General features: G+C 58.7%; 60 protein-coding genes, 3 tRNA genes and 1 pseudogene (1 of these 64 running past the window's edge). 38 read left to right on the forward strand and 26 right to left on the reverse strand.

The features are described from left to right. Positions 1–144 precede the first annotated feature (144 nt). The 3 genes from AB5Y99_RS00765 to umuD form a co-directional block, all read right to left on the reverse strand. Positions 145–216: a TRASH domain-containing protein gene (locus AB5Y99_RS00765; protein ID WP_368208463.1), complete on the reverse strand. Its 72-nt coding sequence runs from the start codon at positions 214–216 to the stop codon at positions 145–147. Positions 217–1,519: 1,303 nt separating this feature from the next. Then, a complete protein-coding gene (umuC, locus tag AB5Y99_RS00770) occupies positions 1,520–2,797 on the reverse strand; it encodes a translesion error-prone DNA polymerase V subunit UmuC (RefSeq protein WP_368208404.1) in 1,278 nt (425 codons plus the stop codon). Then, on the reverse strand, positions 2,794–3,216 hold the full coding sequence (gene umuD, locus AB5Y99_RS00775; protein ID WP_368208405.1) for a translesion error-prone DNA polymerase V autoproteolytic subunit: 423 nt from the start codon (positions 3,214–3,216) through the stop codon (positions 2,794–2,796). The genes umuC and umuD overlap by 4 nt, the downstream gene beginning before the upstream one ends. Positions 3,217–3,313: 97 nt before the next feature. On the opposite strand from umuD, the gene AB5Y99_RS00780 reads away from it, so the two are divergent. From AB5Y99_RS00780 to AB5Y99_RS00795, 4 genes are all read left to right on the forward strand, one after another. Beyond that, positions 3,314–3,463: a P22AR C-terminal domain-containing protein gene (locus AB5Y99_RS00780; protein ID WP_368208407.1), complete on the forward strand. Its 150-nt coding sequence runs from the start codon at positions 3,314–3,316 to the stop codon at positions 3,461–3,463. A gap of 245 nt (positions 3,464–3,708) precedes the next feature. Then, a complete protein-coding gene (locus tag AB5Y99_RS00785) occupies positions 3,709–4,197 on the forward strand; it encodes a hypothetical protein (RefSeq protein WP_368208409.1) in 489 nt (162 codons plus the stop codon). 12 nt (positions 4,198–4,209) lie between these two features. Next, on the forward strand, positions 4,210–4,443 hold the full coding sequence (locus AB5Y99_RS00790) for a hypothetical protein (RefSeq protein WP_368208410.1): 234 nt from the start codon (positions 4,210–4,212) through the stop codon (positions 4,441–4,443). A 132-nt stretch (positions 4,444–4,575) separates the two neighbouring features. After that, positions 4,576–5,304, forward strand: coding sequence for a UPF0489 family protein (locus AB5Y99_RS00795; protein WP_368208412.1), 729 nt, complete (start codon positions 4,576–4,578; stop codon positions 5,302–5,304). 411 nt (positions 5,305–5,715) lie between these two features. Here AB5Y99_RS00795 and AB5Y99_RS00800 read toward each other — a convergent pair whose 3' ends face one another. Both AB5Y99_RS00800 and AB5Y99_RS00805 read right to left on the reverse strand, forming a co-directional pair. Further along, positions 5,716–6,720, reverse strand: coding sequence for a phage portal protein (locus tag AB5Y99_RS00800; protein WP_368208413.1), 1,005 nt, complete (start codon positions 6,718–6,720; stop codon positions 5,716–5,718). Further along, a complete protein-coding gene (locus AB5Y99_RS00805) occupies positions 6,720–8,486 on the reverse strand; it encodes a terminase ATPase subunit family protein (protein WP_368208414.1) in 1,767 nt (588 codons plus the stop codon). Before AB5Y99_RS00805 ends, AB5Y99_RS00800 begins: the two co-directional genes overlap by 1 nt. A gap of 149 nt (positions 8,487–8,635) precedes the next feature. On the opposite strand from AB5Y99_RS00805, the gene AB5Y99_RS00810 reads away from it, so the two are divergent. The 28 genes and pseudogenes from AB5Y99_RS00810 (at position 8,636) to AB5Y99_RS00945 (ending at position 28,428) form a co-directional block, all read left to right on the forward strand. Continuing rightward, positions 8,636–9,439 (forward strand): GPO family capsid scaffolding protein, encoded by an 804-nt coding sequence (locus tag AB5Y99_RS00810; protein ID WP_368208415.1) that lies wholly within the window; start codon positions 8,636–8,638, stop codon positions 9,437–9,439. 12 nt (positions 9,440–9,451) lie between these two features. Continuing rightward, entirely contained in the window at positions 9,452–10,510 is a 1,059-nt protein-coding gene (locus tag AB5Y99_RS00815) for a phage major capsid protein, P2 family (RefSeq protein WP_236269747.1), read from the forward strand. A gap of 9 nt (positions 10,511–10,519) precedes the next feature. Then, positions 10,520–11,281 carry a phage terminase small subunit gene (gene gpM, locus AB5Y99_RS00820; RefSeq protein ID WP_368208417.1) on the forward strand — a complete coding sequence of 254 codons (762 nt, stop codon included), beginning with the start codon at positions 10,520–10,522 and terminating at the stop codon, positions 11,279–11,281. A gap of 108 nt (positions 11,282–11,389) precedes the next feature. Continuing rightward, positions 11,390–11,866 carry a head completion/stabilization protein gene (locus tag AB5Y99_RS00825; RefSeq protein WP_368208418.1) on the forward strand — a complete coding sequence of 159 codons (477 nt, stop codon included), beginning with the start codon at positions 11,390–11,392 and terminating at the stop codon, positions 11,864–11,866. Then, the gene (locus tag AB5Y99_RS00830; protein ID WP_368208420.1) at positions 11,866–12,069 is read left to right on the forward strand and encodes a tail protein X; all 204 of its coding nucleotides are present in this window, start codon (positions 11,866–11,868) and stop codon (positions 12,067–12,069) included. Before AB5Y99_RS00825 ends, AB5Y99_RS00830 begins: the two co-directional genes overlap by 1 nt. A 28-nt stretch (positions 12,070–12,097) precedes the next feature. Further along, positions 12,098–12,328, forward strand: coding sequence for a TraR/DksA C4-type zinc finger protein (locus AB5Y99_RS00835; protein ID WP_111809547.1), 231 nt, complete (start codon positions 12,098–12,100; stop codon positions 12,326–12,328). A gap of 9 nt (positions 12,329–12,337) precedes the next feature. After that, complete coding sequence (locus AB5Y99_RS00840) at positions 12,338–12,709, forward strand: putative holin (protein WP_005352066.1); 372 nt, start codon at positions 12,338–12,340, stop codon at positions 12,707–12,709. Continuing rightward, positions 12,706–13,047, forward strand: a complete 342-nt coding sequence (locus AB5Y99_RS00845) for a phage holin family protein (protein WP_013723873.1) — start codon at positions 12,706–12,708, stop codon at positions 13,045–13,047. The genes AB5Y99_RS00840 and AB5Y99_RS00845 overlap by 4 nt, the downstream gene beginning before the upstream one ends. Further along, complete coding sequence (locus AB5Y99_RS00850; RefSeq protein WP_368208423.1) at positions 13,044–13,865, forward strand: N-acetylmuramidase domain-containing protein; 822 nt, start codon at positions 13,044–13,046, stop codon at positions 13,863–13,865. The genes AB5Y99_RS00845 and AB5Y99_RS00850 overlap by 4 nt, the downstream gene beginning before the upstream one ends. Then, positions 13,855–14,328, forward strand: coding sequence for an Rz-like lysis system protein LysB (gene lysB, locus AB5Y99_RS00855; RefSeq protein WP_323893751.1), 474 nt, complete (start codon positions 13,855–13,857; stop codon positions 14,326–14,328). Before AB5Y99_RS00850 ends, lysB begins: the two co-directional genes overlap by 11 nt. Continuing rightward, positions 14,219–14,461 carry an Rz1-like lysis system protein LysC gene (lysC, locus tag AB5Y99_RS00860; RefSeq protein ID WP_368208465.1) on the forward strand — a complete coding sequence of 81 codons (243 nt, stop codon included), beginning with the start codon at positions 14,219–14,221 and terminating at the stop codon, positions 14,459–14,461. The genes lysB and lysC overlap by 110 nt, the downstream gene beginning before the upstream one ends. Beyond that, a complete protein-coding gene (locus AB5Y99_RS00865) occupies positions 14,436–14,906 on the forward strand; it encodes a phage tail protein (RefSeq protein WP_139746577.1) in 471 nt (156 codons plus the stop codon). Before lysC ends, AB5Y99_RS00865 begins: the two co-directional genes overlap by 26 nt. Then, entirely contained in the window at positions 14,888–15,340 is a 453-nt protein-coding gene (locus tag AB5Y99_RS00870) for a phage virion morphogenesis protein (protein ID WP_368208424.1), read from the forward strand. The genes AB5Y99_RS00865 and AB5Y99_RS00870 overlap by 19 nt, the downstream gene beginning before the upstream one ends. Before the next feature lie 312 nt (positions 15,341–15,652). Next, positions 15,653–16,771 carry an acyltransferase family protein gene (locus AB5Y99_RS00875; protein ID WP_368208425.1) on the forward strand — a complete coding sequence of 373 codons (1,119 nt, stop codon included), beginning with the start codon at positions 15,653–15,655 and terminating at the stop codon, positions 16,769–16,771. Positions 16,772–16,953: 182 nt separating this feature from the next. After that, positions 16,954–17,505, forward strand: coding sequence for a phage baseplate assembly protein V (locus AB5Y99_RS00880; protein ID WP_368208426.1), 552 nt, complete (start codon positions 16,954–16,956; stop codon positions 17,503–17,505). Next, positions 17,502–17,861 carry a GPW/gp25 family protein gene (locus AB5Y99_RS00885; RefSeq protein ID WP_368208428.1) on the forward strand — a complete coding sequence of 120 codons (360 nt, stop codon included), beginning with the start codon at positions 17,502–17,504 and terminating at the stop codon, positions 17,859–17,861. Before AB5Y99_RS00880 ends, AB5Y99_RS00885 begins: the two co-directional genes overlap by 4 nt. Next, positions 17,858–18,739: a baseplate J/gp47 family protein gene (locus AB5Y99_RS00890; RefSeq protein WP_368208429.1), complete on the forward strand. Its 882-nt coding sequence runs from the start codon at positions 17,858–17,860 to the stop codon at positions 18,737–18,739. The genes AB5Y99_RS00885 and AB5Y99_RS00890 overlap by 4 nt, the downstream gene beginning before the upstream one ends. A 10-nt stretch (positions 18,740–18,749) precedes the next feature. Next, a complete protein-coding gene (locus AB5Y99_RS00895) occupies positions 18,750–19,151 on the forward strand; it encodes a hypothetical protein (RefSeq protein ID WP_013723883.1) in 402 nt (133 codons plus the stop codon). 179 nt (positions 19,152–19,330) lie between these two features. Next, positions 19,331–20,566: a phage tail protein I gene (locus AB5Y99_RS00900; protein WP_368208431.1), complete on the forward strand. Its 1,236-nt coding sequence runs from the start codon at positions 19,331–19,333 to the stop codon at positions 20,564–20,566. Between the two features lies 1 nt (position 20,567). Beyond that, positions 20,568–21,500, forward strand: coding sequence for a hypothetical protein (locus tag AB5Y99_RS00905; protein ID WP_368208432.1), 933 nt, complete (start codon positions 20,568–20,570; stop codon positions 21,498–21,500). Positions 21,501–21,508: 8 nt separating this feature from the next. Continuing rightward, positions 21,509–21,916: a tail fiber assembly protein gene (locus tag AB5Y99_RS00910; RefSeq protein ID WP_368208434.1), complete on the forward strand. Its 408-nt coding sequence runs from the start codon at positions 21,509–21,511 to the stop codon at positions 21,914–21,916. A 209-nt stretch (positions 21,917–22,125) separates the two neighbouring features. Then, positions 22,126–23,302, forward strand: a pseudogene (locus tag AB5Y99_RS00915) (phage tail sheath protein). A 9-nt stretch (positions 23,303–23,311) separates the two neighbouring features. Next, the gene (locus AB5Y99_RS00920) at positions 23,312–23,830 is read left to right on the forward strand and encodes a phage major tail tube protein (protein ID WP_013723888.1); all 519 of its coding nucleotides are present in this window, start codon (positions 23,312–23,314) and stop codon (positions 23,828–23,830) included. 77 nt (positions 23,831–23,907) lie between these two features. Further along, positions 23,908–24,192 carry a phage tail assembly protein gene (locus tag AB5Y99_RS00925; protein ID WP_019445430.1) on the forward strand — a complete coding sequence of 95 codons (285 nt, stop codon included), beginning with the start codon at positions 23,908–23,910 and terminating at the stop codon, positions 24,190–24,192. An 8-nt stretch (positions 24,193–24,200) separates the two neighbouring features. Further along, entirely contained in the window at positions 24,201–24,332 is a 132-nt protein-coding gene (locus tag AB5Y99_RS00930; RefSeq protein ID WP_041202707.1) for a GpE family phage tail protein, read from the forward strand. Continuing rightward, complete coding sequence (locus AB5Y99_RS00935; protein ID WP_368208436.1) at positions 24,329–26,764, forward strand: phage tail tape measure protein; 2,436 nt, start codon at positions 24,329–24,331, stop codon at positions 26,762–26,764. The genes AB5Y99_RS00930 and AB5Y99_RS00935 overlap by 4 nt, the downstream gene beginning before the upstream one ends. 12 nt (positions 26,765–26,776) lie before the next feature. Next, positions 26,777–27,268 carry a phage tail protein gene (locus tag AB5Y99_RS00940; protein ID WP_108541149.1) on the forward strand — a complete coding sequence of 164 codons (492 nt, stop codon included), beginning with the start codon at positions 26,777–26,779 and terminating at the stop codon, positions 27,266–27,268. Beyond that, positions 27,268–28,428, forward strand: a complete 1,161-nt coding sequence (locus AB5Y99_RS00945; protein ID WP_368208438.1) for a phage late control D family protein — start codon at positions 27,268–27,270, stop codon at positions 28,426–28,428. The genes AB5Y99_RS00940 and AB5Y99_RS00945 overlap by 1 nt, the downstream gene beginning before the upstream one ends. A gap of 254 nt (positions 28,429–28,682) precedes the next feature. On the opposite strand, the gene AB5Y99_RS00950 is transcribed toward AB5Y99_RS00945, so the two are convergent. From AB5Y99_RS00950 to AB5Y99_RS01000, 11 genes are all read right to left on the reverse strand, one after another. Beyond that, positions 28,683–28,769 (reverse strand) — tRNA-Leu (locus tag AB5Y99_RS00950). 41 nt (positions 28,770–28,810) lie between these two features. Further along, a tRNA-Cys gene (locus AB5Y99_RS00955) sits at positions 28,811–28,884 on the reverse strand. 35 nt (positions 28,885–28,919) lie between these two features. Beyond that, positions 28,920–28,995 (reverse strand) — tRNA-Gly (locus AB5Y99_RS00960). A 181-nt stretch (positions 28,996–29,176) separates the two neighbouring features. Then, positions 29,177–29,731, reverse strand: coding sequence for a CDP-diacylglycerol--glycerol-3-phosphate 3-phosphatidyltransferase (gene pgsA, locus AB5Y99_RS00965; protein WP_139494025.1), 555 nt, complete (start codon positions 29,729–29,731; stop codon positions 29,177–29,179). Between the two features lie 199 nt (positions 29,732–29,930). Then, positions 29,931–31,784, reverse strand: coding sequence for an excinuclease ABC subunit UvrC (uvrC, locus tag AB5Y99_RS00970; RefSeq protein ID WP_139494024.1), 1,854 nt, complete (start codon positions 31,782–31,784; stop codon positions 29,931–29,933). 127 nt (positions 31,785–31,911) lie between these two features. Beyond that, the gene (gene uvrY / locus AB5Y99_RS00975; protein ID WP_005337448.1) at positions 31,912–32,556 is read right to left on the reverse strand and encodes a UvrY/SirA/GacA family response regulator transcription factor; all 645 of its coding nucleotides are present in this window, start codon (positions 32,554–32,556) and stop codon (positions 31,912–31,914) included. Positions 32,557–32,768: 212 nt separating this feature from the next. After that, complete coding sequence (gene kdsB, locus AB5Y99_RS00980) at positions 32,769–33,518, reverse strand: 3-deoxy-manno-octulosonate cytidylyltransferase (RefSeq protein ID WP_127005846.1); 750 nt, start codon at positions 33,516–33,518, stop codon at positions 32,769–32,771. After that, positions 33,515–33,703 carry a Trm112 family protein gene (locus AB5Y99_RS00985; protein ID WP_005347033.1) on the reverse strand — a complete coding sequence of 63 codons (189 nt, stop codon included), beginning with the start codon at positions 33,701–33,703 and terminating at the stop codon, positions 33,515–33,517. Before AB5Y99_RS00985 ends, kdsB begins: the two co-directional genes overlap by 4 nt. Positions 33,704–33,826: 123 nt before the next feature. Then, positions 33,827–34,828, reverse strand: a complete 1,002-nt coding sequence (gene lpxK, locus AB5Y99_RS00990; protein ID WP_323886077.1) for a tetraacyldisaccharide 4'-kinase — start codon at positions 34,826–34,828, stop codon at positions 33,827–33,829. Beyond that, positions 34,828–36,591, reverse strand: coding sequence for a lipid A ABC transporter ATP-binding protein/permease MsbA (gene msbA, locus AB5Y99_RS00995; RefSeq protein ID WP_005359702.1), 1,764 nt, complete (start codon positions 36,589–36,591; stop codon positions 34,828–34,830). The genes lpxK and msbA overlap by 1 nt, the downstream gene beginning before the upstream one ends. A 104-nt stretch (positions 36,592–36,695) precedes the next feature. After that, the gene (locus AB5Y99_RS01000; protein ID WP_368208441.1) at positions 36,696–38,897 is read right to left on the reverse strand and encodes a DNA internalization-related competence protein ComEC/Rec2; all 2,202 of its coding nucleotides are present in this window, start codon (positions 38,895–38,897) and stop codon (positions 36,696–36,698) included. Between the two features lie 27 nt (positions 38,898–38,924). Here AB5Y99_RS01000 and AB5Y99_RS01005 point away from each other — a divergent pair, with 27 nt between their 5' ends. Both AB5Y99_RS01005 and AB5Y99_RS01010 read left to right on the forward strand, forming a co-directional pair. Further along, on the forward strand, positions 38,925–39,443 hold the full coding sequence (locus AB5Y99_RS01005; RefSeq protein WP_005350890.1) for a DUF2062 domain-containing protein: 519 nt from the start codon (positions 38,925–38,927) through the stop codon (positions 39,441–39,443). Beyond that, positions 39,437–39,940, forward strand: coding sequence for a DUF2062 domain-containing protein (locus AB5Y99_RS01010; protein ID WP_323886166.1), 504 nt, complete (start codon positions 39,437–39,439; stop codon positions 39,938–39,940). Before AB5Y99_RS01005 ends, AB5Y99_RS01010 begins: the two co-directional genes overlap by 7 nt. A gap of 106 nt (positions 39,941–40,046) precedes the next feature. Here AB5Y99_RS01010 and AB5Y99_RS01015 read toward each other — a convergent pair whose 3' ends face one another. The 9 genes from AB5Y99_RS01015 to glpT all read right to left on the reverse strand — a co-directional run bounded on the left by AB5Y99_RS01015 (position 40,047) and on the right by glpT (position 49,959). Then, complete coding sequence (locus tag AB5Y99_RS01015; protein WP_323886072.1) at positions 40,047–41,237, reverse strand: amino acid aminotransferase; 1,191 nt, start codon at positions 41,235–41,237, stop codon at positions 40,047–40,049. Between the two features lie 145 nt (positions 41,238–41,382). Further along, entirely contained in the window at positions 41,383–42,324 is a 942-nt protein-coding gene (locus AB5Y99_RS01020; protein ID WP_005347040.1) for a hypothetical protein, read from the reverse strand. Between the two features lie 172 nt (positions 42,325–42,496). Beyond that, positions 42,497–43,369 (reverse strand): HTH-type transcriptional regulator HdfR, encoded by an 873-nt coding sequence (gene hdfR / locus AB5Y99_RS01025; protein ID WP_236302520.1) that lies wholly within the window; start codon positions 43,367–43,369, stop codon positions 42,497–42,499. Beyond that, positions 43,369–43,740: a DUF413 domain-containing protein gene (locus AB5Y99_RS01030; protein ID WP_368208443.1), complete on the reverse strand. Its 372-nt coding sequence runs from the start codon at positions 43,738–43,740 to the stop codon at positions 43,369–43,371. The genes hdfR and AB5Y99_RS01030 overlap by 1 nt, the downstream gene beginning before the upstream one ends. 298 nt (positions 43,741–44,038) lie before the next feature. Further along, positions 44,039–44,521, reverse strand: coding sequence for a serine protease inhibitor ecotin (gene eco, locus AB5Y99_RS01035; protein ID WP_005337529.1), 483 nt, complete (start codon positions 44,519–44,521; stop codon positions 44,039–44,041). Between the two features lie 218 nt (positions 44,522–44,739). Continuing rightward, on the reverse strand, positions 44,740–45,828 hold the full coding sequence (glpQ, locus tag AB5Y99_RS01040; protein WP_005337531.1) for a glycerophosphodiester phosphodiesterase: 1,089 nt from the start codon (positions 45,826–45,828) through the stop codon (positions 44,740–44,742). 106 nt (positions 45,829–45,934) lie between these two features. Continuing rightward, positions 45,935–47,422 (reverse strand): glycerol-3-phosphate dehydrogenase, encoded by a 1,488-nt coding sequence (gene glpD, locus AB5Y99_RS01045; RefSeq protein WP_236351174.1) that lies wholly within the window; start codon positions 47,420–47,422, stop codon positions 45,935–45,937. 317 nt (positions 47,423–47,739) lie between these two features. Next, on the reverse strand, positions 47,740–48,498 hold the full coding sequence (locus tag AB5Y99_RS01050; RefSeq protein ID WP_005347045.1) for a DeoR/GlpR family transcriptional regulator: 759 nt from the start codon (positions 48,496–48,498) through the stop codon (positions 47,740–47,742). Between the two features lie 102 nt (positions 48,499–48,600). Further along, on the reverse strand, positions 48,601–49,959 hold the full coding sequence (gene glpT, locus AB5Y99_RS01055; RefSeq protein ID WP_005337540.1) for a glycerol-3-phosphate transporter: 1,359 nt from the start codon (positions 49,957–49,959) through the stop codon (positions 48,601–48,603). 489 nt (positions 49,960–50,448) lie between these two features. Here glpT and AB5Y99_RS01060 point away from each other — a divergent pair, with 489 nt between their 5' ends. The 4 genes from AB5Y99_RS01060 (at position 50,449) to AB5Y99_RS01075 (ending at position 55,483) form a co-directional block, all read left to right on the forward strand. Beyond that, positions 50,449–51,297 (forward strand): MIP/aquaporin family protein, encoded by an 849-nt coding sequence (locus AB5Y99_RS01060; RefSeq protein ID WP_005350866.1) that lies wholly within the window; start codon positions 50,449–50,451, stop codon positions 51,295–51,297. Between the two features lie 54 nt (positions 51,298–51,351). Beyond that, a complete protein-coding gene (gene glpK, locus AB5Y99_RS01065; RefSeq protein ID WP_005337546.1) occupies positions 51,352–52,854 on the forward strand; it encodes a glycerol kinase GlpK in 1,503 nt (500 codons plus the stop codon). Between the two features lie 225 nt (positions 52,855–53,079). Next, positions 53,080–55,056, forward strand: coding sequence for a methyl-accepting chemotaxis protein (locus tag AB5Y99_RS01070; RefSeq protein WP_110302956.1), 1,977 nt, complete (start codon positions 53,080–53,082; stop codon positions 55,054–55,056). Positions 55,057–55,249: 193 nt separating this feature from the next. Then, on the forward strand, positions 55,250–55,483 hold the full coding sequence (locus AB5Y99_RS01075) for a hypothetical protein (protein ID WP_005337550.1): 234 nt from the start codon (positions 55,250–55,252) through the stop codon (positions 55,481–55,483). A gap of 171 nt (positions 55,484–55,654) precedes the next feature. On the opposite strand, the gene AB5Y99_RS01080 is transcribed toward AB5Y99_RS01075, so the two are convergent. Then, on the reverse strand, positions 55,655–55,994 hold the end of the coding sequence (locus AB5Y99_RS01080) for a LysR substrate-binding domain-containing protein (RefSeq protein WP_107682356.1). 563 nt of this gene lie beyond the right edge of the window; 340 of the gene's 903 nt are visible here — the last part of the coding sequence; the start codon falls outside the window, past its right edge; it ends in the stop codon at positions 55,655–55,657.

A 55,994-nucleotide genomic window follows, 5' to 3' on the forward strand; every position in this document is an offset into this window, starting at 1 on the left:
CAATAATGTACAAGGACGTAAATGAAAAACTTAGCTTTTGTAATCCAAAAAGGTGAAGCATGTCACCTTGACGGAGTCGAACTAAATAGTTTCCTTCAAGCACCGAAGACATTCGCAAATGCATCCAAGTTGGGTTGGGAACCATTATGTTTGACTTTTTACACAGAAAAGATAGACCTTGTTTCCGACTTTATAAATAATTGGGTGGAAATAGATTTCGAGCTAACTACTGCTCCCACTGAAATGTCATTAATGAAAGATTTTCAAAATGAGCCGACTCGATTTATAAAAATAAATTCGCTCAATAAAATTGAGAACGAATATATTTTACGTAAGCTAAACGCATTTTCTACCCTTTCAGGCGTTAGAACAACACCAAGAGCTAGACTGGAAAGAGAGTTATCTAAAAACTTAATTAACCACAAAATAAAAAGCGTAATTTGTTTAGATGTTGGTCAAGCCAACTGGAATCTTATTTGTGATACCGTTAATTGTCCAGAATCCCCTCCCAAAGTTTTGCTTTCCTTTGATTGTGGCATGCCTACCGGAAACAATAAAGGAACATTACCTAAGCCCCCTGTAGACCCTTATTTTCACTTCTATAAAGATATGTGGATCATCTTGTCTCACTGGGATACTGACCATTGGGCTGGTGCCGCATTTAATCAACCAATATTTAACAAAAGAGGTATAAAAATAAATTGGAAGAATAAAGCCCTTGATTGTAAATGGCTAGTACCAAACCAAGGTAAAAATGCTACTGGACAGAAAATAACCCCTAATGCATGGCGCCTAGCCTTAGCATTACACCGAAATAAAAAACTCTTTATTTGGCCAAAAAACCTTGATTATCTAATACTTCGTGATGGTTCTACAATTGTCAAATGTCAAAGTATGTCTAGCGCAGGCAGAAACAACAATAATGGGTTGGCTCTTATTGTTCATCATCATAATTATGATGAACCATTTATCGAGGGGCCTCTTTATACAATGTGCCCTGGAGACGCTGACTATATCTCAATTTACCAAAACTTGATAAAATCAGGACTAAAAAACAGCAGTTTCATTGGGCTGATAGCTAGCCACCATGGTGGCAAAATAAATTCAACGCCGCCAAAAACACATATGTCTTTAAACACAATAGTATATTCAAACGGTCATAAATACGGACACCCATTAATATCAAAGCCTGACCATGATAGAATTGGATGGACTAACTCTTACGACACACACATAAGATTAAAAAGAGTGAGAAGAGGTATCACTGAATATCTCGGTACGACTGTAATCAATGATTGCAGCAATATATCACATTTCGCAGGATGTGGATATTGTTTAACTTGCAATAAGCGTTCATCCATTTGCCCTGTGAGATAGGAATGATATTTTTCAACTTGAATGATTAGTGTTAACATTTCCACTTTAATATTGTATGTGCGGTTTTTGCTAATGACAAAATGGCCACCCGGTAGTGACCATTCTCGGCATAAATGTACTAGCAAAAATAGATATCGAAAACTTACTTAACCACCGGCAGCTCGCCGAGCGCGGTGGTATAGCGGGGGCTTAACTGCTCCCGCTTCATCATCCACTCCCGGGTGTCGCGGCCACGGGCCGCAAAGTAAACCTTCCCCAACCGCCCATGATTGATCTTGTCGATGACCTGCATCAGCGCCTCGCTGCGCGGGGATTGCTGCTGTGCGGCGAACAGGTCGCCCTGCTGCATGTTGGTGGGGGTGAAGTCGGCCAGCATGACGCCCCCTTTCTGGTATCGCTGCTCGTCGCGCCAGATGCGGGGTAGGAGTTCCGGGATCAAGGCCAACAGGGCCCGTGTGTCATGAGTGGGCATGGCCAGCTTGGCGCTCACCTGGTTGCCGTAATAGGGCTCCCGGTCGCTGAACGGGCTGGTGCGAATGAACAGGGTCACGTGCCGGCAGCACATCCCCTCCCCCCGCAGCTTCTCGGCGGCCCGCTCCATGTAACCCGCCAGCGCCTGGTGCATGGGGCCGATCTGGGTGATGCGCTCCCCAAACGAGCGCGAACAGATGATCTGCTGCTTGGACTGGGCCTCTTGCTCCAGCTCGGCGCAGGGGATCCCACGCAGCTCCTGCACCGTGCGCTCGACCACCACGCCATAGCGGCGCCGCAGCGCCTTGGGGTCGGCAGCGACCAGGTCGGCCACGGTCTTGATGCCCTGGGCCTCCAGCTTGGCGGTGAGCCGCCGACCAATGCCCCATATCTCGTCCACCGGGGTGATCGCCATGAGCCGGGCGCGCCGCGCTTCATCCCGCAGATCCACCACACCACCGGTGGCGGGCCACTTCTTGGCGGCGTAGTTGGCGAGCTTGGCGAGCGTCTTGGTGGGGCCAATGCCGACCCCCACGGTCAGCCCCGTCCACTGCTGCACCCGCTCGCGAACTTGGCGGCCATAGGCCACCAGGTCGCCCGCCCAGGACTCGCTCAGCTCAATAAAAGCCTCGTCGATGCTGTAGACCTCCACCGCTGGGGCCATCCCCTCCAGAATGGTCATCACCCGGTTCGACATGTCGCCATAGAGGGCGTAGTTGCTGGAGAACCAGACCCCGCCCATGGCCTCGAAGAATTGACGGTTCTGGAAGTACGGCACCCCCATCTGGATGCCCAGCGCCTTGGCCTCTGCCGAGCGGGCCACCACGCAGCCATCGTTGTTGGAGAGCACCACGATGGGCCGCCCCTTCAAGTCGGGGCGGAACAGCCGCTCGCAACTGGCGTAGAAATTGTTCACATCGACCAGGGCGACGGCGCAGCACTTGTTCATGGGGTATCCATCTTATGCACGACAAAGGCCACTACCCCGAAGATTTCCAGCTCCTGCCCATCGTTGAAATGGATAGGGCGATAGGCCCGGTTGCCAGGGAGCAAAGCGACGGTGGGCTCAAGCTGCAGCTCCTTGACCGTGAACTCGCCATCGACCGCAGCGACCACTACGCTGCCGTGCTGTGCCTTGCGGCTGCGGTCGACGACCAGCAGGTCGCCATCGTGGATCCCGTGGTCGACCATGCTGTCACCGGCCGCTCGCACGAAGTAGGTGGCCGCCGGGTGGGCAACGCACAACTGATTGAGGTCGATGGTCTGCTCGGTGTAGTCCTGCGCCGGCGACGGAAAGCCGCAGGCCACCGGGGAGAGGAATAGGGGCAGCTCCAACAAGGGGGCATCTGGGGTGGGTTGAGCAAACATGCTGGCAATCTCTGCATTACTGTATGAATACACAGTATAGCAAGCTGTCAGAAGTGGATCACCGTTTGGCGTTTGGCTCCGCTATTCTGGGCGCCCAGTGTATGTTTCCTGCCAGAACTCACTGCATTCACTGGCGTGGCTCTGGCGCGCCACTGATTACATGATGAGGGCCGCCCGCCGCATCTATCCCCTGCTCGAGGTGGCCGAGCACCGCGAGGCCGGCACCTACTACTCCATCATTCACTAATACCCGATGACCCTGGCCGCCGCCCAGCGCATCCTGGCCGACAAGACCCTCCATATTCAGAGCTCCACCCACTGCGACCGCGACTGAAACAGGTTGCTCCCCCACCTACACCACCTGCCGCTGACAAAAAGTTGGTAATGTGACCGGTCACGCACTTCTGCGCGTGACCGGAAGTTTTCAAACGGCTATCATTTGTATTTGGTATTTTCTAGCTACAGTGCAGTAATTGCATGGATGGATATAACGTGAACGTATACTTTCAAATAGTGAATACTGATCCAAAGCAAGAAGTGTCAGCAGACAAAAAAGATAATGCCAGTAGCACGAGCATATCAGATGAAGATTTGAAACGCCTTGCTTACATTGAATTCAAAAGCCAGTCATATGCATCTTTCTATAATACATCGATGGAAAAAGACAAAAGCATTTTGACTCTTTCTGTAGCAGGACTTGGATTCCTAGTAACTTTATTAAATCTATCTAAAGAAATCGGCAAAATAGATTATGCACTTTTCATTTTAGCCGCGTCTGCATTTCTTGTGTCTATATACTGCATTGTGACCATGTTTGGCAAAAATGCTGATTTCATTATCGATCTGACTCAAGATAAGGATGTAACATTAAAGGAATATAAATTGAAGAAACTAGATACATGGGCTATCGGCTCATTCTATCTAGCCATTGTTGCTTCGATATCCCTAGGTATATCGACATCGATACCACTAATACAGTAAGGATGATGTGAAATGTCAGATATAGATAAGAAAATCAAGCCATCAGGTCAAGTAAATGTAAATGAAAGCTTGCGTGGTGTAGTTCATATAGGAGATAGCTTTGAAGGAATTTCAAATGTAAGGAAAAGCCTAAGTGGTGCAGGCTCGCTTTCCCCTAAATCTGTCGCGTCAAGTGATACCACAACACAAGTCTGCTCTGGAGCTTCGGGATTAAAACCAGATATCACGCCTCCAAAGAAAAATTAGCATGTTAGCATGGCTGCCTAGAGCGCTTTATGCGCTCTATTATTTTTTAAGGAAGTTACTTCTAACTATATACTAAAACACAGCAATAAATCGCTGTGTAAATTTACACTGAGATAACGATAAGGAGTAACAGTGGGTATTTATATAAAACCATTTACAGGCAGAAATAGTTCCTTAGCAGTTGATGTGAATTTTTTATGGAATGATGGTAATATTTACATCATGGATAGCCATCGCTGTGCTTACTGGTGTTGGATGCAAAAACTTATTAAAAATAAAAAATATAGCATTTTCCACATAGATAAGCACTTTGACTCAAGCCCTATCAACCTTACTACTAACCCACCGGTTTCATTCATTATTAACCAGACCGACATCAATTCATTAACCATCGAACAATACTTGAATTTAGAATATAATGAAGTATGTGCTTTTCGTTGGGATAATTATTTATCCGCATTTTTAATAAATCACGATTCACAGCTAGATACAAAATGTTTTGCGACATATAATGTAGATTCTAAGCCGCCAAAAATGATAAACACAGAATATATCGACCCAACATCTTTACATGAAAATATAGAATGCCACATCATAGAAGCGAAGAATAATGTCAAATGGATTGTAAATATTGATTTGGACTATTTTTTCTATAAAAAAGGCGATGGATATGAACAGGCTTACACCGATGAATATATCACATCACTCACTTCATTAATTAACAATGCAATAGAGCAGGGGAAAGTTGAAACACTAACTATTTGCTTGAGCCCAGAATGTTGTGGTGGTTGGACGAATGCAGAAAAAGTATGTGAGTTAATATGCCAAACACTGGGGGTAAAATTTCGACTTCCAAGTTGATGACTGGCATACCTCATGGCTAGCAGATAAATGAAAGGATCTGATGGAAAGTGAAGGATCGCAAAAAGGATCCAGATCCCCGCACGCGGCCAGTGCTGGCACGGGGAGCCGATACCCTCCCCCAGTCGTTCACCTGCATGGTTTTCAACACATAAAGCGCGCAGGCGAGGCGGGGTCCCGATTGCGCGCGCTGGGTGTTGAGGGGCCTTTCGAGGCTTCGCTCATGCTCGCAGGTGCGCGTGAAGGATCTCGGGAGAGTGATGGGCGAAGGGTTGGCTGGCGATAGCCTGTAACGCGACTGGTGGGCTCTGGCTGGATGGGATCCCGACCAAAACAAAGCCCCCATGCAAGTGGGGGCTTTCTCTTAAACACTCAGGAACGAGGAAATCTATTTGAGATTAGCCAAGGTTTTCAGCTTTGCACTGTCAGATCTGACAGTCGATAGGAGGTGAACCGGATTATCTCCTCCCCTGCCCACTCGTTGAACTGCGCAAAGTTTGCCTTCATGCTGTCGATCTCGTTGACGTCAAACACCTGAGCCGCTTTGGTCACATCCCCAAACCCGCCCGTGTTGTTGGGTACCACCCCCATCAGTTGAGGTGGTACACGATGGGCCGCCAGCTGGTCATCCCGGCTAACCCCTTTGATGGACAGGAAATCATCCTTGGCCGCAATCTCGGCCACCGGGATCAGCTTCACCGAATCAGCCTTGCCACCCGGGGTGTAGAGCAGCAGGTTGCGAAAGTTGCCCGGCCCCTTGCTGTTTTGCAGCGCCGTCTTGAGCGCGGTGATATCGCCCTCGTTCTGCAGGGCATCGCTGATGTGCAGGATGAACCCCGCATGGCTGCCGTTCTCGTAGTAGCGACGGCGAAACAGCGTGGCCGACTCGTTGAGCAGCGCCGAGTTCAGGCTGGCCACATAGTCGGGGATGCCATAAATCTCTTGGTTAACGTCCGCCTCCATCACATGCCCCACATCACCGGCGGGCAACTCCACCTCATCCCCAGGCCTCGGCACCCACCAATAGCGCTCCAGGTCGAGGGATCGGCGGGTGTATTTGGCAGGCATCTGGTCATAGCGCAGCGTGCCACCCAGCCGGTTGCGCACCCGCTGCAGGTGAGCGTTGCCGAAGATCTCGTAGTCCATCACCAGCCCGGTGAAGGCGGCCAGGCTCAGTTTGGGATGAGGGATGAAACAGCCGCGCAAGATATTGCGCTTCACCTGGATGGCCGAGGCGTGATGCACCGCCGCCCGATAGACCCGCGCCAGCCCGTGCAGGCTCAGGGGATGCTCATACCAGCGGCCGTTATGCATCGACTCCAGGTAATCGAACACCTCCCGCTGGGATAACACCGGGATAGCCTCTCCAAACGTAAACGCCTGCACACCGGCAGGCGAGTTGATCTGCTCACTCATCAGTAAATCTCCATAAAGCCGGAATTGGTGCCGGTCTGCCCCTCAAGGGGTTCGTGTAACAGGGCTTGCATGGTTGCCCAGGCAATATCGGCGTGGCTGGTCTCATCAGATCTGCTGGCCTCGAAGGTGGGCAGCTTGCCGCTTTGGGTCACGGCGCGGCGAATGCTCATGAACGCCTGGGCCAAGTCGGTCCAGCCGCTGTCGAACTCCAGCCGCCCCTTGTTCATCACATCCTGTGCCTTCATCACCATCCGCATCTTCACGTTGGGGTTGTACTGAATGGCGGTGACTGCCGGGTAAAACTGCTTCACCAGCTGATAGACCCCCTCCCCGATCCCGGTGGTATCGATGCCGATGTAGGCGACGTTGTAGCGATCGCAGACGGCACGAATGGATTTGGCCTGGGCGTCAAAGTCCATCCCCTGCCAGCGGTGGCGCTCCAACACCCGAAACTTGCCGCCCGGCACCAGTGGCGGGGCCAGCACCGCGCAGCCGGCGCTGTCACCTTTGCCCCCCTTGGCCGGGTCATAGCCGATCCACACAGCCCGGTTGGCCAGCGGCCGCAAGGTGTGGGGCTTGTAGTCCTCCCACACCAGCCAGCTGTCGACCATGCAGCGCTGCAGCGTCGCCAGCGGAAACAGACTCTCGGTGTCATCCATGAATTCGCACATCAGCAGGTTGCGGTATTCATCCTCGGAATACTCACTGCGCAGCTGATCCAGGTCGAACAGGTTGCAACCGCCGCGCACCGCATCTTCCACGGTGACGATCTGCCGCCACTGACCATCGGCGCACAGCTTGCCGGCAGACAGGTTGGCGTGGCTCAGGTCAATCTCGACCCGGTCGGCCTTGGCCTTACCGCGGTTAAAGTTGGCGCCAGACCAGAATCCATAAGCGGGATGAGAAAGGCTGGAGGGGGTGGAGATGTAGGTCTGGCGCCACTTCTTGTGCATCGCCATGCCGGAGGCCACCTTGCGGAACTCCAGAAAGCCGTGGATCCAGAAATACTCGTCCATGTAGATATTGCCGTGATAGCTCTGGGCGGTGCGGGCGTTGGTGCCAAGGAAATAAAGGTGCGCCCCGTTCGGCAGCACCATGGGGTCACCTTTGAGCTCAACCCCCTCCTCCTTGGCGAACTGGATGATGTACTGCTTGAACATGTGGGCCTGCGCCTTGCTGGCTGACAGGAAAATCTGATTGCGCCCGGTCACCAGGGCATCAATGAACGCCTCGAAGGCAAAGAAGTAAGTCGCCCCGATCTGGCGCGATTTGAGCAGGTCACGGATCCGGTACTCCTGCCCGGCCTGATACCAGACCCGCTGGTAATCGAACATGGTCGACTCAAACCGCTCGATGAGCCGCTCTTGCTGCTCGGGCTCGACCACGTTGCGCTCGGGGGCCTTCTTCGGCCCCTTGTTGCGGTTGGCCACCTTCGGGTTGAGGTCGGCCTCGTTGCCGCCGTTGCTGTACTTGTTGACCCGGGCGATACGCTCGAGCTGGCGACCCAGCAGGTCAATCTCCTTGAAGTCGCCGCCGCTCTTGGTCTCCTTCATCACCAGCTGGATCATGCGCGCCTCGATGGCGCTATCCACCCGGTCTATCGGTTTGATGTCCTCCCAGCCGTCGCGTTTCTTCCAGGTCGAGACGGTACCCTCCGGCGTTTGCAGCAACTCGGCAATAGCGCGCAGCGGGTACCCCTGAAAGAACAGGTACATGGCCTGCCGTCTTGGGTCGAGATGGGGAAAGATGATGGGTGCTGTTGTCATGGCGCCAGTCTACCCAGCCGCTACTACCCCAAACGCCCCACTGCCAGTGTGTAGCGCCACCACACACTGGCCCCGGATTGCACGATCCCGCCGCTCACCCAGACCATAACCGCGACATCACTACCCAATTACCAAAGGGATCCCAGCACATGCCTAAGTCCAAATTCTTCCGTGTTGCGGTTGAGGGGGGCACCACCGACGGTCGCGCCATCACCCGCGAATGGATTGAGCAGATGGCCCAGCGCTACAACCAGGCCACCTATGGCGCACGGGTCAATATGGAGCATATCCGGGGCCTCGACCCCAACGGCTTGTTCAAGATGTACGGCGACATCACTGCCGCCAAGACCGAAGAGGTCACCATCGAAGGGGAACAGCGGCTGGCCCTGTTCGTCCAGATTGACCCGACGCCGGAGCTGATCGCGCTGAACAAGAAGCGCCAGAAGGTCTACACCTCCATCGAGATCCACCCCAACCTGAACGAAAAAGGGGCCTACATGATGGGGCTGGCCGTGACCGACAGCCCGGCAAGCCTTGGCACCGAAATGCTGCAGTTCTGCAGCAAGGCCGCAGTCAACCCGCTGGCCGACCGCAAATACCATCCGGAATGCCTGTTTACCGAAGCCCTCGAAACCGTCATCGAGTTTGAAGATGAGCAAGAGAAAGGCCCGGGCCTGCTGGAACGGATCAGCGCCATTTTCACCAGTCACAAGCAGCAATCGACCGCCGATTTCAGCGAGGTGCATCAGGCCGTCGAAGCCGTGGCTAAAGAGGTGACCAGCCTCGATACCGACCTGCAAACCAAGTTCAACGAACTGACAGCCCGGCAAGCGGCGACTGCCAAAGCCCTGGCCGACCTGACCACCCAGCTCGAGCGCCAGGAAGATTTCAGCCACAAGCGCCAGCCTGCCACCGGTGACGATGGCACCAAGCCAACCAACACCGATTTTTAAGGGACCCCGATAATGCGCAACGATACCCGTCAGCAATTCGAGCAGTACACCAGCCAACTGGCGAGCCTGAATGCCGTCAGCTCGGCCATGGTGCAATTCAGTGTCGAGCCCAGCATCCAGCAAAAGCTGGAAACCAAAATGCAGGAGTCCGTCGACTTCCTCAGCATGATCAACATCGTGCCGGTGGATGAACTCAAAGGGGAAAAGGTCGGCATCGGCATCAATGGCACCATCGCCTCTCGCACCGATACCAGTGGCGGCAAGGCCCGCGTCCCGTTCGACCCGACCGGACTGCAAAACACCAAATACGAGTGCGAAAAGACCAACTACGACACCAGCATCGGTTACGCCAAGCTTGATGCCTGGGCCAAGTTCAAAGACTTCCAGATCCGCATTCGCGATGCCATCGTCAAGCGCCAGGGCCTGGACCGCATCATGATCGGCTGGAACGGCAAACTTGCCGCGAAAGACACCGATCGCGTCCAGTTCCCCATGCTGCAGGACGTCAACATCGGCTGGATTGAGCACACCCGCCATGATGCTCCCGCCCAGGTGATGAGCGAAGGGGATGCGGGCACCGGCCATATCTACATCTACCAGCCCAAGAGTGAAGCCGACACCAAAGAGGGGGATTACGGCAACCTCGACGCCCTGGTGTTCGATCTGGTCAACAGCAAGATCAAACCCTGGTACCAGGACGACACCGATCTGGTGGTGATCTGCGGTCGCAAGCTGCTGGCCGACAAATACTTCCCCATCCTCAACGAGACCCGAGACAACCAGAACAAGCTGGCCGGTCAGGTGCTGGTGAGCCAGAAGCAGATCGGCGGCTTGCTGGCGATCCGCGTCCCCTTCGTCCCGGAAGACACTCTGATCGTCACCCGCCTCGACAACCTCTCCATCTACTGGCAGATCGGCGGCCGCCGTCGCCACCTGGAAGAGCAGCCGAGCCTCGACCGCATCGTCAACTGGGAATCCTCCAACGATGCCTATGTGGTCGAGGATTACGACTGCATCGCCGTCGCAGAAAACATCACGCTGGGCGCCAAACCTGCGCCTGCAGGCGGTTAAGGAGCCACGATGACACCTGCACAACGACACACCGCCCGCATCATGGCCGCCCTGCAAGGGGCGGCCAATCCCGAGCAGGATCGCGCCGCCGCCAACCAGTACGAACTCCAGCTGATGCAGTTGGCCGAGCACCGTCGCACCCTCAAGGGCATTCAGAGCCTCGAGCGCAAGATTGACGCCAAACGCACCATGCTGGCCACTTACACACCTTGGATTGATGGCCTGCTGGCCGCCGATCGCGGTGGTCAGGATGACGTCATGGTGACCGTGATGCTGTGGCACCTCGACACCGGCGATCTGGCAGGTGCCCTGCCGATGGCTGATTACGTGATCCGCCACGGCCTCAATACCCCGGACCAGTACGAACGCACCGCCCCCACCCTCATCGCCGAAGAGGTGGCCGATACCGCCATCAAGCTGCAAGAGGCGGGTAATGGCCCGTCCCTGCCATTACTCAGCAACTACATGAGCATGCTGGCTGACTGCGACATCTTCGACCAGGTGCGCGCCAAGTTGCACAAGGCGGTAGGCCGCGCCTGTTATGCCGAAGGACTCAAGGAGCAAGCGGCCGACCACTACCGCCGCGCCATCGAACTGCACGACAAGGTGGGCATCAAGCGAGAGCTGGAAGATCTGGTGCGCGAGATCAAAAAGGAGAAAGCCTCCGCCGGCCAGCCTGCCAACGAACCGGCACCGCAGCCGGGCGCAGAGCCTCAATCCGAATCACAGCCACCCGAACAGCCTGACCCCGCCCCCGGCGAGGCCAGCTAACCGAGCGAACCCCGCACCCTGGGCGGCTCGGGCCTGACGAATGCCAGCGGCATACCAGACGGCCCGACCACCGCCCAACATGCGGCGCCACCTCACATCAGGAGCACCATGAGCACCGGATTTTTAGCCACCAACCCGACCCCGGCCGCCACAGAAGAGGACGACATCACCAGCGCCCCCTTCTGGCCGGCGATCTCGCTCTGCGCGCTGCGCGACACCGTCCGGCTCGATGGCACCGTCACCACCGCCCGCCTCACCCATGCGGTGATCGACGCCATCACCAGCGTAAACCGGGATCTGGCCCAGTGGCGCAGCGCCAGAGAAAGTGAAGGTCACGCCACCCTGGCCGCCGTACCCGCCGAGCCCATCAGCGGCGAATCGGTACATCTGCACAGCTACCGGCGCGCCGTCTACGCCATGACCCGCGCCAATCTGCTCGAGCGCTACACCGACTACAGCGCCACCGGTGACGGCATCAAAGGGGCCGATGCCAAAGAGATAAGTTCGGATGACCTCTACCGCGATGCCCGCTTTGCCATCCGCGACATCATCGGCACCACCCACACCACGGTGGAGCTCATCTGATGCAACTGCGCAGCCTGCAGGGCGACACCCTCGATCTCATCCTGTTTCGTCACTACGGCTACACCGCTGGCATCACCGAGCAGGTGCTCAACCTCAACCTCGGTCTGGCCGCGCTCGGCCCCATCCTGCCAACCGGCACCCTCATCAACATGCCAGCGGCCCCCACTCAGGCCGAACAGCCGCTGATCCAGCTATGGGACTGACTGCCATGCGACAAAAGAGAACACCGACATGAGCCGCCTCGACGACGAACTCGAACGACTGGCCAACATCAGCGAGCAACAACTGGCTGCCCGCATTCATGCCGCCCGCATTGCGGGCACTGGCCCCCACTACTGCATCGACTGCGATGACCCGATCCCGCAAGAGCGCCGCGAGGCGATCCGGGGCTGCGAACGCTGCGCCGACTGCCAGACCATCCACGAATACCAACTCGCCCGCCACTGCGGCAGCAAACGATAGGAGAGCACGATGCCAGAACCGATTTCCTCCAGCGCCGCAACCAGCACCCTCACCGGTCTGGCCTTGCTGTTCACCCTGCCCGGGGTGGATCCCTCCGTCGTGCTCGGCGCACTCACCGGCGCGGTGCTGTTTATCTCGGCCGCCGAAGAGCAGGGGCGCCTGCGCAGGATTGCCCTGTTTGTCGCCTCGTTTGTCAGCGGCCTGCTGCTGGCTGGCTTTACCTGCCAACTGCTGGAGGTACTGCTGCCCGCCAGCGTCCAGGTCAGCAATGCGATCGGCTCGCTGATCGCCTCCGCCATGATGGTGCGCCTGCTGCAGCTCATCATGCGCAATCAGGATCGGCTACTTGAAGCCTTGTTTAACAAAAGGGGGCAACCATGATCCCGACCACTCCAACCGGTGTGTTTATCTACACCGCCCTTTACGCCCTGATCTGCGCTGCCATCTTCCTGCGGGTCATGCTGTTTGACCGCAAAGGTGGCGAGTATCGCGCCCTGCCCGCCTGGATGGCGTGGCTGCTCTGCGTGCTGTCAGGCTCCATTCCGCTGCGCTTTCTGTTCGGCGGCATTCCGGTGCCAGACCCGGCCGCCTTCGGGCTCGCCCTCTTCCTGCTGTGCGCTGTGCTCAACACCCGCGGCTCGGTGCACCACCTGCTGCCCCGGGGCAAACCGTCCAGCACCGACCATGCCCGGGATATTTACCGGAGGTACCAGCCATGAGCCTGAAAAAAGGCGATACCGGCTCCGCCGTGGCAGACCTGCAACGCCGCCTCACCGCCGCCGGTTATCCGCTGGCAGTCGATGGCTGGTTTGGTGAGGCAACCGAGCAGGCACTGATCGCCTTCCAGCGGGATTACATGATTGCCGCCATCGGTCAGGCGGGCCCGCGTACCCTGGCCGCACTGCTTGGCACTGAACGCGGCAACCAGCTGACCGTCAACCACATGCAAGCCGGGGCCGATCTGCTGGCGGTGCCGCTGGCCACCATGGCCACCGTTGCCCAGGTCGAGAGCATCGGCGAAGGCTTCACCCAAGCCATGCGCCCCGTGGTGCTGTTCGAGCGACATGTGTTCTACAAGCAGCTCACCAAACATCTGGGCAAGGCGGCCGCCGACCAGTTGGCCGCCCATTACCCCAACCTGGTCAGCCCCAAACGCGGCGGCTATGCGGGCGGCGCAGCCGAGTGGGAGCGGCTGCAACTGGCCATCAGCCTGCATCGGGACGCGGCCATCGAGTCGGCCAGCTGGGGCATGTTCCAGATCATGGGCTACCACTGGCAGCCGCTGGGTTTTGCCTCCGCCAGCGACTGGCAGAACGCCATGCAACGCAGCGAGGTCGAACACCTCACCGCCCTGTGCCGCTTTATCCAGCAAGACCCCGCCATGCACAAAGCGCTGCAGGGGCGAAAGTGGGCAGATTTTGCCCGCCGCTACAACGGCCCGGCGTTTAAGGAGAACGACTACGACACCAAGCTGGCGAAGTGGTTTGCGCACTTTACCAAGGTCTATCAGCTGCAGGAGGTGGCCAATGTGGCGTGATCTGCTGGGCTCGCCCCTCAGCTGGTTGCTGCTGGCGTTGGCTGTCTCCCTTGGTGGCTGGGGCTGGTCAGCCCGCTCGGCGGCCAAGGCCAAAGGGGACGTCACCACCCTGCAAACCAGTCTCAAGGCAGCCGACGAGAAAACCAGAGAGGCCGAACGGCGCGAGCAGCTTAAAGAGACCGCCATCGCCACCCTCACCCGGGAACTGATCACCCAGGCACAAGCGGCGCAGCAGCTGCAGGGCCAGCTCGACCAGCTGGCGCAGGCCGCCGCCACCCGCGCCGACACCATCAAGAGGCTTAAACGTGAAAATGCCGAACTCAGAGCTTGGGCTGATCGCCCTCTGCCTGATCCTGTTATCAGGCTGCTCCAGCGCCCCGCCCTCACCGGCGCCGCAGATTATCAGGATCACCTGTCCGGCCCCGAGCCCCTGCCAGCTGCCGCCGGCGGCGCCACTCAATAACGGCGACTTGCTCGACCAGCTGAGCCAGACCGAGGCCGCCTGGGCCAGTTGCGCCGCCAAGGTCGATAGCCTCATCACCTGCCAGATACGACAACAAGGGAGTGAAGATGGAAAAGCCAAAACAGATCCGTGAGGTGCTGACCCGCTGCGTGCCGCACCTCAAGACCAACCCGGACAAGCTGCACATCTTCATCGCACCGGGCAATATCGAAAGCACCGGCGCCCGCTCCCTCTCGTTCGAGTGGCAATACCCCCTCACCATCGGCATTGAAGACTTTGCCGGCCATCCGGATCAGATCATGGTGCCGCTGCTGGCCTGGCTGCGCCAACACCAGCCCGAGCTGATGACCAATGACGAGCAGCGCAAAGATGGCATCACCTTCGAGGCCGAATACCTCGCCAACGACCTGATGGATCTCATCATCACCGTCAAGCTGACCGAACGGGTCAAGGTATGGCAGAACGAACAGGGGATAGGCTGGGAGCATCTGCCAGAACCGCCGGAAGACCCTTATGACGGCATCACCTGGGAGCTCTTTATCAACGGGGAACCGCAGCCATGGCCACCGACGACCTGAATCGGCTGGTAAGCTGGGCCGATGCTCTGCTGGCCGGCATGACACCGGCCGCCCGCCGGCAACTGATGGGGGAACTGGCCCGCAACCTGCGCGCCAGTCAGAGCAAACGGATCAGGGCCAACATCCAGCCGGATGGCAGCCCTATGCTCCCGCGCAAGCCGCTCAAGAAGCTGGCGAAAAAGCGCGGTTCCACCCGCCGCAAGATGTTTCAGCATCTGGTCAGCCCCCGCTGGCTCAAGGCAACCAGCACCGAACATCGAGCCGTGGTTGAGTTTGTCGGCTCGGCCAATCGCCTCGCCACCATTCACCAATACGGCCTCAAAGACCGTATCAAGGGCCGCGAGATCAGCTATCCAGCACGTGAGCTGCTAGGGATTACTGCTGAGGAGGTGGAGCAGTTGGAAGAGCTGCTGCTGACCCACCTCATTAAATGAGGCTTGCTCATAGAGATTGCCGCTCATACAGCCACCCAAGATCAATTGTCAAGGAAGAACGACTAGTGGATAGGCGAGCCAAGACAATGAATTCAGAAGCATATCTATCAATCCAAATTCAACCCCCTTTGATATCGTTAACTCAACCTGAAGGAATTGTGTTGTGTCAAAGAGAGATCGAAACTAGGTGGCCCTAGAGATTTTGAGCGGTTGAACGCACTCCCCGTTGGTCCGTTGATAAGCGAAACGCTAAAGCCAGAGTCCGAATGATCGGATAGAATCACCGCCTTGTCAGTAGCTAGAGGTGAGGGAATGTCGACATACCAAGAAGTAGGACGGGAGCACTGTTTGGATTCTTTGCGAGGTGTCGCAGCGCTAATCGTCCTGCTCTCACACACGACAATTGCGGGGCTCTACAAGGTAGAGCCGCTGTGGAGCATTGTGAAGTGGACGCCGCTAAGAGTGCTCTGGTCTGGACATCAAGCTGTTATTCTGTTTTTTATCCTGAGCGGCTTCGCTCTGACACGGATGTGGCAGGCGATGAATGAGCGCGGTTATGGCGCTTATGTCGCAGCTCGTGTGCTTAGGCTATACCCGCCCTATATAGCTTCGATAGCCCTTGCCCTAGCCGCCTACTCAATACTCGGTACATGGTTCTCATGGGAAAAAATGTGGATGAATATCCCTTCTCCGAACGTCCATGAGTTCAATTTCGCTGGGCACCTGCTTATGATCGGGGTGTTCAATCCTGCTGAAGTTAATGGCCCGATATGGTCCATAATTCACGAGATGCGGATTTCGTTGGTATTTCCTGTCATCTACCTAATTGTCTCAAGGTTCGGGGCAATAGCGGTCAGCTTGTTTGTTGCCTCGTCCGTGGTGGTTTCTTGTTTGATATCGGGGATTGTCCCGCTAAACGAGATAGAGATGCAATTGTTGATAAGCTTGCATTACTCGACGTTTTTTGCTGTCGGAAGCTATATTGCGATTAACCAAGCATCTGTGATCTCGATTATAGGTGAGGCTAGGAATAGGTTTGGTTTGTTTCTCTGGTTATTTGCGGTATTGGCTTATGCCTATCCTTTCGATAATCCATGGTCGTTGAGCCAAAGGGCTATTGGTGACCTTGCTACGGCAGTCGGTGCTTTCCTGATTGTTGGGCTTATTCTCGAACGCGGGAAGTCGATTTTTGGAAGGATAGGGGATTTCCTCGGAAAAATATCCTACAGCCTTTATCTGAACCACATACTTGGATTAAACATTGCGCTTCTTTTTTTCTATAAGCATTTCGGCGCATCTGCTGTATGGCCGGCAGCGCTCGTCATTGCTGTTACTATTTCCTGTGTGATGTACTTGGTTTTCGAAAGACCATCGATCCTGATTTCGCGCCGCGTGCGCCGCCGACTTTCTATGATGGTGACTAATACTTAAAATACGAAATATTATGCTAACGAACACCAACCTCAAGGCAGTTTTGCCCATATATCCTAGGTAGATAATTCCCTCTAAAAACTGGGGTTCACGTTCGTTGTCATGTTAGCAAGCCAGTGTATCCGCCTCAGATACACTGGCTGCCCCTCGTCTTCCCTGCCATTGCCCAAAACAATGGCCCCATGCAACCGACCCCAACCGAACTCAAACGCCTGATCGACAACCTGATCCGCATTGGCACTGTTACCGCCGTGCGCTCAGGGGAGTGTCGCGTCAAAACCGGCGACATCACCACCAACTGGCGGCCCTACACCACAGACAGGGCCGGGGCTAACCGCACCCGTCACCGCCTGAGCCTCGGCGAGCAGGTGCTCCTGCTCTCCGTCAGCGGGGATCTGCGCAATGCCTATATCGTCGGCCGCCTCAATGCTGACAGCTTCCCCGAACCGTTGGCCGAAGATGACAACCCGGATCTCGACCGTACCGAATATGCCGATGGCGCCGTCATCGAATACAACCCGGCAACCGGTGAGCTCAATGCCACCGGCATCAAGCAGGCCACTATCGCCGCCAGTGTCAGCGTGACTCTCGATACCCCCAAAACCATCTGCACCAACCAGCTGCAGGCCAAGCGCCTCATCTGCGAGACCGCCAAGGTGGGCGACATCGAGGTGACAGAGCACAGCCACAAAAAAGTGCAGCCGGGCGATGGCCAATCAGGGGGCCCGGTATGAACTGGCTCGGCATGAATGCCGCCCATGGCCGCGCCATCAGTGCCACCGACCACATCATCCAGTCTGTGCGTGACATCCTTATCACCCCGGTGGGTTCCCGGGTGATGCGCCGTGACTACGGCAGCGAGCTCTTTTACCTCATCGACATGCCCCAGCATCAAGCCACCCGCCTGCGCCTGATGGCCGCCACGGTGCAGGCCCTTATCAACTGGGAGCCGCGCATCGCCGTCACCCGCGTCGATGTGCTGGGTGGCGGCATGGATGGCGCCCTCACCATCGAGCTCACTTGGCAGCGCAAAGATGGCGGCGTGTTGGAGTCTGCGACCATCCCCATTCCGACAGGAGCCGCCCAGTGAGCAATGTAGACCTGACCCAACTACCACCACCGGAAGTCGAGGAAACTCTCGACTTCGAGGCCATCCTGGCGAAGCGCAAAGCCATCCTGATCAGCTACTACCCGGCAGACCAGCAGGCAGCCATCGCTGCCACGCTGGAACTTGAATCAGAACCGCTCAACAAGCTGCTGCAGGAGAACGCCTACAACGAAATGATCCTGCGGGCCCGCATCAACGATGCGGCCAAGCAGACCCTGCTCGCCTTTGCCAGTGGCACCACCCTGGACCATGTGGCCGGTGAGTACGAACTCGAACGTCTGCTGGTCACCCCGGGCGATCCATCAGCAACCCCGCCCATCGATCCGGTGTATGAATCTGATGACCGCCTGCGCATGCGCTGCCAAATGGCCTATGAGGGCATGGCCACAGCGGGCCCGATCAATGCCTACAAGTTTCACGCCCTCTCGGCCAGTGCCGAGGTGGCGGATGTCGCCGTCGACAGTCCCACCCCGGGCACTGTCAGAGTGACCATCCTCTCACCGGCAGGCCAGCCAAGCGCTGACACCATCAATCTGGTCGAGCAGGCGCTATCTGCCGAAGACGTTCGCCCGCTCTGCGATCTGGTGGCAGTCGAACCGGCCCAGCTCAAACCCTACGCCGTTGATGCCACCCTCAACGCCATCGGCCTGGGTAAAGAGCAGGCCATTGCCGCTGCAAAAGATGCCATGGCCAAAACGGCCGCCGCTTACTACCGGGTCGGGACCACCGTCCCGCTTTCCGCCATCTATGCCGCCCTGCACCAGCCGGGGATTGACAGCGTCACCCTGCGCGCGCCGCTGACCGACGTCACCTGCAGCGCCCAGCAGGCCGCCAAACTCACCACCCTCCACCTCGACTAAGGACACCACCATGGCAAACGCCCTCTATGACAAAGGCCGCGAAAAGTTTCTCACCGGCGCCATCAATGCCAGTGCCGACACCCTCAAGTGTGCCCTGCTCAAAAGCACCTATTCACCGACCCTCGCCAGCGATGAGTTTTACAGCGGGATCTCGGCCCATGTGGTCGGTACCCCGCAGACCCTCACCAGCAAAACCGTGGCTGCTGGCGTGCTCGATGCGGCCGATGTCACCTTCACCGCCGTGCCAACCGCCAACGTCAACTACTGCGCCATCTACAAAGACACCGGCAACGCCGCGACCAGCCCGCTGATCGCCCTGTTCGATACGGCGGCGGGCCTTCCGGTCAGCACCAACGGCGGCGACATCATCATCGCCTGGGATAACGGCCCCAATAAGATCTTCAAGCTCTGATGGCAACCCTCTATCCCGTCTGGCGCGGGTCACTCACCTATCACGACGGCACCCTGTCACATGACGGGGCAGCTCTCTATCGGGGCACAGTGCAAGGCCCGGATGATCCAGCGCCAAAAGCCATTGCCGGGGTCAGAGTTGGCCTGACAGTGGCAGGGATAGAAGCAGGCCAAGTCGGGATGGCATCACTCATTCAACGCGCCAAGCCAACCGGGATCAGCCAGTTTGCAGCCGGGGCCAACAAGCTGACCAGCCGCACCAAAGCCATCGCTATCAGCGATGGCGCACAGGGCGCTCCGGCAACGACCATCCGGGCCATGGTTGCAACAATGGGCGACCTGCTTGCCATGGGGGCGGCTGACATGTCAACACAGATAACCCTTGTCGGGCTTGATGCGGGAATTGTCGGCACGGCGGGAGTCAGAACCCGGCTCGGTACCGGCGGATTACAACCTGATGCCATCGAGGTGCCGACCATTCAGCAACGGCTGGCTCCTGCAGGGTTCGATCTCGGCACTATCGGCAGCCACAAGGCCAAGGTGCGACAGACCATCGGTGATCTGGCTGACGGTCAGCCAGGTGAGCCATTGCTGAAAACCAAGCTGGCGCAGGCGGCAACCACCTTTACCGGCGCCATGGGCACACCGATCGCCAAGTACGCCCAGCTCATCTACCCAATGGCGCCAGCCCTGCCAACAGCAACCCAGCCAGCCCTGACCATCACCCTGGCGCACGATGGACTAGCGCCCCCATTGGTAAGCCCGTTCACCGCCATCACTCGCTTGGCGACCCAAGGGGCCGATGCCGGTGGCATGGGGTCGCACAAGGTGCATCGCCTGCCACTGGCAACCCCGGCAACCCGGGATCTGCTGCCACCCTCTGCAACCCGGCTGGAGCACCTGACCGCCGCCGCGCTGGCCTACAACCTGACACCAGAAGTCATTACCTCCACCCGCTTTGCCGACACCTGCCCGGCGCCACTGCTGCCCTGGCTGGCATGGGCACGCTCGGTGGACTGGTGGGAGCTGGCAGAATCGGAAGACCAGCAACGGGCGCTGATCAAAGCCTCGTTCAGGTTGCATCAGCGCAAGGGCACCCCGTGGGCCATCAAGGAGGCGCTGAATGTGCTGGGCTTTGGTGACAGCACCATCATCGAGCGCGCCACCGGCCGCCGCTATGACGGTACCCTCAGCTACAACGGCAACGAACCCCACGGCGACCCGACCCGCTGGGCAGTGTATCGGGTCATCCTGACTCGCCCGGTCACCACCGAACAGGCCAACCGCATCAAGCGCCTGTTGGCAGAGATGGCCCCGGCCCGCTGCCACCTCTCCGCACTCGATTACACCAGGGCGCCCGTTACCTACAACGGCGCCGCAACCTACAACGGCAACTACAACCACGGAGCCTCGTGATATGGCGAATTTACAAGAGGTCGTCAGCTGGGAGGCTGGCATTTACCAACTCGAAACCGGTGATCCGGTGCTGGGTGGCCCGGGCGGCATCTCCAACAAGCAGGCGCAAGCGCTGGCCAACCGTACCGCCTACCTGAAAAAACACGTCGATGATATCGAAGGGGGCAACACGGCGGCGGGCAAGGCCAACAAGCTCAGCACCGCCCGCAATATCGCCCTGGCTGGCGATGTGACCGGTCAGGCGGCATTTGATGGCAGCGGCAACATCACCATCACCGCCACCTATAAAAACTCGGGGGTGGTGGCGGGTACCTATCGCTCGGTCACTGTCGATGCCAAGGGCAACATCACCGCCGGCAGCAACCCCACCACCCTGGCGGGATATGGCATCACCGATGCGGTTTCATCAACGCAATATGCCACTGAGGCAACGAGAGGCATCGCGCCAGTAGCCACCCAGGCAGAAGTGAATACCGGCAGTGACGACACTAAATTCGTTACCGCCAAGAAATTGTTTGCATGGGTTAAACAGGCATCAGAAACCGTGCTTGGCATGATGAAGGTAGCCACCCAGGCGCAGACTAACGCTGGAACCGCTGATGATGTAGCCATTACCCCCAAAAAACTACTGGGTGGCTTCACCATCAGCCTTGGGCCGACTGGTTACATTATCCTGCCAACATGGCTAGGTGGACTGATATTTCAGTGGGGCATTCTGACAACTGAAACCGCTGGGAAAGCGATTGTCACATTCCCGGTCGCTTTTCCAACTGCCTGTGTAAACGTCACTATCGGTGACACTACAGCAAATGAATCAAACGGCAACATCTGGGCGGCACAAGGGGCTAGTAGAACAGGGTTTATTGGCATAGTCAGAAATATAGCTGGCGCCCCAGTTTCGGACGGCGCCTATTACTTTACTATCGGATACTGAGGTCTTTTATGAAATATGCCGCGTCCACAAATGGTATCTATCGCCAAGGTGTCAACTATCAAGACCTGCCAAATGACTTGGTGACATTAAACGATCAACAAATTGCTGATATCGAAAATGCGTTGGCAAAGGGATTACGTATAACACCAGATGATAATGGGCTCCCTATTATTTGCGCCCAACCGTCATTGACCACCGAAGACCTAATCGACATGCAAATCAAAATGCAAACGGATGAGTTACGGTATGCATCTGACCAGATGGCTCCATTGCTGTACCTTGAGTCAACCCAGCAGTTAACAGCATCGGAAGCCAAAAAACTGAGTGAATTTAGGAAATACAGTGTGGAGATAAGTAGAGTCCAGCAGCAACCAGGTTGGCCAAGCCATATCACTTGGCCAGTCAAACCAGGCTAACCCCTCATCTCATCCCCCCCGCCCTGTGCGGGGTGTGTCGTGACTGCCGTCCGTTACCCCATTGTCACCGTTCATCCAGTGTATCCACGCCAGATACACTGGCCGCCGCTCGCCTGCGATCCCCTGCCCCTGCATCCTGACCCTGTTCACATCACCTGCATTATCTACGCAAAGAATGCTCCGTCCGGACAACAGGAGAACCTATGGCACTGGACCAATTTCACCACGGCGTGCGTGTCGTTGAAGCGACCGAGGGTACCCGTACCATCCGCACCGTCGCCACGGCGGTGATCGGTATGGTCTGCACCAGCGAAGACGCCGACGCCACCTACTTCCCCCTCGACAAGCCTATGCTGATCGCCAACCTGCCAGCGGCCATCGCCAAGGCAGGCAGGCAGCGAGGGGAATCTCAAGCGCTCGCTGCAAACCATCTATGACACCGTCAACACTATCGTTATCGCCGTGCGCGTGGCCAAAGGCGCGGACGCAGCAGCCCTGACCAGCAACATCATCGGCACCATCAAGCCCGATGGCAGCTATACCGGCCTCAAGGCGCTGGAGCGGGCCACCCCGGCCACCGGCGTCAAGCCGCGCATCCTCTGCGTGCCGGACAACTGCACCCTGCCGGTGTCCACTGCGCTGGCGGGCATGGCCAAGAAACTGCGCGCCTTTGCTTATGTACCGACCATCGCCGAGACCGTCGAAGCCGCGCTGGCCTACCGTGAAAACTTCTCCAGCCGTGAGCTGATGCTGGTGCATGCCGACTGGACGACGTGGGACGTTGCCGCCAATGCCAGCATCAAGCTCGATGCCTGCCTCAAGGCCGCCGCCATGCGGGCGCTCATCGACAAAGAGATTGGCTGGCACAAGACCCTGTCGAACGTCGGCGTGACCGGGGTCGATGGCATGACCAAAAACCTGTTCTGGGATCTGCAAGACCCCGACACCGAGGTCGGCTTGCTCAACGCCAACGAAGTCACCGCCCTGATCCGCTCTGACGGCTTTCGCTACTGGGGCAACCGCACCTGCTCAGATGATCCCCTGTTCGCCTTCGAGAACTACACCCGCACCGCCCAGATCCTGGCTGACACCATGGCCGAGGCGCACATGTGGGCCAACGACAAGCCGCTGCACCCGTCCCTGGTCAAAGACATCGTCGAAGGGATCAAGGCCAAGGGACGCGAGCTGGTGAACGGCGGATATTTGCTCGGGTTTGACTGCTGGTACAACGAGGAGCTCAACGACAAGGACACCCTCAAGTCGGGCAAACTGCGCATTGATTACAACTACACCCCGGTGCCACCGCTCGAAGACCTCGGTTTCATCCAGCGCATCACCGACCACTACCTGATCGACTTCGGCGCCCGCGTCGCAGCCGCAGCATAAGGAGCCCCCATGGCACTGCCACGCAAACTCAAACGCCTGAACGTCTTTCTCAACGGCGAGAACTGGGTGGGTGAAGCGGAAGATTTCACCCCGGCCAAATTGACCCGCAAGTTTGAAGCCTATCGCGGCGGCGGCATGGGCGGTGCCGTCAACATCGACATGGGATTCGATGACAGCGCCCTCGATGTCTCGTTCACCTTCGGCGGCTATGGCGAGCCCCTGCTGCGCTGCATGGGGGAACCCAAGGCCGATGGCACCATGGTGCGCTTTGCCGGCTCGGTGCAGGGCGACGACACCGCCGAGGTGGTACCCGTCGAGATCATCTGCCGTGGCCGCTTCAAGGAGCTCGACCGCGGCACCCTCAAGGCCGGTGACAACTCCCAGGCCAAGGTCGGCATGGTCAACACCTACTACAAGGAGACCATCAACGGTCAGGTGATCCATGAAATCGACCTCATCAACATGATTGAGATCGGCCCCGATGGCGTCGACCGCATGGCCGAACACCGCAAAGCCCTCGGCCTCTAACCCCTTCCCTCATCCAATGGGCGGTCCTTATCCAACCAATAAGTGCCGCCCTCACCACATCACCAGGAACCGACACCATGGAAAACAAAACCGTTACCCTCGACCAAGCCATCCAGCGCGGTGACACCACCCTCACCGAGATCCAGCTGCGCAAACCCAAGGCGGGCGAAATGCGCGGCCTCAATATGACCGATGTGGTGCAGATGGACGTCAACGCCCTCACCAAACTGCTGCCCCGCATCACCACCCCCATGTTGACCGAAGCCGAGATCGGCAACATGGATCCGGCTGACCTGATGCAACTGGGCAGCGAGGTAAGCGCTTTTTTGGTACCGAAGAGAATGGCCTACCTCATTGCGTAGACGAGGTGATGGCCGATCTGGCCATCATCGCCCACTGGCCGCCGTCTGAGATGGCGGTCATGGAGATCAGCGAGCTGATGGGCTGGCACCAACGCCTCGTTGAGACTCACAACCGCATCAACGGGGCAGAACAACAATGAACCCTCTCAAACTGCAAATCCTGCTTAACGGGATCGACAAGCTCACCGCCCCCCTCAAGGCAGCAAGCGGCCAGAGCCGCATCACCGCCAAAGACCTGGTCGACACGAAAAAGCTCATCAAGGAGCTGGAAGCCCAGAGCGGCCAGATTGATGGCTATCGCACCCTCGGCCAGCAGATTGGCGCAACCCGCGCCCAGCTGACCCAGGCACAGCGCGACGCCCAGCAGATGGCCCAGCAGTTCGCCAAGGTCGAACAGCCAACCAAGGCCATGACCCGGGCTATGGAGCAAGCCAAGCAGAAGGTGCGCGACCTCTCCCAACAAGAGCGGGAAATGGTCGCCCGTCACGGCAGCCTGAAACGGGCCATGGGCGAGGCAGGCATCAACACCAAACAGCTGGGCCAGCACCAGCGTCAGCTCAAGAGCGATCTCGCTGCCGCCAACAGCCAGCTCGACCAGCAACGGGCCAAGCTGGGGCAACTGGCCGACCAGCAAAAGCGCCTCAACCAGATCAAAGCCAACTACGACAAAACCATGTCGATGCGCGGCACTCTGGCGGGCTATGGCGCTGCGGGCATGGCCACCGGGGGCGCGGCCATCTACAAGGGCACCAATATCGCGGGCAAGGCGATGGGCTTTGATGTCGATATGTCCAAGGTGCAGGCGATCACCCGGCTGAGCAAAGAGAGCAGCGAACTGGCCGCCCTGCGGGCCCAGGCTCGGGAGCTCGGCGCCAATACCGCCTTCACGGCGGGCGAAGCGGCGCAGGGCCAGGGCTTTCTGGCTATGGCCGGTTTCACCCCCAAGGCAATCCGTGACGCCATGCCCGGGGTGCTCGATATCGCCAAGGCGGGCGGCGTCGAGATTGCTGCCGCCGCTGACATCGGGTCCAACATCCTGACCGGCTTCAAGCTGCCGGCCAACCAGATGACCCGCTTGGGGGATGTGATGGTCGGCACCTTCACCCGCGCCAACGTCGACTTGCAGATGCTGGGTGAAACCATGAAATACGTGGGGCCGGTGGCGGCAGGGCTCGGGGTCGACCTTGAAACCGCCTCTGCCATGGCGGGCAAACTGGGGGATGCGGGTATTCAGGGCAGCATGGGCGGGACTGCCATCCGCGCCATTCTCGGCCGGTTGGCTTCTCCGCCCAAGGCCGCGAATGATGCGCTGGCCGCCCTCAACGTCAAGACCGCCGATGCGGCGGGCAACCTGCGCTCGCTGCCCGATATCCTGGACGAGCTCTACAAGAAAACCAGCAAGATGGGGGATGCCACCCGCTCGGGCTACTTCAAGGCCATCGCCGGCGAAGAGGCATTTGCCGCCCTGACCGTGCTGACCGAGCAGGCCGGTTCCGGCAAGCTGCAGGAGCTGATCGCCACCTTGAAGCAAACCCAGGGGGAAGCGGGCAAGGTCGCCAAGGTGATGGCCGATAACGCCATCGGCGACCTGGACAACCTCACCTCCGCCTGGGACGACGTGGGGATCCAGATGATGGAGACCGAGAACGGCCCACTGCGTGGCATTATCCAGCGCATCACCGAGATCATCCAGGTCACTGGTGACTGGATGCGGGCCAACCCAGAGCTCACCACGACCTTGACCCGTATTGCGGCAGTCACCGCCGTAGCGGCTGCCGCTGGCGGGTCACTTCTGCTGATTGTGGCCGGTCTGCTGGGGCCGCTGGCCGCCATCAAGATGGGGCTTTCAACCCTGCTGGTTTATGGCGGCCCGCTGCTGACCTTCATCAAGGCGCTGACCATGGGCATGGTCAGGCTCGGGATTGCCATGCTCACCACCCCGATCGGCTGGTTCATCATGGGGATTGTGGCAATCGCGGCCGGGGCCTACCTGCTCTACAAACATTGGGATGGGGTTACCAAGTGGTTCAGCGACCTATGGGCCCAGTGCAAGGCCCCTGCTCTCGCCTTCTGGGAACTCCTGAAAGAGCTCTTCTCATGGACCCCCATCGGCATGCTGATCATGCACTGGAACGAGATCTGGGCCTTCTTCGATACCCTGCCAGCAGGGGCCGCCAACAAGGGTAAGGCCATCATCGACGGCCTGATTGGCGGCATCAGTGCCAAGTGGGAGAGCTTGAAGAACAAGATCAAAGCCCTCACCGACTTGCTGCCGGACTGGATGAAGGGGGGCGGCTCGGTCACCGCCAACGTCAATCCGTCAGGCTACCTCACCGGCAACTACAACACCCCGGCCATGGCGGGCGGTTCGGGTTATGGTCCGCGCATCGTCACCCCGGTGCGACCAGTGGCCCGAGGCAACAGCACCACCCAGATCCACGCCCCGATCAGTATCACCCAGCAACCGGGACAATCAGCCACCGATGTGGCGCAAGAGGTGCGCCGCGAACTGGACCGACGCGAACGGCAAGCAGCCGCCAGTGGCCGCGCCTCCCTGACCGACCGCAACTAAGGAGCAACCACCATGATGATGACTCTGGGCTGGTTCGTGTTTATGCGCTCGACCGTGGCCCCGCAATCTCAACAAGACGAAAAATCATGGCGCCACCCGGGCAATAACCGGGTCGGTGCCCGCCCCTCATATCAGTACCTCGGGCCAGATGACGAGCTCAGTCACTTAAGCGGGGTACTCTATCCAGAGCTCACCGGCGGGCCCGTCTCCCTCGATATGCTCAATAGCATGGGCGACAGCGGCCAAGCCTTCCCCTTAATCCAGGGGGATGGCGTGATGCGCGGCTCGTTCGTGATAGAGGGGATCAGCACCACCCGCAGCGAGTTCTTCCAGGATGGCAGCGCCAGAAAAATCGAGTTCAGCATCAAGCTCAAGCGGGTCGATGACAACGACAGCTCCCTCGGCAATACCCTGCTCGGGCGCACCGCGGGCAACCTGCTCGGTAGATTGGGCGTCGGCAAGCTGCTGAACACCGTAGGCGGCAAACTCGGGGGGCTGCTCTGATGGGGGCATTCGACCAGTTCGGTACCCGCTTGACTGAAAACCTTGGCATCACCAGCCAACTGGATGCCCTGCGCCAACAACATCCGGCGCCCGCCTATCAGGTGCGGGTCGATGGTCGCGATGTCTCGGGCACCCTGCGCCCACGCCTGATGCACATGACCATCACCGATAACCGGGGCTTTTCGGCAGACACCATCGAGATCGCCCTCGATGACAGCGATGGCAAGCTGGCCATGCCGCGCCGTGGGGCCACCCTCCAAGCCAGCATCGGGTGGCAAGGCGGCCACTTGGTCGATAAAGGCACCTTCAAAATTGACGAGGTGGAGCATGGCGGCGCGCCGGATGTGCTCACCATCCGGGGCAAGTCGGCAGACCTGCGCGGGGGCATGAACAAACTGCGCGAGCGCAGCTGGCACTTCGAGACCATCGGCGCCATCGTTGAGCAGCTTGCCGCCCGCTATGGCCTGACACCGAGCGTTGGCGACGCCTTCAAGGGGATGGTGATCGACCACATCGACCAGACCAACGAGAGCGATCTGGCCTTTCTCACCCGCTTGGCCACCGAGCAGGATGCCATCGCCACCGTCAAATCTGGCCGTCTGATGTTCATCAAGGCGGGCAACGGCACCACCGCCAGCGGTGAGCCACTGCCGGCTGTCACCATCACCCGCCAGGACGGCGATCAGCACCAGTTCTCGGTGGCCGACCGCGATGCATACACCGGTGTCATCGCCTACTGGCAAGACAACAAGGCCGCCGAGAAGAAGAAAATCGAGGTGAAGCGCAAGCGGAAGACCAAACCGAAAGAGGAACGGCCGCTACCACCGGGGGTGGTAGTCAACAAGAAGGAGAACGAGCTGCTGGTTGGCGACAGTGAGAACGTCAAGGAGCTGCGCCACGTTTACGCCAGCCAAGGCAACGCAATGAGGGCAGCGCGGGCTGAGTGGGAAAAGCTGCAGCGAAGCGTGGCAGAGTTTCAGATCACCCTGGCCAAAGGTCGCCCCGAGCTCTACCCGGAACAACCCACCACGGTCAGGGGATTCAAACCACAAATCGACGAGGCTGACTGGCTACTCACCCAGGTGGTACACGACCTCACCGACCAGGGCTACACCAACCGCCTGCAACTAGAAGTGAAACTGGCAGAGCTGCCGGAGTGATGTCTGGATGCAAGAAGGGCCCCACAATGTGGGGCCCTTCTCATTCTGCCTGACAACGCACCGAGACATGGCCAGGGAAAGGCGCCGCATGAAGTGCGCCGTCAGGCAGAGCGGCATCATACAAGAAGATCCTGTTGCTCAACATTACAGGAAGGGTGAACCGCTTATAAAAGCGCTGTCGCCACTTTGTCGCCATTTAGGCAAAAGAAAAAGGCCACTATCTCTAGTGGCCTTACGTAACTCTTTGATTTTAATGGTGCCCGAGGCCGGAATCGAACCGGCACGACGCGAACGTCGAGGGATTTTAAATCCCTTGTGTCTACCGATTTCACCACTCGGGCACCGCAATCTGTATCAAGCTCGCGTGGCGCGCTTGTCAATATGGAGGCACGTTCCGGAGTCGAACCGGACTAAACGGATTTGCAATCCGCTGCATAACCGCTTTGCTAACGCGCCATGCAAAAGAGAGTTGGCTCTCTATTGTCTGAATTTGGAGCGGGAAACGAGACTCGAACTCGCGACCCCGACCTTGGCAAGGTCGTGCTCTACCAACTGAGCTATTCCCGCATTGGTCTGGCTGACTGCCTGACTACGAGGACGCATTCTAGCGATGTTCCTCGCCCAGTCAACCAGAAATATTTAATTACCTGATCGTTCGGGCATTTTTTGCCCTTTTTGAACAGTTTTAGCGCCTTTGCTCATTTCCTGTCTCAAATCAGCGGAAACCTCACCTTGCGGCGCAAGTGACTCACTGGTTGGCGTGGTGGGTCAAATCGCCCCAGGCTGCCTTCATGTACTGGAACATCGACCAGAAGGTGAGCACGGTGGCGACATAGAGCATCACGTAGGCGAGCCATACCATCCAGACGTTGTACTGCCAGATAAGACCGGTGAGTGACACCATCTGGATCATGGTCTTCCACTTGCCAATCCAGCTGACCGCCACCGAGGAGCGTTTGCCGAGCTCGGCCATCCATTCACGCAGGGCGGAGATGATGATCTCGCGGCCAATCATGGTCATGGCGGGGATGGTGACCCAGATGGTGTTGTAGTGTTCGACGATGACCACCAGTGCGGCGGCAACCATGATCTTGTCGGCAACGGGGTCAAGGAAGGCGCCAAAGGCGGTGGACTGATTGAGCTTGCGAGCCAGATAGCCATCAAACCAGTCGGTGGCAGCGGCCAGAATAAAGACGATGGCGGCAGCCAGATAGGACCATTGATAAGGCAGATAGAACAGGATGACGAAGACGGGAATGAGCAAAATCCGGAAAAACGTCAACAGGTTAGGTATGTTTGTCATTATTTTCAGCCACTTCTTGTACGTCGCTACATAGTGCGCCAAAGCCGAATTGCGATGCAACCGCACTGGCGCCCGTCTTGGTCTTTTTAATCCATCAATCTTCTCAAAATGCGAGGGTCATTATGGCATTTACGGCCCCCCCGCGTCACGGCTCTTGTGCATCAAGGAGTTAGCGATTTTGCCATGCCGCAAACCCTGCTCAGGCGCTGTGCAAGCCATCGTGGATGGTCTGGGCCAGCTCCTGACTGATGCCGGGTACCTTGGCCAGTTCATCCACGCTCGCCTTTTTGACCTCCTGCAGGCCGCCCAGATATTTGAGCAGCGCCTGCCGCCGCTTTGGTCCCACCCCCGGAATATCCTCCAGACTGCTGCTGGTGCGGGCTTTGGCCCGTCTGGCCCGATGGCCGGTAATGGCAAAACGGTGTGATTCATCGCGAATATGCTGAATAAGGTGCAAAGCGGGCATATCTGCCGGCAAATGCAGCTCTTCGTGGCTCTCTCCCATGATGAGAGTTTCCAACCCCGCCTTACGGGTGACCCCCTTGGCAATCCCCACCAGCAGCGGATATTTGCCGCCGAGGAACTCCAACTGACGGGCCAGGATCTCTTCGGCGCGGCGCAACTGGCCGAGGCCACCGTCAATAAACAGCACGTCCGGCACCTTGTCCGGCTCCTGCTGCTTGCCAAAGCGGCGCTCCAGCGCCTGCTCCATCGCCGCGTAGTCATCACCGCCGGTGATGCCGTCGATGTTGAAACGACGATATTCCGATGAGAGCGGCCCCTCCCGGTTGAACACCACGCAAGAGGCCACGGTGCGCTCCCCCATGGTGTGGGAGATATCGAAACACTCCATGCGAGCGATGGGGCGCTCAAGCTCCAGCAGCTCTTCCAGCTGATCGTAGCGAGCGGTGATGGTGCTCTTGTGAGCAAGCCGCGAGCGCAGCGCCGTCTCGGCATTGATGGAGGCAAGCTTGATGAAACGGGCCCGCTCGGCGCGAGTTCGGCTCACCACCCGCACCTTGTAACCGGCGGTCTGGCTCAGGGTCTCGGCGATGACGCTCTCGTCCTCCAACGCCACATCAAGCAGCACCTCGCTCGGGATCTGCCGTCCCCCCTGCCCCGACAGATAGAACTGCAGCAGGAAGGATTGCACCACCTCGTCAAGCGGGGTGTCAGCCGGCACTTTCGGGAAGTAGCTGCGCGAGCCCAGCACCTTGCCCTGACGGATAAAGAGCACGTGGATGCAGGCCGCACCTTGCTGGAAGGCGACCCCCACCACATCCAGCTCGTCCAGCACGTTGCCGCTCACCGACTGCTGTTCGGTAACCCGGCGCAGCGCCAGGATCTGATCCCGATAGCGGGCTGCCTCTTCAAAGCGCAGATCGCCGCTGGCGGACTCCATCTTGCCCACCAGCTCGCCAATCACCTGCTGGTTCTTGCCCGCCAGAAACAGCTTGGCCAGCTCCACCTGCTGGGCATATTCGGCCTCGCTCACCAACCCGGGTACGCAAGGGCCAGCGCAACGCTTGAGCTGATAGAGCAGACAGGGACGGGTGCGGTTGGCATAGACCGCATCCTCGCACTGGCGCACCGGAAAAATCTTCTGCATCAGGTGCAAGCTCTCACGCACCGCTCCGCCAGAGGGGTATGGGCCGAAGTACTCTCCTTTGATCTTGCGGGCACCGCGATGCACGCCTATGCGTGGATGCTGGTGCGCGGTGATGATGATCCAGGGGTAGGATTTGTCGTCCCGCAGCAGCACGTTGTAACGAGGCTGGTACTGCTTGATCAGGTTGTGCTCGAGGATCAGCGCCTCGGTCTCGGTGTGGGTGACGGTGACCTGGATATCGGCGATCTGGCGCACCAGGGTGCGAGTCTTGATGCTGTCGACGTTGGTGCGAAAGTAGGAGGCGAGCCGCTTTTTCAGATCCTTGGCCTTGCCCACGTAGATCACGGTGCCACCGCTGTCATACATGCGGTAGACGCCACTTTGATGGGTGACGGCGCTCAGAAACGCCTTGCTGTCGAAGAGAGGTTCGGGAGAGAGGGTCATCAGCTACTCGGCTCACACAAAGGCAAAAATTGACGGGCAGAGCATACTGCCCTCGCCGCCTGAAAAGCAAAGGGGCAAAAAAGCAAAAAGGCGGCACTCGCCGCCTTTGTGACCACACGCCACCCGATTAGAGGGTATCGGCATCCAGCATGCCATAGCGAATGGCCAGATGGGTCAGTTCCACGTCACCGTTGATCCCCAGCTTGCTGAACAGACGATAGCGGTAGCTGTTGACCGTCTTCGGGCTCAGGTTGAGCTGCTCGGAGATATCGGTCACCTTCTGCCCCTTGGTGATCATCATCATGATCTGCAGCTCGCGCTCGGAGAGGGACTTGAAGGGATTCTCGTCAGCGGAGGCAAATTGGCTGAGGGCCATCTGCTGGGCAATCTCCGGGGAGATGTAGCGCTGACCGGAGTGCACCAACCGGATCGCCTGGATCATCTCGTCAGGGGCTGCCCCCTTGGTCAGGTAACCGGCGGCGCCCGCCTGCATCACCTTGGTGGGGAACGGATTTTCTGAATGAATGGTCAGCACTATGATGCGCACATCGGGGCGGATCCGCAGAATTTTGCGGGTCGCTTCCAGACCACCAATACCCGGCATGTTCATGTCCATCAGGATCACGTCCGGATGGTGTTGGCGACAGAACGTAACTGCTGTCTCGCCGCTCTGTGCCTCACCCACCACCTTGATCCCGCGCACATCTTCAAGAATGCGTCTTATCCCTGTACGCACCAGCTCATGATCATCGACCAGGAATACATTTATCACCCAAACACCCCGTTTTATCTCGTTTTAGCCGCCCGGTTAGGGTTAACAGGGCGTCTTGCATCATAACCAAACTCGTCGCTTTGGCAAACCATGCACGCCAAAAGTTTGAGAAAACCCATGTTTAACGTTTAAAATCAAATAATTATATAAATTTTCAAAACAAAAAACGGTGCCTTGCGACACCGTTTTTCATGACGTTAGTGCTGTGGCCATCACTTGGCCAAAAAGGCCCGCACCTTCTCCAGATCGGCCTGGGTATCCACCCCGACCGGCGGCGCTTCAAGGGCCTGGGCGACGTGGATTTTCTCCCCGTACCAGAGCACCCGCAGCTGCTCCAGCGCCTCGACCTGCTCCAGCACGCTCGGTGCCCAGTCTACGTAACGCTGGATAAAGCCGGCACGATAGGCATAGATGCCGATATGGCGCTGGTAGTGGTCGCCAATCTGCTCGTGGCTCTTGGCAAAGCGATCCCGATCCCAGGGGATGGTGGCACGACTGAAGTAGAGGGCGTAGCCATCCTTGTCAGTCACCACCTTGACCGCATTGGGATTGAACGCCTCTTCGGCATCCCTTATCGGCACCGACAAGGTCGCCATCGGCGCCGTGGCGGCGGCCAGATTGTCCGCCACCTGACGAATGATGGCGGGCGGAATGAGCGGCTCATCCCCCTGCACGTTGACGATGATGGTATCGGCGGCAAAGCCGTAGTGACGGCACACCTCGGCCAGACGCTCGGTGCCGGACTGGTGATCCGGTGAGGTCATGCACACCTCGACGCCGGTGCTCAGCAGTGCCTGCTGTACCCGCTCGTCATCGGTGGCAACGATCACCCGATCGGCCCCCGATTGCAGGGCTTTTTCCACCACGTGTTGCACCATGGGTTTGCCATGAATATCCGCCAGCGGCTTGCCCGGCAGACGGGTTGACGCATAGCGGGCCGGAATGACGACGACGAAACTCATGACGGCAACTCATCGCTATTGAGCGGACGGGCACGGTTCTCCAGTAGTACCGGGATCCCCTCCTCCAGCGGATAGGCCAGCTTGTCAAAGCGGCAGACCAGCTCATGCACGGCCTTGTTGTAGTGCAGCTTACCCTTGCAGACCGGGCAGGCGATGATGTCGAGCAACTTGATGTCCAAAGCCAAAACGATACTCCTTCAACGATGTCGCGCTGGCGGCTTCATCACGCCAGCGATGGATGTCGAGCAACCAGATATTCCATACGGGACCGCTATTGGTCCACTTCTCCCCCATTCAGGCGAGAGAGATTAATCTTGTGCCTTGGTTACGCCTTGCGCCTTTCCACTCGTGTTCAGCTTGTGCAACAAGGTATTGAGCAAGGAGGCGGGCAACTCGGCGCTGACCGGCAGATACCACCAGTTATCGAGGGCAAACGCGCGGCACTTGACCGCATCCTTCTCGGTCATCAGCAGCGGCTTGCTGGCAAAGCGCCCCACCAGCTCATCCCGATCGAAGGGGTGATGATCGCCGTAGGCGGCCTGCTGATCCAGCTGATAGCCGAGCCCTTCCAGGGTGGCAAAGAAGCGGGGTGGATGACCGATCCCCGCCAGCGCATCAACCGGCCCCGACAAGGGGGCGGCAAGCGGTGCATCGTCGCGCACCCGGCGCGGGGTGTCGGCGACCAGTTGCATGGGGTACTCCCCCTTGCCCGGCTCGCCGCCGTTGCAGATGATGGCGTCCACCCGTTTGAGACGAGTGATCGGCTCGCGCAGCGGCCCCATCGGCAGCAAGCAGGCGTTGCCGAAACGGCGCGCTCCGTCCACCACCACCAGCTCGATGTCGCGGGCCAGCGCATAGTGCTGCAGACCGTCGTCGGTGATGATGATATCCACCTCACCGCTCTTCTCCAGCAGTCGTACCGCGTCGGCCCGTTTCGGGGCAACCACCACCGGACAGCCGCAGCGCCGGGCAATCAGCACCGGCTCATCTCCGGCCTGCGCAGTGGTGCTGGTCTTATCCAGCCGATAGGGGTAATGGGGCGCCTTGCCACCATAACCACGGCTCACCACCCCGGGACGATAGCCACGGGCTTTCAACTGCTCCACCAGCCAGACCACCACCGGCGTCTTGCCGTTGCCCCCCACCGAAATATTGCCCACCACGATCACCGGCAAGGAGGCGCGATACCCCCTGCGCCAGCCGTGACGATAGGCGTAGCGGCGGGCGCCGCTGATGATGGCAAACAGCAGGGCAAAGGGGGCCAGCAACCAGCGCCAGCCACTTTTGCGATACCAGAGCCGTTCCAGCATCAGGCCTTGCTTCCCGCGTTGCCAAACTGAATGGCGCGCAGCTGGGCATAGGTGCCACGCTGCTCCATCAATGCTTCGTGGTTACCGCGCTCGACGATATGACCTTCGTCGATCACCAGGATCTCGTCCGCCTTCTCGATGGTGGAGAGACGGTGGGCGATCACCAGCGAGGTACGCGCCTTGCAAAGCTCGTCGATGGCCGCCTGAATGTGGCGCTCGGACTCGGTATCGAGGGCCGAGGTGGCCTCATCCAGCAGCAGAACCGGCGCATCGCGCAGCAGAGCCCGCGCAATGGCAACACGCTGGCGCTGACCACCGGAGAGGGATGCACCGTTTTCGCCAACCACAGTGTCATACCCGTTGCTCATCTTGCTGACGAACTCGTCGGCGTGAGCGATACGGGCGGCCTGCACGATCTGGTCGCGGCTGTATTTGTCTTCTGCCGCGTAGGCGATGTTGTTGGCCACCGAGTCATTGAACAGGTGAACATGCTGGGAGACCAGCGCGTACTGCTTGCGCAGCTCGCTCAACTTGTATTCGCGGATGTTGATGCCGTCCAGTAGGATCTCCCCCTGATCGATGTCGTAGAAGCGGGTCAGCAGGCTGGCAATGGTACTCTTGCCAGAGCCGGAACGGCCCACCAGCGCCACCGATTTACCCGCCTCCACCTTGAAGCTGACGTTGTGCAGCGCCGGGGTGTCCTTGGTCGGGTAGGTGAAGGTGACGTTGCGAAACTCGATCTCGCCACGGGCGCGCTCCAGAGTGCGGGTGCCGGTATCCTGCTCCGGCTCGGTGTCGAGCAGACCAAACAGGCTGTGGCAGGCAGTGATGGCCCGCTGGAACTGGTTATTGACGTCGGTCAGGCTTTTCAGCGGCTTGAGCAGCATCATCATGGAGGTGATCATGACGGTAAACGTACCGGCAGTAAGGGTTGATTTGACGCTGTCAATGGTCGCGACATAGAGGAAGGCCGCCAGCGCGATGGAGGCCACCATCTGCACCACAGGGCTGCCGATGGCATCAGCCGCGACCATCTTCATGGTTTGCTGGCGCATGTTGTTGCTGACCTGGAAGAAGCGTTTCTCTTCCACCTTCTGGCCACCAAACATCAGCACCTCTTTGTGCCCTTTGAGCATCTGCTCGGTGGAGGTGGTGATATCCCCCACCGCCTGCTGGATATGACGGCTGATCTGGCGGAAACGACGGCTGATAAGGCCGATGATGACCCCCACCAGCGGGCCAACCACCAAAAAGATCACCGACAGCTGCCAGGAGTGCCAGAACATCAGGCCGAGCAGGCCGACCACGGTCGCCCCTTCCCGCACCAGGGTCACCAGCGTGGTGCTCGCCGCCGAGGAGACCTGACTGGCGTCATAGGTCACCTTGGAGAGCAGATGACCGGTGTTCTGACGGTCGAAGAAGCTCATCGGCATTGCCACCATGTGATTGAACACCTGCTGTTGCAGACGCATCACAACGTGGTTGCCGACCCAGGCCATGCAGTAGTTGGAGAGAAAGTTGGCGACACCGCGCAGGGCCACGATGCCGAGGACGAAGAAGGGCATCCATTTCAGAACGGTGCTGTCGTTGCCATTGATGCCCTGATCGATCAGCGGCTTGATGGAGTAGACAAAGGTGGTATCCACGGCGGCGTAGCCCAGCATCCCGATGATGCCACCGACCAGGCCCAGCTTGCGATCACGGACATAACCGAGCAGGCGTTTGAATACTGGCCAGCTCTCTTGTGAGGTTTCTTGTTGCATGAATAGCCGTTAGTAATGGAAATGACGGGCTATTCTAGCCAAAGCGCAGGCTTACACCAAGCGCCGCCACCCATATCGCATTCCTACACGGCAGAAATGGCGGATTATTGTTCAAACCACACTCGCGGTCTCCACCAGTCGCCACTATGTCGGTACCAGGGCCCCAGATCTCGCTCGGCGGTGACGCTCAAGCCCGCTGCTGTGGGTTCGACCAGCATCGCCCCTTGCTGGCCGGTGATCCACTGGCGGGCATCCCGATAGCGGGCCACCACATCGGGACGGGGAAAGCCCCACTGATTCATAAAACCGGCGCTGTGGATCACATCCTTTGCCGCCACCGCCGCGACAAACGAGGGCGTGGAGGAGGTGCGACTGCCATGATGGGGGCTCACCAGCAAGGTGCTGGCCAACCCCTCCCCCTCCAGTGCCACCAGTCTCAGCTCTGCCTGCCGTTCGATATCGGCACTGAGCAGCACGCTGCGCTGCCCATCGCTGATACGCACCACGCAGCCATCGTTATTGCGCCCGCCACCGGGGCGCTCGGGCCAGAGCACTGCAAACGAGAGCCCCTGCCAGCGCCACTGTTGCCCACGCTGGCAGAGCGTCGTTCCCTCACTGAAGGGGTAAGAGGAGAACTCGTGGCGCACCGCCATGGCGCTGAGCAGTCGCTTGCGATTGCCGGCATGGTCCCGATCCTTGTGGCTGATGATGAGGCGATCGATGACCCGGATCCCCAAATGGCTCAGCTGGGGCAGGATCACAGCATCCGCCATGTTGTAGCCTCCGGGATAACGATCGCCGGTGTCATAGAGGATGGCACGCTCCCCCTTGCTGATCAGCACCGCCAGCCCCTGCCCCACATCCAGCACCCGCAGTTGCCAGCGGGCGGGAGCAGGCCAGCACGCCAACACCAGCGCAAGGGCGCCCGGTAACCAGAGCCAGCGTGCCGGTCGCCACTGCGCGGCGAACCAGAGCAGCAACAGCAGGGTGCAAAGCGGCAGCCACCAGCCGGGCAGTGGCCACCACAGTTGCAGTTGATCGGCGAGCCAATTCAGGATCGTCAACACCCACCCGAGCCCCAGATCCGCCAGCCAGAACAGGACATAGGCAAGCGAGGTGGAAAGCGGCGCCAGCAGCACACCGATCAGGGCCAGCGGGATGATGGCGATACAAAAGAGCGGCACCGCCAACAGGTTGATCACCATGGCAAGGGGCGCTATCCCCTCGAACAACGCCAGTTGCAGCGGCAGCAGACCGAGCAGCAGCCAGAGCTGGATCTGCCAGAGCCCCGGCTTGTCGTGGACATATCCCACCAGCAGCAAGATGGCCACCGCCAGAAACGAGAGCCAGAAGCCGGCCGAATAGAGGGCGAAGGGATCCCAGAGGGTCAATACCACAAAGGCCCACAGCCAGATGCGCCAGGCCGGCCACTCTCGCCGGCTCCAGCGCAATACACTCCACACCAGCACCATGATCAGGGCCCGTTCGGTGGCCACCGCAAATCCGGCCAACGCACTGTAGACGGCGGCAAACAGCAGGGAGGTGATGATGGCGCCGCGCAGACCAAACAGCCTGCCCAGCCACCACCCAAGCACCGCCACCAGCGCGATGTGTTGCCCTGAGATGGCGATGATATGGGTCAGGCCGCTGCCGCGAAACAGCTCCCACTGGGCATCCGTGATGCCGCTCTGCTCGCCAAAAGTGAGCGCCGCCAGCAAGGGGGCATAGTCAAGCGGACGCCAACTCTCGGTCGCTGCCCCCAACCAGCGTTCGCGCCAACCCGCAGGTGCCTGTTGAATATCTATCACCCGACGCAAATTGCCGGTGGCGGTGATCCCCTTGCCCAGCAGCAGACGCCGCCCATCCAGCCCCGCCTCGTTGGCCAGACCGTGAGCCGGTTTCAACGAGGTCACCAGGGTGATCCGGCTGCCTACTGTCATGGCGGGCAATGCCTGATAGGCATTGACCCGGATCAGGGGCTCAGGTGTCACCGGTTGCTCGTCGAGGGTGCTCACCCGCAGCAGCAGCCGGACAAATTTATCCCCCTCGGGCTCTGCACTTTGCAGCTCTGCGGTTATCATGTGGCTCGTCTGATCGCCCAACCGCTCCAGCCAGGCCAGCCGATAGGCAAGATTGGCCTGCATCCAGAGGATGCCGAGCAGGAGAAATAGCCACCGCCAGGCACGGCAATATGCAAGGGGGATCAGCAGGGACAGCAACAGGCCCCCCCATGCGAGTGAAGGTAACCATGGCCAGAGCAGTGAGGAGCTTGCCCCCAGGGCAAACGACAACAGACGCAGATCCATGGAGCAAGTATTTAGCAAGGTTTCAATATGCCCAAACGACTCATTAAACGCTGGATGCCCGATCAGCAAACCCTGAAAGAACACAAGCACCTGCGGCTGTTCGGCAAACTGCTGCTCGATGCCAACCTCTGGCACCTCAACCGGCGGTCAGCCGCCGGGGCTTTTGCGGTGGGCCTCTTCATGGCCTGGGTGCCGCTCCCCTGCCAGATGCTGCTGGCCGCCGGTGGCGCCATCCTGTGCCGGGTCAATCTGCCGCTCTCGGTGGCGCTGGTCTGGCTCTCCAACCCCTTTACCATGCCGCCCCTGCTCTATGGTGCCTATCTGGTGGGTTGCCAGCTGCTGGGACATTCAGCACAGCAGATAGAGATTGAGTTCACCTGGGAGTGGCTGGTCTCGGTGCTGGGGACTGTGGCACCGCCGCTGTTGCTGGGCTCGCTGATCCTTGCCCTGCTCAGTTCTCTTATCGGTTACACCCTGATCCGCACCTTCTGGCGGATCAGCACGGTGCGCCAGTGGCAAAAACGCAAGATGGCCCGCCCATGCTGAGTCGCTGGTTTGCCCGCTTCAAGCTAGATCCCGACACCCTGCGCCAGCAGAAGTGGTTTGCCCTGTTTGGTGAACGACTACTTGCCCCCGCCCTCTGGCAAGGGGGCACTCGCGCCCTGAGTGGCGCGGTGGCGGCCGGGATCTTCGCCTGCTGGTTCCCCATCCCGATGCACTCGCTCATCGCAGTCGGTCTGGCGCTGGCATTCAGCCTCAACCTGCCACTGGCGCTGCTGGCGGTCTGGTTCAACAATCCGCTGACCCTGCCGTTCATGTACCTCTACGCCTATCGCATCGGTTGTCTGGTACTGCACCTGACGCCGGAGCCTTTCCACCTCAGCTGGACGCTCCACTGGCTGGAGCAGGAGGCTGCGACCCTGGTGCCTCCCTTCCTGCTCGGCAGCCTGCTGCTGGCGGTACTCACTGCCCTGAGCGGCGGTGCCCTGACCGCGCTGCTGTTGCAACTGCGCAAGCTGTGGCAAGGTGCCCGCCACCACTGAGCCGCCCTTACCCTTGTTTGGCGATCAGCCGTTGGCGATCAAAAAAGCCCGTCACCAAGGTGACGGGCTTTTTCATGGCATAGAACCAGAGCGCAAGGTGATGCGATTACAGCACCTTGGCGATCGCCTCGCACAGAGGATCGATATTGGCGCGGGTAATACCGGCTACGCTGATCCGGCCGGAGCCGACGATGTAGATGGCAAATTCGCTCTTGAGGCGCTCCACCTGATCCTTGGTGAGACCGGAGAAGGAAAACATGCCGTTCTGCTCGCGGATAAAGCTGAAATCCTGGCTCACGCCGAGGGCAGCCAGCTTCTCTACCAGCAATTCGCGCATCTCGCGAATGCGCCCCCGCATGGCAGCCACTTCTTCGACCCACTCGGCATAGAGAGCTGGATCGCTCACCACGGCGGTGACCACAGCGGCGCCGTGTGACGGCGGGTTGGAGTAGTTGGCACGAATGACGGTCTTGACCTGGGTGAAGGCCACGTCGGCGATCTCTTTGGTCGCGCTCACCAGCGTGAAGGCGCCGACACGCTCGTTGTAGAGGCCGAAGTTCTTGGAGAAAGAGCTCGCCACCAGCAGCTCGTCATGGCACTCGGCGAAGATACGCAGGCCTTCGGCATCCTCTTCGATACCACGGGCAAAACCCTGATAGGCGAAGTCAAACAGCGGCAACCAGCCGGCAGCAGCACTCTGCTTGGCCAGCGCGCGCCACTGATCGCTAGTGGGGTCGATACCGGTCGGGTTGTGGCAGCAACCGTGCAGCAGCACCAGCTCACCCGGCTGCACTTCGGCCAGCGAAGCCTGCATGGCGGCAAAGTCGAGTCCCTTGGTGGCGGCGTCGTAGTACTTGTACCACTTGACGGTCAGACCGGCGGCCTGGAACACGCTGACGTGGTTGGCCCAGGTGGGATCGGAGATCCAGATGGTCTTGGCCAGACCGTTGCGCACCACGAATTCGGCCGCGATACGCAGGGCACCGGTACCGCCCGGCGCTTGCGCGGTCTTGGCGCGGCCACTGGCAACCAGCGCAGAGTGCTGCCCGAACAGCAGTTGCTGCACGATGCGGCCATATTCGATATTGCCTTCAATACCGAGGTAGTTCTTGGTCTTCTCGTCGGTCAGCAGCTTCTGCTCGGCTTTCTTGACACAGTGAAGAATGGGGGTGGCACCGGACTCGTCCTTGTAGATCCCTACGCCCAGATTGATCTTGTGGCTGCGAGAGTCAGCGCGGAAGGCTTCGGTCAGGCCCAGGATCGGATCCGCTGGGGCGGCAACAACCTTTTCAAACATGGTATTCCCTGTATTCCGTTGAGTTCGTTGGGTGGCAAAGCGGCTTGATAAACAAAAGCGCTCATCTGGCGAGCGCTTCGTCAACTCTTTATATCACCGCGTTCAATGGGGGAAAACCGCTTTTTGGCTCGCTTTCAGGCCAATTTCAACCAACGGCATGCCACGCTGGTGCCAGCGCGCATACCTCGGCCGACAAGCCACCATTGGACTCAACCAAACCGCTACAAACTGCTAACAATGACTTGGGGATCCGGCTCGGCTCCCAGGGCCGAGCCTCAGTCAAAGGCTGGGCATACGCGCTGAGGATGGGGGCCAGATCACGGGGCAACCACCAGCTGGCCGGACGACCCAGCCGCTGGGCCAGCGCCTGCAGCCGATCCACCCCGGCAGGGTCGAGAGCGGTGAGATGACTCCACAACACATTGGGGGGCAAGGCGGCCACCACCTGCTGCAAGGCTAGAGGAGCCGATGGAGGGGCCCACACCAGCAAGGTGCCGGGTTCAAGAGGTAGCTCGGCAAAGGCGCCGACGCTGTCGGTGGTGATCACCCGCTCGATGCTCCCCTCCCCCCACAGGATCTTGCCAAGACCCGCCAGGGTGCGCTCGGGCAGCGCCACCTCCCCCAGCGCCTGCAACCAGGGGGCTGCGTCGATCAGGGTACCGCCGCTGAAAAAGAGGCTGAACGGCTGGGCTGCGCGCAAGCGCAACAGCTGATCGGCACAGAGCCGGATCCCCTTGTCCTCGAAATCGATCTGCTCGTTGGGGGTGAAGTTCACCTCGCTCTTGCGATAGAGCGCCGCCAGCACCCGTTCGTTGACCTGCTCCCCCAATTGCCAGCCCTGAGCATGCAACCACTCCTCGGGCTCGGGGGGGGCGGTGGCGATCTCGGCCAGCATCAGCTCGCGGGTGAGATAGCGCCGTCCGGCCGGGGTGAGCTCATAGCTGTGGCTGCCATGGGCGAGCAACAGCTGGTTATCCTTGAGCAGGCCCACCAGCGGTTGCCACTGGCGGCCACGGATCACCACAGGTGAGTGGCTCAGCAACTGCTGCGCCAGTGCCCGCCATTCGGGGTGACTAAAGTCGATCAATTACAATCCATCCCTGTCAGTGCTCAATCGGATAAACAGCCTGAAAAGGTACCGTTACAGGCCGATGACGCCAAGCCTCCCGCGCCAATTACGTGACCTCGCTCCCTGCAATTTTCCCCCAAACAGAAGAGCCCACCGTGGGGTGGGCTCTTCCTTGAATAACACTCGACACTTATTCGACGTTAAGGCGCAGTTCGGCATCGTGCCAACCCAGTGGCAGGGTCAACAGCTGATCGATCAGCTCCCGGCGATCGGATTTCTCCAGATAGGCGAGATAGAGCGGGCGGCTCAGCGGCTGGCCCCCCTCCACCAGATGGAGCTCCCCCTTCTCGAGGAAGGGGCTGACCATCCGCCGTGGCAGGTAGGCAGCACCACCGTTGGCCAGCACGAACTGCAACGCCATGCTGGCGGAGCTGGAGTGCAGCACCGGGGTCTTTTGCAGGCTCTGCAACCGGCTGGGTTGCGGCTCGAAGCTGGTGCCCCAGTCGAGGTGGATGTGCGGCATCTGCATCAGGTTGTCGGCATTGGCGGCCGGATCCCGGCTCACCAGCTCGAACACCAGCTCACCGATGGGATGCAGGGCAATCTCGTCGATCTTGGTGGGCTCGGAGAGCAGGGCCAGATCGAGGGAGCGCTCCAGCAACTGGCGGCAGAGGTGCTCGCGGGAGGCTGTTTCCAGCCGCACCGCCAAACCGGGCGCCAATGCATAGATGTGATTGAGCCAGTCGTTGAAATCGAGCTCCCAGAACACCGCGGGCGCGCCGATAGCCAACTGCTGGCTGAATCCTGGCGAGAGTGCCACATCCTGCTTGGCACGACCAAGGGTATGCAAGATGGCGTCTGCATAGGGCAGCAGACGCTCACCGGAGGCGGTCAAGCGGATGTTGTTGCGATGACGGGCAAACAGACTGACACCCAGTTGCTGCTCTAGCTGGCGGATCCGGAAACTCACCGCCGACTGGGTCAGGTAGAGATTTTCAGCAGCCCGGCCAAAGTGCCGAGTCTTGCTCACCTCGATAAAGGTCCGAAGCAGCTCGGTATCCATTAATCGATGGACTCGTCACTGCCACCGCCGCTGCCACCACCGACATCAAAGCTGCCGCCACCGCTGCTCTCTTCGCTGGCGCCGCCAACGACGGTGCAGAGGCGATGAACGCGCTTGGGACCGATCACCTTAAGGTACTTGAACCACACCTTGGCATGGGGGTTGGCACCGGCTGCGCCGGATTTGACCTGCTCGACGAAGGCGGACTCGACATCGTCACGGGGTGCAAGGTTGCCCTGGTAGAGTGCCAGCATGGCGGTACCATTCTTTTCCAGACTGTCCGCTTCGGCCACAGTGAATTCGCCACTGCGACGCAGGCCACGGGGAAAATGTTTGAAGTCGTTGAAACGCTTGTCTGATTCGAAGCTCATAGTGCTCTTTTTTCTGGTTAGTTTGACCTTTGCGGGCAAGTATCATCAGGCCATCGCCGAGTGCAAAATCAATTTTCTCACTATGTTAATAAATATCTTTTATCGAAGTCACTTTGCCCCATCGCTGACGCCGATTTTGTGGCATAACACACAAAAAGCGTTGATAAATAATAAACTTATGTAAACGTGCAGCCAATTTGCACGTCACTTTTTGGACTGTGCAGGCAAAAATAAAGCGCCATACGGCGCTTTATTTATCACATCCGGTGAACCAGCTGAACCTTTGGTTCAAACATGCTTACTCAATCATGGCCGGTTGGGCCAGGTTGTCGGCACGCCACAGACGGTAGCGCACTTCATACTCCTGCGGCACGTAAATCACGAACGGCAGTTTTGAGTTGTAGTTCACGAAGAAGCCCTGACCGTAGATCTGGACGAAGGTCTCTTTCTGCTGGTTATCCGGGCACATCATCAGGGTGCTGATGGGGTCGGAGACTTTGCCCAGTTTCAGGTAGTTGTAGCCCCAGCCTTTGACGCTGTGCTGTTCCAGGTTGCCTGCAAAACGCGGTACGTTGCAATCAACCATCATCTTTTTGCCGACCTGCAGCTCGACCATCATGTCGGCTTCTTTCTCGACTTCAGGCAGGCGGATCACCACACGTTCCTGATTCACGTCAGCGGCTGGGAACATGCTGATATCAAATTTTTTCGGCTCGGCGGCGAAGGCATGGCCACCCAGCAACAAGGCGCCCAGCAGGCTAAAACGCAATACGGTTTTCATCTGTACCTCATGGGGTTGGTTCAACGCCGCTAGACTAACCGCTCTGCCGATTTCATGCCAGCGATCTGCTACGTAAAAACTGCGTAAAATGATACAGATCCGGCACACCATGACGTGATCTGGCTATTTTCTGACAGGGCGCACACTCCCGTTACGGGAACCTGAAACAAAAAGCGAGGCCAATTGGCCTCGCTTTGCATTCAAATGGCGCCAGAGTGCTATTTGGCCGCCTCTTGATGGGCCTTGATGACTGCCACCGCCTTGTCGGGGAAGTCACTGAACACCCCATCCACATCAGCCTGATAGAGGAAGATGTTAAGGAGATCGGTAAAGTCCTTGGCATAGGCCGGGATCTGCCCCTCATCCTGACGGAAGGTATAGGGGTGAACTTTCAGGCCCGCCGCGTGGGCTTCTTTTACCATGCCGGTGAAGACCGGCTTGCCCAAAGTGCCCGGCTCGGTGACGATCATCGGCTTCCACGGGCCAATCCCTTCGGCATAGCTGGCGATGGTTTTCATCGCCCCCGGCTTGAACATCCAGTCATAGTTGTAGGGGGTCGCCTTGCCCTTGGCGTCGTAGACCATGGTCTCGTTCCAGTCGGTCTCGGCCATCAGCTGCACCAGTTTCAGATCCATACCCATGGCGGGCATCAGTTCGCTGTTGATGCGCTTGAGTTCATCGGCATCGAAGCACTGCAGATAGACCTTGTCGTCCTTCCCGGTGTAGCCGTACTCCTTGAGCACCTTCAGCACTGCTTTGGAGATATCCTTGCCTTCGTGACGGAACAGCCAGGGCGCTTTGATCTCCGGATAGATCCCGATGTTCTTGCCGGTGCTCTTGTTAAGCCCCTGGATCATCTCGATCTCCTCCTGGAAGGTGTGGATCTTGAAGTCTGACTTCCACAGCGGGAAGCGGGCCGGATAGACCGGCACCTGCTTGCCATCCACCAGCTGGAATGGCTCGGTCATACGCAGGGAACGCACCTCATCCAGAGTGAAATCCACTACATAATAACGACCGTCCGGACGGGCACGACCAGGGAAGCGCGCTGCCACATCGGTGATACCATCGAGGAAGTGATCGTGCATCACCACCAGCTGGTCATCCTTGGTCATCACCAGATCCTGCTCCAGATAGTCGGCCCCCATGCCATAGGCCAGCGCCTTGGACTCCAGGGTATGCTCGGGCAGGTAGCCGGAAGCGCCACGGTGGGCGATCACCACCTTGCCTTCATCGGCAGCCAACACGGGTAATGAGAGGGATGCCCCAAGGCTCAAGGCGATGAGGGAAACGGCGAGTTTTTTCATATGTGATGCTCTTTATTATTGTGTGTAGGTTATTGTTCTATCAGAGGTTTGTTGCACATTTACGGTGGAAAGCGGTGGGCAGCAGCGCACTGCCCACCGTCACTCATCAGCTCGCCTTGCGCAGAGCCTGATGGTATTGGTCGAGCCAGATCTGCAACATCTGCTGCTCTGACTCGTTCAGGCGCAGCCCCAGCTTGCTGCGGCGCCAGAGGATATCGTCCAGTGAACAGGCCCACTCCCGCTCGATGAGATAACGCACTTCCGACTCGTACAGGCCGCCACCGAAGTGAATGCCGCGCTCCTCTTTCAGCCAGAGACGGGCATGGGCGCCATAGGCCTCGGCAATGCGCAGGGCACTGCGATCATCGAGCCAGTCAAACTCCAGTGCAAAAGCCCGGGCCAGCTCGCGTACCGAGCAGTCAAACTCGCCGCCGGGCAGACGGCTGGTCGCAGTCCAGTCATCCCCCATCTGGCTAAACCAGGGCTTGAGCTTGTTGCAGGCAGCCTGCGCCAGCTTGCGATAGGTGGTGAGCTTGCCGCCAAATACCGAGAGCAGCGGCGCACCATCCGATTCGCCAGAGAGCTCGAGAGTGTAGTCGCGGGTCACCGCCTGCGGCGAGTCTGACTCGTCATCACAGAGCGGACGCACCCCGGCGTAAGTCCAGATCACATCTTTCGGCGCAATTTGGCGAGTGAAGTGGGCGTTGACCACCTTGCACAGGTAGGTAATTTCGGCCTCGCTGATCTTCGCTTCCCGCGGGCTGCCGTGGTGCTCCACATCGGTGGTGCCGATGAGTGAGTAGTCCTGCTGATAAGGGATGACGAAGACGATGCGGTTGTCTTCGTTTTGCAGGATATAGGCCTCTTCGCGCTCATGGATGCGCGGCACTATCATGTGGCTGCCTTTAATAAGGCGAATGCCGCGGGGGGATTTCTCGTGCAGGCTCTCGTCATAGAAGGTCTTGACCCAGGGGCCCGCCGCATTGACCAGACCACGGCAGGTGACGGTGAACTGCTCGCCCCCTTCCCGCTCCAAAGTGAGCGTCCAGTGTTTGGAACCGCGCACCGCCTTGATGCAACGGGTGCGGGTCTGCACGTCGGCCCCCTTGTCACGGGCCATCATGGCGTTAAGCACAACCAGCCGGGCATCGTCGACCCAGGCATCCGAGTATTCAAACCCCTTATTGATCCCTGCGGTCAAGCCATCTTGCGGCAGGAAGCGTACACCACAGCTCCCCTTGAGCTTGTCGCGCTTGGCCAGATTGTCATAGAGGAACAGACCGGCGCGGATCATCCAGGCCGGACGCAGGTGCGGGCGGTGCGGCAGGCGAAAACGCATGGGACGGGCGATGTGAGGCGCCATACCGAGCAGCACCTCACGCTCCGCCAACGCCTCTTTCACCAGCCGGAATTCGTAATGCTCGAGATAGCGCAAACCGCCGTGGATCAGCTTGCTGGAGTTGGACGAGGTGGCAGAGGCGAGATCTTGCGCCTCAAACAGGGCAACCTTCAGACCTCGTCCTGCCGCATCGGCTGCGATGCCGACCCCGTTGATGCCGCCACCGACGACGACCAGATCATAATGTTCGCTCATGTTCACCTACTTTCATTTTTATGATTGCCATAACAGCAATGTTTGATTTCGCTCATTTTAGAACATGAAAATACAACAAACGAACATTTTATGATGAAAGTGTGATCGCCACAGCCCGCCAGAGGTGGCAAAGGGGACAGGTCAGCGGAGCAAATGGCGTCGGGCCAACATCGGCGGGTTAATAGCCAAAAAAACCAGATTGAATAGTGGTTTTTGCAATACCTATAAAGGGGTGAGATGAGTGCGGGACTGGGGGAGAGAAAAAGAAAGGAGGCCGCCCTGACGGGCGACCGGCACAGCCTTGGCGTGTTTCGCCGTCAGCAGATGTGGCAGGCGATCTGGTGTTGCGCCATCAATCGCGTTAGCTTTTCCGGTGGCTCCTGATCGGTAAAGAGGGCGTGGATCTGGCTGAGATTGCCCAGATTGACCATGGCATTGCGACCGAACTTGGTGTGGTCGGCGGCCAGGAACACCTGACGGGAGTGAGCGATGATGGCCTGGGCAATCTTCACCTCGTGATAGTCGAAATCGAGCAGGGAGCCGTCGTTGTCGATCCCCGAAATCCCGATGACGCCATAGTCCATGCGAAACTGACCGATAAAGTCGCGGGTCGCCTCCCCCACGATACCGCCATCGCGGTTGCGGATCTCGCCACCGGCAATGATGACGGTGAAATCATCCTTGGCCGTCAGGATGCTGGCCACGTTGAGGTTGTTGGTGACGATGCGCAACTCGCGGTGATCGAGCAGGGCGCGGGCGATCGCCTCGGTGGTGGTACCTATGTCGATAAAGAGCGATGAGCCGTCGGGAATATTGGCAGCGACCTCGCGGGCGATGCGCTCTTTCTCCTTGAGTTGCATCACTTTACGGGCGCTGTAGGCGGTATTGACGGTACTCGAATGCAGGGAGGCACCGCCATGATGGCGCCGGATCTTGTTCTGTTCGGCGAGATCATTCAGATCCCGGCGAATGGTCTGGGGGCTGACGTCAAAGTGGGTCACCAGATCGTCGGTCGAGACAAATCCCTGCCGCGTCAGGACGTCCAGGATCTCCAGATGTCGTTGGGTTTGCTTCACGCTTGCACTCCGATGATGAGACAAAAAAAAGCCCCGGCAGATGCGGGGCCTTTTGGCAGTTTACCTGATCCCCTTTGGGATCAATAAGCTGAGGATCACGTTTTATGCCTTATGGGCAGCCGCTTTCTTGGCCGCAACGGCAATGTTCTCATGCTTGAGGGTCATCGCCAGCAGGATGATGGAGAGCACGCAGGAGACGGTCAGCACCATGAAGCCGCCATCCCAACCGAAGTGGTCAACGGTATAACCCAGCATGGCGTTGGCTGCCACGGCGCCGCCCAGATAACCGAACAGACCGGTGAAACCTGCCGCAGTACCGGCTGCTTTCTTCGGTGCCAGCTCAAGAGCATAGAGGCCGATCAGCATGACAGGGCCGTAGATCAGGAAGCCGATTGCCACCAGCGCCATCATGTCGATGGTCGGGTTGCCGGCCGGGTTGAACCAGTAAACCAGCACAGCCAGGGTGACCAGCACCATGAACAGGATACCGGCCGGGGCGCGGCGGCCCTGGAACATCTTGTCAGAGATCCAGCCACACAGCAGGGTACCCGGAATACCGGCCCACTCGTAGAGGAAGTAAGCCCAGGAGGAGTTGTCGACGGTGAAGTGCTTGGCCTCTTTCAGGTAGGTTGGCGCCCAGTCCAGCACACCGTAACGAATGAGGTAAACGAAAGCGTTGGCGATCGCGATGTACCACAGCAGTTTGTTGTGCAGCACGTACTTGACGAAGATCTCCTTGGCGGAGAACTCCTGCTCGTGGCTCTCGTTGTAATCCTTCGGATAGTCGTTCTTGTACTCCTCGATGGGAGGCAGACCGACCGATTGCGGGGTATCACGCATCACGAAGAAGGCGATCACCGCGATGGCGGCCGCCGCAGCCGCAGGCACATAGAAGGCGCTGCGCCAGTCGTTGAACCAGCCCATCCCGAGGATAAACAGCGGGCCAATCATGCCGCCACCCACGTTGTGAGCCACGTTCCAGACCGCAACCACTTCGCCGCGCTCTTTCTGTGACCACCAGTGCACCATGGTGCGACCGCAGGGCGGCCAGCCCATGCCCTGTGCCCAACCGTTCAGGAACAACAGCACAAACATGATGGCAATGCTGGAGGTGGCCCAGTGCATGGTACCCATCATGAACATGATGGCAGCCGAGAGCAGCAGACCGGCGGAGAGGAAGTAACGGGCGTTGGAACGGTCAGAGACGTTCCCCATCAGGAACTTGGACAAACCGTAAGCGATGGAGACCCCGGAGAGCGCGAAACCGAGATCACCACGGGAGAAGCCCTGCTCGATCAGATAGGGCATCGCAAGACTGAAGTTTTTCCGTACCAGATAGTAGCCGGCGTAACCGAAGAAGATCCCGAAAAACACCTGCCAACGCATGCGTTTGTAGAAGGGGTCGACCTTGTCAGCCGGGAGCCTGTCGATGTGCGCCGCAGGCCTGAAGAGACTAAGCATGTTCTGCTTCCTTATTGTTGTTATGGGCGGTTGAGGATGCCCTGACCATTCCGACGAATCATGTGAGTCCGCTGATTCGTAAGCGAGCCTATTGTGCTCATATGCGCTCATTTAATCTGTGATGCATGCTCAAATATTGCAGTTTTATTACAAATAAAAGCTCCAAATGAGAAATCGCTCAGCAAGCGCCAGCCCTTGTGTGGCAAGGGTTGCGAGCTACCCCCTAAGTGGTAACTCGCGGTTATCAAGATGCTTTACGTCACATTTTCTTAGCAATGAGTGGGATCTTGTCCACATTTCCTATGGAGGGGGGATGGTGAAATTATTGGGAAGGGTTATTTTCTGTCACGACCGATAACGAGCGCAAACGAGCATAACGTTTGCGCAAGACGCAAAAACAACAAGGAAACGTTTTCGGCGGCAACGGATAGACACAAAAAGATAAAACGGAACATCAAACCTCTACGGGTGGATATAAGGAACAAAAGTATGAGCATACAAAGACCCAATACCCTGCTTGGCGAGTGCATCGCCGAGTTTATCGGAACCGGCCTGCTGATATTTTTCGGCGTCGGATGTGTGGCGGCACTGGTGCTGGCAGGCGCCAATTTCGGGCAGTGGGAAATTTCCATTACCTGGGGTCTGGGTGTGGCCATTGCCATCTATGTGACCGGCGGCATTTCAGGTGCCCACTTGAACCCGGCTGTAACCCTGGCGCTGATGACCTTCTGCGGTTTCGACAAGCGCAAGGTGGTGCCCTACATCATCGCCCAGATGGCCGGTGCCTTCTGCTTCGCGGCCCTTGTCTATTTCCTTTATGGTAACCTTTTCACCCAGTGGGAAGTGACCCATAACGTAGTGCGCGGTAGCGTCGAGAGCCTCGGCACCGCCGGGATCTTCTCCACCTACCCCAATGCCCTGCTGACCAATATGCAAGCTTTTGCCGTCGAGCTGGTGATCACCGCCGTCCTGATGCTGGGCATCATGGCGCTGGGTGACAACAACAACGGCGCTCCCAAAGGTTTCGCAGCCGCTCTGCTGATCGGTATCCTGATCGCGGTGATCGGTGCCTCCCTTGGCCCGTTAACCGGTTTTGCCATGAACCCGGCCCGTGACTTTGGTCCGAAACTGTTCGCGTTCTTTGCTGGCTGGGGTGATGTTGCCCTGACCGGTGGTCGTGACAACCCCTACTTCTGGGTTCCGATCCTTGGCCCCATCGTTGGCGCCCAGATTGGTACCGCTCTGTATGTCAAAGTGCTGGCTCCCTGCGTCCCGGGCAACCGTGTCGTCACCACCGAGCAAGCGACCCAAACCGCCAAAGAAGAGGCTGCCGCATAAGAGCGGCCCCCTCCAACGTATAAAAACGTGGAAAATAGAAACGTGGAGAACATCATGTCTGCTGAAAAGAAATATGTCGTCGCTCTGGACCAGGGAACCACCTCTTCCCGCGCCATCGTGTTTGATCAGGATGCCAACATTGTCGGTACCTCCCAGCGCGAATTCACCCAACACTACCCGAAAGCGGGCTGGGTAGAGCACGACCCGATGGAGATCTGGGCGACCCAATCCTCCGTCTTTACCGAAGTACTGGCCAAGACCGGCCTGCGCAGCGAAGAGATCGCCGCCATCGGTATCACCAACCAGCGTGAAACCACCGTTGTCTGGGAAAAGGCCACCGGCAAGCCCATCTACAACGCCATCGTCTGGCAGTGCCGCCGCACCGCCGCCATCTGCGAAGAGCTCAAAGCTCGCGGTCTGGAAGAGTACGTTCGCGAGAACACCGGTCTGGTGCTGGATGCCTACTTCTCCGGTACCAAGGTGAAGTGGATCCTCGACAACGTGGAAGGTGCCCGCGAGAAGGCGATGAACGGTGAGCTGCTGTTCGGCACCATCGACACCTGGCTGGTCTGGAAGATGACCAATGGCGAAGTGCACGTCACCGACCCGACCAACGCCTCCCGTACCATGCTCTACAACATCCGTGAGCTGAAGTGGGACGAGAAGATGCTGGACGAGCTGGGCATCCCCATGTCCATGCTGCCGGAAGTGAAACCCTCTTCCGAGGTCTATGGCTACACCACCCGTGGCGGCGGCTCCCGCATCCCCATCGCCGGTATCGCCGGTGACCAGCAGTCTGCCCTGTTCGGCCAGCTCTGCTTTGAAAAAGGGATGGCCAAGAACACCTACGGTACCGGCTGCTTCATGCTGATGAACACCGGCACCGAGCCGGTTCGCTCCAGCAACGGCCTGCTGACTACCGTTGCCATCGGCCCGAAAGGGGAAGTGAACTACGCGCTGGAAGGTGCGGTGTTTATGGGTGGCGCCACCATCCAGTGGCTGCGTGACGAGCTGAAGATCATTCACGATGCCCGTGATACCGACTACTTCGCCTCCAAGGTGGGTGACACCAACGGCGTCTATCTGGTGCCGGCCTTCGTCGGTCTGGGCGCGCCCTACTGGGATCCGTATGCTCGCGGCACCATGGTCGGTCTGACCCGTGGCGCCAACCGCAACCACATCATCCGTGCTGCGCTAGAATCCATCGCCTATCAGAGCCGCGATGTGCTGGATGCCATGCAGCAGGACTCCGGCATCAAGCTGGCAGCGCTGAAAGTAGACGGCGGCGCCGTAGCCAACGACTTCCTGATGCAGTTCCAGGCTGACATGATGCACACCCCGGTGGTACGTCCGACCCGCATCGAGACTACCGCCATGGGCGCCGCCTTCCTGGCAGGTCTGGCAGTCGGCTTCTGGAAGAGCTCGGACGAGCTGGAAGACAAGTTCAGCGTGGACCGTGAGTTCATCCCGCAGATGGACAGAGACGATCGCGCCAAACGTTACAGCGGCTGGCAAAAAGCAGTTGAGCGTTCACGCCGTTGGGCTGAAGAGGATTGATCGGGCACCCGACATTCCGTTGAGATAAACCCCAGAGAGGCCGACCGCTATGTCGGCCTCTTTTTTATGCTTTCCCTTGCCGGTTTCTGCCAACTTCCCCGCTAATTGCTCCCTCCTGTTTTTCTGCCACCCTCTGTTGTCACCATCCACCACAACGCAATTGAGTTCTCTATCTATAATCATCATCTGGGTCGCATATGCGACCTTATTTATGAGGAGAGCGATATGGAGAGGGCGATACACCGTTTTACACTGCACTCACTCTGGTCAGGGCTCGGGATCCGCACCCGGATCCTCGCTGGCGTAGCGATACTGATGGCCATCGCCATCAGCTGCATCACCTTGATCCTCGAGCAGATATCCCACAGTCAGGCCCAGCAGCGGGTCGAACGCTACGAGCTGCCAAGCAGCGTGGATCGCATTGCCAACCAGCTGACCGCCCAGCTTATCCAGCACCTGACCGAGGCGCAGGCGCTGGCCAGCAACCGTTTTGTCATCGACTGGCTGACCGCTGGCATGCAAGAGCAAGAGTGGCCCGCCATGGAGCGTTACTTTCAGGATCTGCAACGGCGGATCGGCGGCAACGTCTTTATCGCACCCCGCCAGAGCAACACCCTGATCAACTTCAGCGGCGGCCCCATCGCCCAGAAATCGCTGAGCGAATCAGACCCGAAAGATGGGTGGTTTTACGGCTTTCTCAAACGCAGCAAACCCTATGAGCTGAACCTCGACATCTCCGATTTTGACAAGCGCGCCTCCCTCTATATCAACACCGCCGTCACCCACGAGGGCAAGACCCTGGCAGTGGCAGGTACCTCCATCGACATGAGTGCCCTGAGCAAGCTCATCAGCGGCTACCGTATCGGCAAGAGTGGTCAGGTCTATCTGGCGGACATGGAGGGCAATATCGAGATCCACCCCGAGCAGGAGGTGGAGGGAGCCGCCCACCACCAGCAATCCTTCCTCGATACCGTCAAACGGCTTATTCCCAATGCCCGGGAACAGGTGGCCGTAGAGGCGCTAACACTGGAGGGGCAAACCTATCTCATCGCGGTACGTTACATCCCCACCCTCAACCGGCTGCTGATTGGCGAGATCAACAGCGCCGAGCTGGAAGAGGGACTGCAGGCATCCCGCCAGCTCATCATCATGGTGTCGCTCGCCATCGGCGGGATCGCCATGCTGGCCTCCGCCTGGCTGGCTCACTCCATCAGTCGCCCGATTCGTCAGGCAGCCGATGGCATGCACCACATCACCGCCGATCGGGATCTGGCGACCCGCCTTGACTTCTCTGATGAGTCGGAGCTGGGCATGATGGCCCAGAGTTTCAATCAGCTGATCCAGAGCCTGAACCAGAGCTTCTCCCGCTTCCAGCAGTCAGGCAGCGCCCTCTCAGCGCAGTCGTCCCAATCCATGCAGCAGGCCCAGGCACTGGCAGGAGAAGCATGCCAGCAGGCCCAGAGCATTCAGGAGCTGACCACTGTGGTCACCACCATCGGCGACAACGCCGAGCAGATCGCCAGCCGCTCTGAAGGGGTCAACGACGTAACCCAACGCATCGCCAACCATATGCTCAGCATCGAGCAGGATGTGACCCAGAGCGCCGTGCAACTCGACAGCTTGCGCAGCAGCATCGGCAGCTCCTCGGCCCTGCTCGATGAGGTGGTGAAAGACAGCAACAACATCACCCAGATCATGAACCTCATCCGCGATGTCTCGAACCAGACCAACCTGCTCGCCCTCAATGCGGCCATCGAAGCGGCCCGTGCGGGGGATATGGGACGGGGCTTTGCGGTGGTGGCCGACGAGGTACGCCAACTGGCGGTGCGTACCCAGACCGCCACCAAGGATGTGCAGGATCTTATCTTGCGCCTGCAGGAGGGAACCCGGCAGGCCAGCAACTCGATGGCAGACTCCCGCAACCTGAGCGAAGAGGGATACAACCGGATGAATCAGGCCAGAGAGGTGCTGGTTGATGCCACCAGCCAGATCAACCAGACCGCCCTCGAGATCAACGAGATCAGCGCGCTGGCGCAGGCGCAGAATCAACAGATGGGGCAAGCCAGAACGGCGCTCGACGAGTTGGCCATGGTGGCCGAACACCAGCGGGAACACGCGCAGGAGAGCAATGCCGCCAGCCGCGAACTGTTCGAGCTGGCCAAGGCCATCGACGAGCAGATCCGCCAATACCGGATTGGCTAGGCCTGGCGCTTCCCTCTCTCCCTCTCAATAACCAAGACGCCACCGCAGGGTGGCGTTTTCATTTTGCAAATCATTTTGCCTGCGTTCTCGAAACGAGAATGACGACAAAACTCGCAAACAATTGATAATTAACATGAAAAAATGTGGAACGGCCATTGCTTAGTGATATCAGACTCAACAGAGGGATATCGCCATGAAACCGACCACCACTCAAGCGCCCGTAGCTCACGTCGCCACTCAAAAAGAGACCCTGACTCCCCGCGAAGGCACCTTCCTGATGATGGTGGCCCAACTGGTGGTGCTCACCTGCATCGTACTGGCCGCCACCGTCGGCGGCCTTTCCTGGCAGTGGACCCTGCTGCTGGCCATTCCGCCGGTGATCGGTGGCGCCCTGCTCAGCCGGGTATGGGGCAAACTGCCCCGCTAACTGCGCTTCAGCTCACACACCTTCCCGAACCGGCGGCCGACCCTCAAGTCGGCCGTCTGTTTATCTGCCACCTGGCTAATGCTGATTGGCCGCACCGAATGAGCGGCTTGTTCTTCGCCACGCAAACCGCAGCGACTCACCGTTCAAACAAACCGCACAAACCAACCTGTGCTACAGAGTATGGCTGCCCAGCTGCTCTTTGAGAAAATCGAGCCAGACCCGCAGTCGGATATCCCGCTGGGCATCGGAGTAGAAGACTGCATTGATGGGGCGCGAGGCGCCACTGTTGCTGCGCGCCAGCACCTCCACCAGCGCGCCACTCTCCCGATCCGGCCCGGTCATGAAATCCGACAGACAGACAATCCCCTGACCCGCCAGCGCCAGCTGACGCAAGGTTTCGCCGCTGCTGGCACGCAGACTGGGGGTGATGGCAAAGCGATCCCCCTGCTCGGCACTGAGCAGCGGCCAGTGGTTGAGGTGATCGGGATGCAAAAAGCCGAGCAGCTCGTGA

Source organism: Aeromonas sp. R4-2 (assembly GCF_040908295.1).
In the GTDB taxonomy this organism is placed as follows: Bacteria; Pseudomonadota; Gammaproteobacteria; order Enterobacterales; family Aeromonadaceae; genus Aeromonas; species Aeromonas veronii.

Excerpts from the sequence above, each read along its gene's own strand:
- umuC (WP_368208404.1), bottom strand. The coding sequence starts at position 2,797 with ATGAACAAGTGCTGCGCCGTCGCCCTGGTCGATGTGAACAATTTCTAC.
- umuD (WP_368208405.1), bottom strand. The coding sequence starts at position 3,216 with ATGTTTGCTCAACCCACCCCAGATGCCCCCTTGTTGGAGCTGCCCCTA.
- AB5Y99_RS00790 (WP_368208410.1), top strand. The coding sequence starts at position 4,210 with ATGTCAGATATAGATAAGAAAATCAAGCCATCAGGTCAAGTAAATGTA.
- AB5Y99_RS00800 (WP_368208413.1), bottom strand. The coding sequence starts at position 6,720 with ATGAGTGAGCAGATCAACTCGCCTGCCGGTGTGCAGGCGTTTACGTTT.
- AB5Y99_RS00805 (WP_368208414.1), bottom strand. The coding sequence starts at position 8,486 with ATGACAACAGCACCCATCATCTTTCCCCATCTCGACCCAAGACGGCAG.
- AB5Y99_RS00810 (WP_368208415.1), top strand. The coding sequence starts at position 8,636 with ATGCCTAAGTCCAAATTCTTCCGTGTTGCGGTTGAGGGGGGCACCACC.
- AB5Y99_RS00815 (WP_236269747.1), top strand. The coding sequence starts at position 9,452 with ATGCGCAACGATACCCGTCAGCAATTCGAGCAGTACACCAGCCAACTG.
- gpM (WP_368208417.1), top strand. The coding sequence starts at position 10,520 with ATGACACCTGCACAACGACACACCGCCCGCATCATGGCCGCCCTGCAA.
- AB5Y99_RS00825 (WP_368208418.1), top strand. The coding sequence starts at position 11,390 with ATGAGCACCGGATTTTTAGCCACCAACCCGACCCCGGCCGCCACAGAA.
- AB5Y99_RS00830 (WP_368208420.1), top strand. The coding sequence starts at position 11,866 with ATGCAACTGCGCAGCCTGCAGGGCGACACCCTCGATCTCATCCTGTTT.
- AB5Y99_RS00835 (WP_111809547.1), top strand. The coding sequence starts at position 12,098 with ATGAGCCGCCTCGACGACGAACTCGAACGACTGGCCAACATCAGCGAG.
- AB5Y99_RS00840 (WP_005352066.1), top strand. The coding sequence starts at position 12,338 with ATGCCAGAACCGATTTCCTCCAGCGCCGCAACCAGCACCCTCACCGGT.
- AB5Y99_RS00845 (WP_013723873.1), top strand. The coding sequence starts at position 12,706 with ATGATCCCGACCACTCCAACCGGTGTGTTTATCTACACCGCCCTTTAC.
- AB5Y99_RS00850 (WP_368208423.1), top strand. The coding sequence starts at position 13,044 with ATGAGCCTGAAAAAAGGCGATACCGGCTCCGCCGTGGCAGACCTGCAA.
- lysB (WP_323893751.1), top strand. The coding sequence starts at position 13,855 with ATGTGGCGTGATCTGCTGGGCTCGCCCCTCAGCTGGTTGCTGCTGGCG.
- AB5Y99_RS00865 (WP_139746577.1), top strand. The coding sequence starts at position 14,436 with ATGGAAAAGCCAAAACAGATCCGTGAGGTGCTGACCCGCTGCGTGCCG.
- AB5Y99_RS00870 (WP_368208424.1), top strand. The coding sequence starts at position 14,888 with ATGGCCACCGACGACCTGAATCGGCTGGTAAGCTGGGCCGATGCTCTG.
- AB5Y99_RS00875 (WP_368208425.1), top strand. The coding sequence starts at position 15,653 with ATGTCGACATACCAAGAAGTAGGACGGGAGCACTGTTTGGATTCTTTG.
- AB5Y99_RS00880 (WP_368208426.1), top strand. The coding sequence starts at position 16,954 with ATGCAACCGACCCCAACCGAACTCAAACGCCTGATCGACAACCTGATC.
- AB5Y99_RS00885 (WP_368208428.1), top strand. The coding sequence starts at position 17,502 with ATGAACTGGCTCGGCATGAATGCCGCCCATGGCCGCGCCATCAGTGCC.
- AB5Y99_RS00895 (WP_013723883.1), top strand. The coding sequence starts at position 18,750 with ATGGCAAACGCCCTCTATGACAAAGGCCGCGAAAAGTTTCTCACCGGC.
- AB5Y99_RS00900 (WP_368208431.1), top strand. The coding sequence starts at position 19,331 with ATGGCATCACTCATTCAACGCGCCAAGCCAACCGGGATCAGCCAGTTT.
- AB5Y99_RS00905 (WP_368208432.1), top strand. The coding sequence starts at position 20,568 with ATGGCGAATTTACAAGAGGTCGTCAGCTGGGAGGCTGGCATTTACCAA.
- AB5Y99_RS00910 (WP_368208434.1), top strand. The coding sequence starts at position 21,509 with ATGAAATATGCCGCGTCCACAAATGGTATCTATCGCCAAGGTGTCAAC.
- AB5Y99_RS00920 (WP_013723888.1), top strand. The coding sequence starts at position 23,312 with ATGGCACTGCCACGCAAACTCAAACGCCTGAACGTCTTTCTCAACGGC.
- AB5Y99_RS00925 (WP_019445430.1), top strand. The coding sequence starts at position 23,908 with ATGGAAAACAAAACCGTTACCCTCGACCAAGCCATCCAGCGCGGTGAC.
- AB5Y99_RS00930 (WP_041202707.1), top strand. The coding sequence starts at position 24,201 with ATGGCCGATCTGGCCATCATCGCCCACTGGCCGCCGTCTGAGATGGCG.
- AB5Y99_RS00935 (WP_368208436.1), top strand. The coding sequence starts at position 24,329 with ATGAACCCTCTCAAACTGCAAATCCTGCTTAACGGGATCGACAAGCTC.
- AB5Y99_RS00940 (WP_108541149.1), top strand. The coding sequence starts at position 26,777 with ATGATGATGACTCTGGGCTGGTTCGTGTTTATGCGCTCGACCGTGGCC.
- AB5Y99_RS00945 (WP_368208438.1), top strand. The coding sequence starts at position 27,268 with ATGGGGGCATTCGACCAGTTCGGTACCCGCTTGACTGAAAACCTTGGC.
- pgsA (WP_139494025.1), bottom strand. The coding sequence starts at position 29,731 with ATGACAAACATACCTAACCTGTTGACGTTTTTCCGGATTTTGCTCATT.
- uvrC (WP_139494024.1), bottom strand. The coding sequence starts at position 31,784 with ATGACCCTCTCTCCCGAACCTCTCTTCGACAGCAAGGCGTTTCTGAGC.
- kdsB (WP_127005846.1), bottom strand. The coding sequence starts at position 33,518 with ATGAGTTTCGTCGTCGTCATTCCGGCCCGCTATGCGTCAACCCGTCTG.
- lpxK (WP_323886077.1), bottom strand. The coding sequence starts at position 34,828 with ATGCTGGAACGGCTCTGGTATCGCAAAAGTGGCTGGCGCTGGTTGCTG.
- msbA (WP_005359702.1), bottom strand. The coding sequence starts at position 36,591 with ATGCAACAAGAAACCTCACAAGAGAGCTGGCCAGTATTCAAACGCCTG.
- AB5Y99_RS01000 (WP_368208441.1), bottom strand. The coding sequence starts at position 38,897 with ATGGATCTGCGTCTGTTGTCGTTTGCCCTGGGGGCAAGCTCCTCACTG.
- AB5Y99_RS01005 (WP_005350890.1), top strand. The coding sequence starts at position 38,925 with ATGCCCAAACGACTCATTAAACGCTGGATGCCCGATCAGCAAACCCTG.
- AB5Y99_RS01010 (WP_323886166.1), top strand. The coding sequence starts at position 39,437 with ATGCTGAGTCGCTGGTTTGCCCGCTTCAAGCTAGATCCCGACACCCTG.
- AB5Y99_RS01015 (WP_323886072.1), bottom strand. The coding sequence starts at position 41,237 with ATGTTTGAAAAGGTTGTTGCCGCCCCAGCGGATCCGATCCTGGGCCTG.
- hdfR (WP_236302520.1), bottom strand. The coding sequence starts at position 43,369 with ATGGATACCGAGCTGCTTCGGACCTTTATCGAGGTGAGCAAGACTCGG.
- AB5Y99_RS01030 (WP_368208443.1), bottom strand. The coding sequence starts at position 43,740 with ATGAGCTTCGAATCAGACAAGCGTTTCAACGACTTCAAACATTTTCCC.
- eco (WP_005337529.1), bottom strand. The coding sequence starts at position 44,521 with ATGAAAACCGTATTGCGTTTTAGCCTGCTGGGCGCCTTGTTGCTGGGT.
- glpQ (WP_005337531.1), bottom strand. The coding sequence starts at position 45,828 with ATGAAAAAACTCGCCGTTTCCCTCATCGCCTTGAGCCTTGGGGCATCC.
- glpD (WP_236351174.1), bottom strand. The coding sequence starts at position 47,422 with ATGAGCGAACATTATGATCTGGTCGTCGTCGGTGGCGGCATCAACGGG.
- glpT (WP_005337540.1), bottom strand. The coding sequence starts at position 49,959 with ATGCTTAGTCTCTTCAGGCCTGCGGCGCACATCGACAGGCTCCCGGCT.
- AB5Y99_RS01060 (WP_005350866.1), top strand. The coding sequence starts at position 50,449 with ATGAGCATACAAAGACCCAATACCCTGCTTGGCGAGTGCATCGCCGAG.
- glpK (WP_005337546.1), top strand. The coding sequence starts at position 51,352 with ATGTCTGCTGAAAAGAAATATGTCGTCGCTCTGGACCAGGGAACCACC.
- AB5Y99_RS01070 (WP_110302956.1), top strand. The coding sequence starts at position 53,080 with ATGGAGAGGGCGATACACCGTTTTACACTGCACTCACTCTGGTCAGGG.
- AB5Y99_RS01075 (WP_005337550.1), top strand. The coding sequence starts at position 55,250 with ATGAAACCGACCACCACTCAAGCGCCCGTAGCTCACGTCGCCACTCAA.